We start from the raw sequence: 54,521 nt of genomic DNA on the forward strand, positions 1-54,521 counted from the left end.
TGTTTAGGTAAATAATATATTGAGTGCGGTTAAGATAGGCGCGCAGCCAATTTAACAAAACAGTGCAGAGCTGAGATTATATGGATATTCGGATTAAGAAATTTAAAAAGATTGATGATGTGGCTGTCACTTTGGCGTCGCTAAATATTTTCATTGGTGCAAATAACTCTGGGAAAAGCAGCTTTATACAAGGGATTCAATTCGCTATTTCGGGTTGTCAGACTTTAAGTCTTAAAGGTGGGGTGTGGGGGAAAGGCATCAAAACTCTCTCGTTAGACTCAAGCGAGTATCTTTATACTCCAACCAATAATATTGAGTATCTTTATCATGGGAAGCGACTGACGGGGTCTCGAACAAAGCAAGCTAGGAGCTGGATTGAGTTCATACTTTCCGATGGTAAGACTTCAACGCTAAAAATATCAAAAGGAAAAAATGGTGGTTTTACAACGAGTCTGAGTGGGCGAGATTTGGGAGAAAAGCTAAGCGACATCGAGAAGCCTTATTGTGTATATGTACCAGGAATTGCTGGCGTTCCTACGCAAGAAAAGTACGAAGTAGCTATTACGGTTAAGAAATCTGCCACTCGCGGTGATAGTAATAATTACCTGAGAAATATTTTATATTCCATAAGTAAGGAGGCAGAAAGATGGAGTTCGTTCAAGGGTTCGGTGAATTGTATTTATCCCAATATTGATGTTCTTGCGAAGTTTGATGAGCATAAATCAGAATTTATTCATGTTTTTGTATTTGATGGCAATCTTGAATTACCTTTGGATTCTGTCGGTACTGGACTGCTTCAGGTAATTCAAATCTTTGCATATATAGAATATTTCAATCCCAGGGTAATTTTGCTGGATGAACCGGATTCTCATATACATCCCACCAAACAAAAGCTACTAGCCAAAGAGCTTTCTAGACGTGCTAATGATAACCCCGATTTAAGGGTTGTTTTTTCAACGCACTCAAGATATATATTGGACGCTTTAGAAGATAAAGCAAATGTCGTTCATTTTCAGGATGGTACTGTTTTCCAAGATGTCAAAGGTAGCAAGATCTTATTAGATATCGGCGCGGCAGATGCAGACTATCTGTTTTCGAAGAAGGCCTTAAAATACATTGTCGTGACAGAGGATAAAGTCGATGACATCGATGAGAAAAAAGATTTTCTGAGAAAATTTTTACTTGCTAACGGTTTGAGTGAGGATGAATTTGTACTGCATTCATATGAAGGCTGTACGAAAGTAGATTTTGCAAAAATACTTCAAGGTTTTGTTCGGAAGCAGATTCCGATAGTGAAAGTAATTGTACACATTGATCGAGATCAAAGGGTAGATGGCGATAGAGATCTGTTAAAATTAATTGATGACTGTCAAAAAAATGATCTGATTTTTTTCATGACCAAGTTTCAGGAGATTGAGTCGTATTTTTGCACGCCATTACATATGCATGAAGTATATGGCGTTTCATTGGAGAGGGCAGAAGAAAAATATAAACAATTTATAGCTGAGCTTGAAGGTGAAACTAAGCGAAAGCTTTCGAATTTTATCTTAAGATATCGTAAAGATCTAAGTTTGAATAGAGCAGGTCAGCAAGACATAGCGGTTGTAAATAAGCTCGTTGATGAATGGTACGGTCAATACGGTGAGCAACTCACTCCTGGTAAAGAGTTGTTGGGTAAAGTTAAAAACTTCGCGCAGATGGAATTAAAAGAAGATCCCAATAAGATATTGACTATTTCAAAAGCATTGAGTTGCGATGAGTTCAAAAAATTGTTAGATGTATAAGTGCGGGTGCGCGGGCTAAGGTATGGGGAAGTCCCCTACGCTCAGCCCGCTAGCTCGGGTGAATGATTGTTTCGGACATTGAACTTGGATTATAGATGTAGGGTCTACAGGACTAAATTTTCAATGCGAGTTGCAACATCCCCACCACGTCGGGTCCATCCTCGTTGATCCATGTCCCGTAATGCTGACGGATCATGTTTCCGTTGGTATGTCCCATCTGCTCGGCGATCCAATCGATTGAGGCAATACCTGTTGTCAGAAGCTGACTAGCGTACGTGTGTCGGCATTGACCAGGCCCACGATAGCGAACCTCGGCCGCGTTCAAGTGAGCTTTGAAAAAACGATCTCGCACAACGAAGTCACTCACGTGCGGCAGACCGCTTTTGGTGTTCAGAAACACAAAGTGCAACTTATGCTGTCGTACTGTCTTATTGTCCCGCTCAACGATATCGACCGTCTGCGCTTTCTTAGCCGGATTCATCGCATCGATCTTGCGTAGCGCATCCCACGCTGGCTCCAGAAGCCGCACCTTCCGAGTCGAGCGCCGGGTTTTCGTTACTCGATAGGCGCCACGCACCTTGGAGCGGCGAAACGTCACCGTCCCATGCTGCAAATCGACGTCCTCCCAAGCCAACGCAATCGTTTCCGATACCCGCGGCCCCGCCCAAATCATGAACTGAATCATCAACAGTTCTTGCACGCGATGCGTCGGCGTCTCAAGGATCTGCTTGATCTCCGCCCTGGTGAATGGGTCCGGTGCTTCAGGATCCGGCAGGCGCACAAATAGCCCCTCAGTCGGATCATGTGCAACCTTCTTGCGAGTCCGGTAAAGCCTAAAGACCTGTCGCACATTGCTGATGATGTCCCGAATAGTCTTATTCTTCAGCCGCGTCGACAGCGTGTCCTGCACCCATTCCTGCAAATCCAAATGATCAATTTGATCGATCTGCACCTTGCCCCAGCGCGGCCGGACATGGACCTCGGCCTTATTGGCATAACCGCGATAAGACGTAGCGGCTACGCTGTTGCTTTTGATCTTCAGCCACAGATCTAGGTAGTGACCGAAGGTGTTCTCAACCAGGTTGGCTGAGTTAGGGAAATGCCGGCTGTAGTTGAAGGTGCCGGCCTGGATCTCGTATTCGATGATATTCACCAGGCGCTGCGCTTGCTCCCGGTTGGCTGCCGTATTTCCACCCGGTATAGGCTCCCGGTACCGCTTCCCATTAAAATGAAAATAGACTCGTATGGAATTGCCTCGAGCCTCCACTCCGTGTGTCATGTGCTTCCCCTTTTGCAACGTATCAAGGAAGGGCCCATTGACGGGCCTTTCCGTATTGCGTTTGTTTTCGGGTTCTCTGTTAAGGATCACTCTTGGCGAAGTAGCCACCAAACACTGGCACTCTTCTTAGGTCTGGGGTTGACACCGGATCGTGCTTCTTCGGCCCGACGCCGCTCGTTAATGGCCTGCCGGGCCTTACTGCACTTGTAATGGTTGCCGTGGGCGCGATATTTCCCGCATTGGTCGCAGAACCCCGTCAGGTCGAGATTCCAAGGAAAGGATTTGCCATTGTTCATCGCGCCAACTCCATGAAGTCGACGCATGTCTTGGTTAGGGCAACGTAGGAAACGTCATCATCGAGTTCCAGCGTGTTCGTGCTAGTCTCCCTGGCGCTGCTGCTTGGGTTCCGTGCTTGCATGGTGCTGCTCCTTAGTAGTGGTCGGTGTCGGGGAGTTGCCGCTCCTCGACACCATCTTTCAGGCCTTGTCCTGGTCTTGCATGATGATTGCTACGACTTCGTTCCTTTTTTCATATCCATCGATTCCGCAGCTCCTCCCAAATCGCATCACCGTTCTCTAAGTACCGATGCACCTCTCGTTCGGTCGTGTTATCGAGCCGCAAAACGGAGATGCAGTCATCGAAAAGGGCCGCATCGAGTCGACGCAGTTCGGTCATGTCGAAGGGGTACTCCTGGCCGTTGTAAAGCCCGAGCAAGAAGCGCCCTATGACACCACTCTGTCCCGAGTAACCTTGAGCGACGGGCATCAATCGGTGTAGCGCCTCAATACCTGCCAGGCGAATAGCAGGAAGGGCTTTCTCGTATCGAAAAATTTCGTCGAACGCTTCTATGATTCGATCTGGTGACATGGTGTGGCTCCTTTCATGTTGTCCAGGCGTTGCGCGCCTGGTGGTTACAAACGGTGCTGCTTAGGCGTTCTGGAAGGTCCAGCAACGCACGGTGGTGGATTTCTTAGCCATCGCGTTATTGGCTGCCTGGGCCGCTCGAACGGCGCTATAGGTGGCCTTGTTGACCTCCAGCAGCTTGCGGCTGCGGCTATTGACCAACAGCGTGCGCAAGGTCTTGAGATCCGCGAGGCTCTGTCGGTGATCGCTGGCTTTTTCGGCGAAGTCGTTGAGGTTGATGGCGATGAGTTTCGGGTCGATGCTGTGATTGACCTGCGGCCCTTCGCCGAGGCTTTCCAGGTACTCGTAGACGTCCCAAAACTCGGCAACCAAAGGATGGTCAGCATTGATCGCCGACTGACGTTCCAGAGCCATGCCGGTCAAGGCCTGATGGGTAGTGACACGCTGGTTTTCATCCAGCGGACAGATCAAACAAAGGCAGTCCACCAGCGCCATGATCTGGCTGTGGTTCTTGATGATCCGCTCGACACGGATCTCCTTGAGCTGGCGCAGACGCTGCTCATGCACCGCCACACGTTCGGCAAACTTCGCCATGACCTGGGCTTCAGCTCGCACGGCCATCAGCAGAAAGTGACTGAGCTGTTCCACCGGGATCAGGTTCAGGTTATCCGCGGCAGCACGACTCTCAGTGGTCACTGCTGGGCGAGCAAAGTGAGTTTTGATAATCCGGGTCAGGATCGCTTCCGAGGCGCTGACGTCGGCGTTCTGGCTAATGGCGATGACACCCCGAAACGGCGGTTCGTAGGTTTCGTTACCACTGGTTTTCATGCCCCGGGTGCCGAGGGTGCCGCCGCCAAAGAAGTCTTTCAGCTCGTCCCAGTCAAAGCCCTTGGCATGCGCTTTATCCGGCTCGTTGCGGTCGCCCTCGATCAACACCACCGGCATATTGGAAACTTGACCCATGGCCCGCTGGCGGCCAGCACGTGTTGATTTCGACGGATCGAAACCTTCGTGCTCTCGGCCCAGGAGCTTCCAGAGAAAAGTCAGCAGCGTTGTTTTGCCGGCACCGGCCTCGCCCGTGACTTCCAGGAAGGGAAACGACTTGTACTGTGCGCGAATCTGTTCGGCGAACAGCGAGCCAAACCAGAACGCCAGCGCGACGATTCCCTTGGCACCAAAACATGTCCAAAGCATGGGCAACCAGTCGTTGCGGTAGTGCTTGGCATCACGCTGGATGTGCATCGCAATCGACTTCTGCAGCGTCTTGAGCCGTAGCTTGTCGAACTCAAAAAAGTCTTCTTTGTTGACCTGGCTGACGATGCCATTGCGCACGGCAATATCACCGAACACATAGGCACCGTGCTCCTTGCTGTAGCCCACGTAATCGATGGTCTCTACAGTTTTCAGCCCATAGAGCTGATCTTTCATGATCTTGTCGAGCTGCTTCCCACTGCCGGTGAACACCGCGCCGGCAGCCATGCTGAGCAAGCGCTTCTTGAACTCGCTGGCGGCAGCGACCTGGCCGCCTGTGAAGGTGTTCTTTACGCTACCGCCGTCGTGAGGGAAGTCCACGCGGAAGTAGTACCAAGACTCGTCAGTGACCTCGTTGCGTTGGAAGTACAGCGCCTGGGGATAGCAGTTGGCGATTTCGACAACCCCACCGCATTGGCGCAATGCCTTGTCACGTCGTTGTTTATCGTTAAGCAACTGGTCTTCATGGCGCTCCGAAGACTCTAACGCCTGCATGGCCTTGTTGAATTTCTCCAGGTCCATCTTGAACCAGTACAACCGGCTCTCAAACGCGAAGTGAAACTCGTAGCGCTCGCGCCATTCGTACATCAGCACGCCTTTCTCGGTCGCGCTTTCGGCGATCAGAAGCGAGCCATGATAGCGGGCGGTAGCCAGGTCTTTTTCGATTTGCTCGGTACGCTGGGGCCCGTCATCAATGAAGGCCCAGCGCTGATGCAGGTCATTCCAATCAACCTTGCGGCTGTCAGGCTGAGGGATCTGCACTGCTTCGCATTCATAGCCCAAGGCACGGGCTTGCCGCACCCATTGCTTGGTGTACTTGTGCGCGCCGGGCTCGTTGTCCAGCGCCCAAACCAACTTGGGCACTTTGCCGCCGCGCAGTCGTGCCAGCTCTCTCAATGACTCTTCGGGAAAGGCGTTGGATGACATAGACGACACCGCGGCAATGCCGTTATGCACCAGAGCGATAGCGTCGAAGATCCCCTCGACAATCCACAGTTCGGCGACCTCCAGCAATTCGACGCAAGGCGGACACCACCAAACGCCGCGAGGACTATCGCCAGGTTTGAACCGAGCTTTCATCTTGCCGAAGCGGTGCGGACGATCGATCAGCCGTTCCCAATACCCCCCTTTTTCCAGGGCGAAGCGGACCGTGGTGCTGCCTTCGTTCAGCTCGCGGGAATAGTAGGACTCCTGGGTGAACCAACCCTGAATCAGCTCAAGCCGAAACCCCCGGGCGAATTCCAGATAAGCTCGAGCTGTGGCGTTGGGATATTGATCGCAAGAGGGCGCTCGACGGCTCCAGTCATCGAACAGATCCTCATACAGCTCCTTAACGTGCCAACGCTGCGCACATTTGCTCTTGCGGCCGCAAATGATCAGCCACGGTTTCGAAACACGGGTATACAGCTCTTTTTGTCCACAGGCTGGGCACTTACCACCGCGCCAATAGACATCGCTCAGCCGCGCCTTGAATCCGTAATCGTTCTTGAGCCGCTGAAGCACTTCAGCCCGTAGCGTTTCTGACTGTTCCATGTCGCACCAACTGATGGGCAATACAAGCCCAGCCCTACGGTCGAGTAGGGTTGAGCCATTGATTAAGGGTTAAAGCGTGGTGGAGTGGTTGAGGCCTGACGCTGCGTGATGCTCAGTCCAGGCTAACTGCGCCAATTTCGTCGCAATGCCGGACGGCACCTCAAGGGCAACGATCAGATGGTGGACGCAGTTTTTGAACAATTGATCGCCATCAGCTAGATGTTCTGCCTGATGTCGAGCCAAATAGGCGAGGGCGGCCTGTTGCATGCTGCTGCGGTAATCAAGCGAAATAGGCTGGGTATCGTTCATTCAGTCCGCTCCATCCTTGAGTGGGGGTAACAGTTCGAGTTGAGCGACATTCGTTGTCATCGCCTCACGACGTAGCGCGATATCTGCCAAAGGCAACTTGACCGATGGGTTGGCCATCCCGCTGGGGCTCATCTCGTGCGTCATTTCAAACTCGGCGCGAACAGACCAACCGCAAGCCTCGTTAGTGCACTGCAAGTAAGCAATGCGAAGAAAAATATGTGTGCCTTCACTGGTGCGTATGCGCATCCGTGATTGGCAATGAGGGCAGACCAATTTGTATGTGCTCACGGCGGCGTCCTTGCGCGAGGGCTGATGGAGTGACGGTTGCCGACACAGTGCCGAGCTTGATGCCCAGTAACACCGCCGCCCGATGGGCTTCGCCGCGGCGTCCTTTCTTCCGGCCATTCAGCAGGTCGCTGACCAGGTTGCTGTTCAGCGCGTTCTGACGAGAGAACTCTGCAATGCTGAGACCTTTTCGATCAAGCACCGCTCGGGCTTGCTCGGGTGTGAGAGGGGCGGGCATAGTGTCCATTCGTGGGCATCCGTGTTGATTTGGTGCAATTATGCCCAAGGATTTGTGCCTGTAAAGGGTGAAAGTTTGAAAAGTTGTGCATCTGAAAATGACATGGACATTGGCGTGGGTGAACGCTTGCGTGAAGAACGGACGCGGCTTAGGCTCAACCAGGAGGCCTTTGCGCAACTGGGTGGCATCACCCGCAATACTCAAGGCAGCTATGAGAAAGGAGAGCGAAACCCCGATTCCGTCTACCTCACAGCGGTGCTCAAGGCCGGTGTCGATGTGCAGTACGTCTTGACTGGAAGGCGGACGCAAGGTGTGCTCGAAGGCTTGAACGAGGCCGAAGAAATGCTGCTGCACCAGTTCAGGACCTTGTCTGACTATGACCAAAAAGCTGTGCATCGAATCATCAGCGCAATGGCTGACGCCCCCGGTGTTTCCGGCGTTGAGAAATAACTAGTTGTATTTAAACGATTCGTTACGATGGATTTCGGTTTTGATTTCCCACACGCCTAAGTAACGTTGCGTACGCAATGCACTTAATGGAGTAGTGGGCATGTTGGATCAGGATGAGAAAAAGAACATTGGCGTGGAGAAGAGCGACCGCGAAAATTCTGAGCTAACACGAGATGAGTGGAATCTTCTTACCTGGTATCGGGAGTTGTCTGATACAGATCAAGGTTATATAAGGCATGTTGCAAAGGCCTTGGCATGCGCTTCCTAAACTATATCGCAGTGAAACAGAGGCTCCTTTGCCGTGGGGGTTGAATAAACCCCTTTGCCACTTCCAATAACATAACACTTGTTATGACAGAGTCCGTTTCCGTCGTTGCCTGCGACTTCTCCAACTCGAAGCTACCGAGGCGGTCCCGTGCGGTCTCTAGGGGGCGCTCCAAGCCTGGAGACGAAGAGGGCCCGACCGAGTACGTCGGTCGTCATTTTTCCAATTCACCTCATCGATGCACTCCCCAAAAATCCCCCAATCGACCTGATCCTAGTCGTTTATCTCGTGTCTGCGCTTAGTTTTGAGCCAAGGGGGTGCGGTTACGCGGACCTATAACGGCTAATGCGAAAAACCTCCAATTACTGGCAACGACGATTGCTTCGCCGTCGCGATTGGTGTACGTTTGCTGTCGAGATTGTACGGATCTTGCCGTACGTAGCCGGATTTCGTTGTGTGCTTTGAAGCTGGGCCGGTTTACTAGGCCGCTTGGACGCCTCGGCAGCGTCGCGCCGATCACTAATGAGGTTTCCATGGAAAAAGATAGCAGGCTCGAAATTCGAATCGCTCAACAGCAGCTGGAGGAACTCGACGCTATTCGTGTCACGGTCAACCCTCCTTATACCCTGAGCCGCTCCGATGTAGCTCGAATGCTCATTGCCAAGGGCATTGAGGACATGAAAAACGATGGTGAGCGTTCGCCTGTTGAGCTGTCTCTAGCGGACCGACTGATGCTGTATTTTCAACTTCATCCGCAAGCGGTCCAAGATGGCCGGTCGTCTGCCACAGCTAGCCAAAATGGACAGCGTCCGAGTGTCTCTTTCGGAGAGCTGCTCCGTCATGTTTATCTTCAAAAATATTTCTGGTTTTTTGAGCTGGATAGTAAAAATGTGGAATCTCTCAATTGGGGGTTCAAATACGCGACCACTTCTGCGGTGTTAAATAGCAAACCTAATACTGAGACGAATCGCAAATTCTCGGATGTTGTCGATATAGTCTCAATGTTTCTTGATGTCGAAGCCTGCTTGGATATCGCTGAAGATCAAAATTATTCTGAGTTTGAGTTTGTAATGAGGCTTGGTGATAGGTTGGGGATCCCGTTGAAATTTGATGGCTTCGACATCAATTTCCAACAAGTGAATCAAATGGCTGATTTGTTCGTGTGGGCGAAGGACCCTCGACGCCTTCGGCGGACGGCCGGTATCAGTACCGTTGGTCTTTCATGGGAGTATTTCGAGCGCATGCTGGCTGTCTACCGTGACGCTTTACAGGGGCGCTCAGAGCTATCAATGACCTCGCTTCAAACAATGATCAATGATCGTCGTTTAGGTTGATAGAGGCCCTAGGAATACTGGATAGCATTCCAAACAAAACTCCCAATCCTAGTGGCTTGGGAGTTTTTTGTTTTTTCAATCCGGCAGGAACCAGCCATTGGCGGGTGCGAGGGCTCGCCCGGTCGGCCAAAGTTGTTTGAAGAAATTCCCCGTGGTAACCGTTTCTACACGGGCGTTGATCGGGTCGGGCCTCTTGCCCTTCGCCCAGAACGGTGACCATCCCCACCGCACCTTATCGATGTTCAACCCACCGGCCGCCGGCCGGATGATCTCGACGCGAGTCGTGGGCGCCACGTTGTACCGATCGATGGCCCAAAGGTCATAGCCGTTGATCACCAGTTGCTGTGAGCCCAGCTCTCTCAGGTAGTGATCGATCGGCTCGTAAATCGAATAGCGTCCACACATGGTGTCACCCGTCGAATTTCCTATACACCAATTGACCGCGTGTACAACGCCGCGTTTACTGTATGTACATACAGTTACTTACGTTGAGTTCGCGTCATGAGTGTCACCATCCTTGGCCCGCTGTTGGAAGGGGGCGAAAAGCTCCCGCTGTATTCGTTCCAGATTCCTGCGGGTTTTCCTTCGCCGGCAGCCGACCACATCGAAAAGCATATCTCCCTGGACGAGCTGTTCGAGATCCGAGCCCCACACGTCTACCTGGCAAAGATCGAGGGCGAAAGCATGCAGGGCGCCGGCATATTTTGCGGGGACCTGGTGGTCGTCAATCGCAGCCTGACGGCCGAGCATGGCGATATCGTCATAGCCGGGCTCAACTCCGAGCCTATCTGCAAGCGCCTGCACATGCGTGACAACACAATCATCCTGTTATCCGCGAACAGCAAGTACCCGCCGCGCTACGTGATGGAGGGCGACGAGCTGATTATCTGGGGTGTGGTGACCTACAGCGTGCGTGACCATGGCAAACCGTGAGCAAGTCTTTGCGCTGATCGACTGCAACAGCTTCTATGCCAGTTGCGAGCGCGTCTTCCGGCCGGACCTGGCGAAGACCCCCATCGTTGTGTTGAGCAACAACGACGGCTGCGTCATTGCACGCAGCTACGACGCGAAGCCCTTTGTGAAGATGGGAGCGCCATACTTCCAGATAAAGGACATGCTGCGCCGCAACGGCGTCCAGGTGTTTAGCAGTAATTACGCTCTATACGGCGACATGAGCGAACGCGTAATGACCATCATCGAATCCATGGTGCCGGCCGTAGAGGTGTACAGCATCGACGAGGCCTTTGCCGACCTGACAGGTATTCGCGGCGATCTAACGGCGTTCGGTCGCACCATTCGCGCCGCGGTTCACAAGCGCACCGGCATTCCGGTGGGCGTCGGCATCGCTCCCACAAAGACCCTGGCCAAGCTCGCGAACCACACCGCCAAACGCCTTCAGGCCCACACCGGTGGCGTCGTGGATATCTGCGACCAGGTCAAGCGAGACTGGGTGCTGCGCAACACCGACGTGAGCGAGGTGTGGGGTGTGGGCCGGCGGATGAAGGTCCACCTCGAAGGCCTGGGCATCAAGACGGCAATGGATCTGGCGAAAGCCGACCCCTGGATGCTTCGACAGAAATTCAGCGTGGTGATCGAGAAGACCGCCCGCGAGCTGGCCGGCACCTCATGCCTGGAGCTTTCCGAGGCCGATCCGCCCAAGCAGGAGATCTGCAGTAGCCGCATGTTCGGAAAGCGCCTGACGACTATAGAGCCGATCAAGGAAGCGGTGGCTACCTACGTCCACCAGGCGGCGGAAAAACTGCGAGCGCAAAACTCGTTGTGCAAGAAGATCCGCGTCAGCATCCGCACCGGCATGTTCAACCCAGAAGAAGCGAAGTATGCCAACGGCGCACTGGTCGAACTGCCTTACCCAACCAACGATGTTCGGTTGCTGACGAAGGCGGCGACCGAGGCGGTGAATCGTCTGTTCAGGCCGGGATTCAAATACAGCAAAGCCGAGATCCTGCTGATGGATCTGCGCCAGCCTGGCGAATTCACGGAGGACTTGTTCGCCCAATCTCAACCGCTGACAGCCGAGAAAGTTATGGGCGTCCTGGATGAGATCAATCAGCGCTGGGGACGTGGGACGTTGCGCACCGGTAGCGTGCCATCCAGTCCAGCCTGGGGGATGCGGCGAGAGATGATGAGCCAGAGCTATACGACAAGGCTTGATCAACTTTGGACTGTTAGATGCAATTAAACAGCGTTGCCAAATGAAACAGGGGCCGAAGCCCCTGTTTTTTTAACGCATTACGGTTGCAGAAGGATTTTGAACAGACGAATTGACCAGTAAGCAGCCTGTAAGGCCCTGATCAAATCTTCGGGTAAAAACCGGATTGTATTAATCACGGCCTATTCTCCTTTGACGTTACGGACAAAGTTTCGAACGTCGAAACCCCCATCCCAGCCGACAATCCAAACCATTAATAACAGGGTAGCTGAACCGAAAAATCATAACTAACACTGTAACTAACGATTTTAAGCAACCTAATTTGGTTGACTAAGGATCTTGCAGACCATAACCTTTGAAGTGCGAGTACAAAGAGGAATAGCTGCATCGGGTGGTTAGGGCAGATGATCAGGTTTTTTTCGGATCAGAGCAACCACCAAATTCAGCTCGAAGAGCCCGGCCCAGGCCGGGCTTCTTTGTTTCTGGCGCCCGGGCGCGACAGTTAAGCGGGCCCCGCCGCCGGAAAAATAAGGGTTCGCCGGGTCCGTTACTCAAAAAAGTTTACCGTTAACGGTTAACTATATAAGAGAACTTATCGCTTGCGCTCCACCAAATTTCCGACAAACGGTAGTTTGATATAATTATACGTACCTCGAATTTGATCAGCCCGGGCGCGCCATCCCGTTTAAATGTTGCGGAAACCCTTCCGGTTACTGTTGCGCATTACATTGCGCACGGTATTGCGCAACTATTCCGGCGGTATAAATAGACATCTTCGTTTAATTTCACAATATATTATTGCGTTATGGCTTCGACGAAACGCCAAGCGATTATCCGATGAGCCAGCAGCTGTGAATGCTGAAGCATTTGTCGTCGGCGGCGTTGGGTTATGGGTTGCGCTCGCTGATTCTGTCCGAGGCGGCCCCGTACCGCCCCATCAACCCCGCCCCGCGATCTGCCTAACGATGAGGTTCCAGGTACTGGAAGCCTCCGCAAGGTGGGCCGTATCCAGTCCGCAAACCACCATCCTCAGCCGCCCGCTGCTGCTCAGTCATCGAAAGCCATCCATTCGGGTGAGCGATGAGATCAGCTCTGAACCTGAGATGCAATTAAGGGAAGTAAAAAAGCCTAGCGATGCGCGATGGATAAAATTGGGGATATGCTGTTACAAGTCTAGGCTCGTTGAGCCTAAAAAAGATTGTTCAAATAGGCTCAATGAGCCTATTATTCATTCCGTTGGTGGCATGCAGAAAGCCACTCGACTCTGAGGGGGCTAGTCATGCCGCCGGCGGAGAACGAGATGAAACTTTCTGAGGTAGCGACCATCCGCACGCGCTTTCCCGAGGCACATTTCTGGATCGTACGGCGGGGCTCAATACAACGATGCGGCGAACCTACCCGAAGCTACAACCCCGAGCACATCGGGCTACGGGTAGAACGAACTGATCTGTTGTTACCTGATTACCTGTTCTACAGTCTCGCGGCGATTCACCAGCGAGGCGACTGGCAAAGGGTAGCCACCGGGACGTTGAGTCTGGTCAATATCCGTGTTTCAGACGTTCGACGTATCGAGCTGTCGCCACGGTAAGCAAAGGGGGCCGCAAGGCCCCTGACGCTTCACAGGCGCTAAAGGAAGTGGTTTATGAACATCGATCTACCGAGTATCACCGAACAGCAGGCGTTCGTGTTCGAGGCAGCAACGAAGGCGGGCGTGGCGCAGCTCCAAGCCAACCTGAAGGCACCGAGACTGCCAGGGCAAACCGAGGTGGATGAAAGCCAGTACCCGCGTACCCACCTGTTGACGGAGCAAGAAGGATGGGAGGCACCGCACCGGGATCTGATCGGTGCCTACTTCCGGCACTTTCAGGCGCATTTTCCTGCGTACAACACCGACGCGAAGCTGGCGACGCTGTTAGGTTTGTCCTCGGATCGCCGGGTCCGGGCGTTCAAGGACGGCAGCAAGGCGCCGCCCTATGGAGTTTGGCGGCGCTTCCTCGTGCTGACGGGCCGTGCCCCTCAGGAAATTATTCCCGTGCTGGCATTTATGGCTTAAAGACGAGTGTAAATGTCCCGTCGGAATGACGACCCGGTATCAAAACACCAGCAGCACTCGTCCGGGCTGCCATGAGGTGGCCGCCGGGTAGGCTATGCAGAGGTTAAGAAATTTCACGTAGAGCTGGAACAAAGGGGCTGTGGTCGCAATGACCACACCCTAGTCTTAGGTATCCATGAAGTTCATCAGTGCGGGACCTACGTATTACCTGAGCGGCAGCATTAACGTTATAGGCGAAAGCCCAGGGCACGGTATAAATCCAGCATATTTGGCATAGAAGTCTGATAGCCGCTCATTGAGCGGATGCACGATCATGGCGGTAGAACCAATGGTGGCGGACGCCGTGATCGCCCGCTCGATTGCATCCTGCAGCAGATCAATTGCAAAACCCTGTCCTTGAGCCGCCAAAGTGATCCCCATCCGGCCCAACAGTGTCACGGGATGCACGCTTGGCGAGTTGCGTTGATGGCTCTTTGGGACAACGTTTTCCCGGGCGATCGATCCGCTGGATAGGGTGTAGTAGCCCATTACAACAGGCGTATCCTTGCGGCAGACCACATAGACCACAGCCTGTTTCGCCGCCTGAGCTTTGCGGGCTTGCCTTTGAAGGTAATCGTTGATCGACGCCACGCCAGAATCGAATTCATCCAGGATGTGTTCGTCGTTCAGCTTTTCGGGAGCTCTCAGCTCCACCGTTTGGGCCTTTCGAGAAGTTGATGTAGGCACTCGTTACCTCGAATCGGGTTGGCTTCCATTGCCTGTTCAAATGCGTCAAATGCAACGTCGTCGAGAAGGAACAGGCGCTTATCCAAGATGACTTCCTCTGCTTTCTGACAAGCAGCTTCCAGGATAAAGCTGGTTCGATCACGACCGGACATAGCAGCTGCCAGATCGATCAGGTTCCGTTTTTTTTCGTCCGCTCTCATGTTGATAGGAACGGGTTTGGATCTTTCAATGCTTTCAATTGTTACAGTCATGTTTCACCTATGAGCTGGTTTGAGGAAGTGCCTCGCTCTCCTTATGACTAGGGTACGGTTGGTGAATTTGTAATTTTCATTGTGGAATCCTTCCGGTCGTGAGGTGGGTCGTTGAGGTTCAGGCCATGAGGGTAGCCTTGAGATGATTCTATCCCAGCTGTATAGCTACTGTATATACGCGTGTAGCTTGTAGCTACATATGAGACCTCGCCTATGGATGGTTCAAGATCCGACCAACCCACTCCGCGACCTGCGTAACAACGGCGTTTCCGGCACTGAAAGCCTCCGCAAGGTTGGCCGCATCCAGTCCGAGGCAAACCCCATCATCTTCAGCCGCTCGCTGCCGCTCAGCCATCTGATCCCATCCGTTCGGGTGAGCGACGAAAGTGGTACAGCCCAAAGCGATCTGGGATCCGGCTTTGTTTGCCAATAGAGTATTGGCAGCCCAGGTATCCGCGGGGCGTGGCCATTGGATCGAGCGAGACGCTGGAGGTATTGCATCCACTGGCGCGGCGTCAGCCAGGAACTCGAAGGGGGGCATTCGTCGATAACCGGCGACCAGGAATATTCGACGACGTTGCTGGGGGACTCCGAAATATTGAGCATTAAGCACTCGCCAAAATCCCACATACCCGCACTCCGCAAGGGCCCGGATGACTGTCTCAAAGTCTTGGCTATCGTTGACAGCGAGCAGGTTAACGACGTTCTCAAGGACCACCCAGCCAGGTTGTATCTCTTTGAGGATTCGTATGACTTCCCAAAACAGGCCGCTGCGCTCGCCGCGTAGGCCTCGGGTGTCTTGGTTGCTCTCTCGGCATCCGGCAATGCTGATGTCCTGGCAGGGGAAGCCTGCGGTGAGGACATCGACGGGGGAGAGGTTGTGGGCGCCACAGGTGCGCACGTCTTCAAATTGCTGTGCATGGGGAAATCGATCGGCAAGCACAGCCCGGTTGATGGGGTTGAGTTCAACTTGCCAAGCGCTGCGGTATCCGGCGTTTTCAAAACCGACATCAAAGCCTCCTATGCCTGCGAACAGGCTTCCAATCGTGGGTCGCTGCATTCATGAACTCGTTGTTCTGGATGCTCGCGGCACACTGAGGGGAGGCTCTGGGCCTTCAAATGGTTAAGCGTCCGGCAACGCGGACATTTGATCTGTAGTTCCTGGAAGCCGCTGGCGGCGGCCAGCTTGCGACAGCAATGGCCGCAACGTATGTCCTGCATGTAATCGTCCTTGAGGTGTTCGTAATCGTTTTTCCGTGCCCGGGTCATGGCGTCTCTGTCTGCATTCGCCGCCACTCCCGATCAATCGCCCGTTTTGCTGATTTCTCCGTGGTGTACAACCATCGCAACCGCTTCGGCCTGCTTTGATCACCTGCTGTCACCGCCTTTTCCTTGCCGGTCTTCTTGTCACGGTAATGAGCAATGATGCCGGTGAAGTCGCCTCTGTTCTCTTCTGCCAGATCCTCAACCCTGTCCTCGGGCAGCTTGCTTTCCAACATCAGGTCGACCGTGTAACCGTTGTCTGCATTGAGGCTGTGCAGCACGTTGCCGCCGTACCAGATGATCGCGTCGATCTCCGGCTTCACGCCCTGAAGCGTGTAGGTCAATTCGGGGATCAGATCAGGCCGACCCCGTGCGAGGGTGTAGCTGAGCGTCGCGCTACCGCGCTGCAATCGATTGAATTCCGCACGAGCGGCGCGCAAGGCTGACTGGCGGTCGCTGTAGGTGTGGCGCAGGTCTTTGAGATAATCGCCACCGCCGGCAATGGCCTCCTGTTTCTTCGCACTGTTCACGTCGTAGAAATACGCTCGCACCCCGTCGTAGCTGTCGCGATCAGCTTCCAGGTAGCGGTGTTGGTCGCCGTCGGCGCGGGTGAGGGTGATGTGCGGCAGGTCGGCGCCGTTGGCAGTCTTGCCGCCGCCAGCCGGTAGGCACAGCAGGCAACCAGTCTTGACGGTGACCACTGCGTCGAACTCTTCCCCGATACGACTGATCAGGTTGGCGTCGGACTCGTTGGCCTGGTCCAACTGCAGGATGGGCAATCCGACCAAAGCGTCGGCGATGCTGACGGTCAGGGCGTTGCTCAAGGCGATATCGCCCAGCACGACGCCGAGCGTGGTGTTGCTCCAACTGCGCTCGCGCTTGGTTTTGAAACCCTTGCGCAGGTCCGCCGAACGGGCGCGAATATTCAGCATGTCCGGCGCGCCGCTGTGTTCGATTTCATCGACCGTGTAGCTGCCTTTGTCCACCAGGCCGGTGTCGCTCCAGCCCAACCACAGGCGGATCACTGCACCTTTCGGCGGAATAGTCAGCAGCCCGTCATGATCGCTGAGGATGATGCTGAGTTGGTCGGCCTCGATGCCGCGGTTGTCGGTCAGGTCCAGGTTCATCAGGCGCGGGCTGATCAACTGGGCGATGTCCTTGCCATCGACAGTGATGCGAAACGCCGGCACGGGATAAGCGGCATCGCGGCGGTAGCCATCGACCAAGTCTTCGATGTAGCCGATGACCTTGGACAGGGTCGCGTCGATCACAGCAGCGCCCTCATGATACTGACGCCCACACGGGTGGCTGCGCCGAGCAGGTCGATGCGGTCGTCATCGATGCGCTTGAGGCTCAGCGTGAACTCGATACGTCGTGGCGTACCGTCACGGAAGAACAGGGTTTTGGTTTCGTGCAGGCTTTCGATAATCCACAAGCCATAGATCCGGCCGCTGCCTTCAACCATCGGCCAGGCCTTACCGGTGTTTGCCATCAGGCGCAGGGCGTCGAGGCTCAGGGCACTGCCGGCCAGCTCCGGCAAGATGATACCGGGCAGGGTAATGGTGTCGTCGCCGCGACCGACGAATTGTCGAGCGGGGGCAGCGCCGACGCGGTTGTTGCTCGCGTGGCGCCATTCGGTTTGACGTTGCAGCGCCTGGTAGGCCGCAGTGGAAAGGCTGAAGACGAACATGCCCAAGGCAAGCATCATTGTCGGTTACTCCAGGTCCGCAAGGCGGCTGCGGCGTCGAGCGGCTTGCTCGTGTTGATGCCGTGTCAGCTCGGCACGCACAGCCCGGGCCACCGCGTTGGCGTCCATACCCGGCGTGGTGTGGATGTGAATGGCATAGGTGTCGTGACTGTCGATGTGCTGGGCAGGCCGAGGGCTGATCGGGGCGCGATGATCAATCGTCAATGAATCAACGGACGCCAACCGCCCACCGGCCTCGATGAGTCGTTGGCTTAAGACCGTCATGGTGCGCACGGGGTCGTCGGCGCGCCGTATTAGGCCCTGGATGAGACCGTCCATGGTGAAGCCACCCAGCTCGGCGAACACTCGCGAGGGGCTGTGGATGCCGAGGGTTTCCTTAAAGGCATCAATCGTTCGGGTGCCAAGCCGATCGACCACATCCTTGAGCTTGCCCATACCGGCAGTCAGTCCTTTAACCAGGCCATCGATCATCAGCCCACCAAAGGCGGTAAAGCGATTGGGCAAATCGACGCCCAGATATTTCATCACCACGACGAAAGCTTGGTAGATCAGCCCGACCGGACTGAAGTCTGCGAGCACTTTCAAGATGCCGCCCAGCCCTTCATCAAAGCCGCTTTGAATCTCGTCCCATGCGCCAAGCAGATAAGCCCTCACGGCGTCCCAGTGCTGATACAACATGTAGGCCGCGCCTGCGATGGCGGTGATGGTCAAGCCAATGGGGTTGAGCATCAAAGCGCGCCCGATCATCCACAACCCTTTGGCAAGAAATGGCAGCACGGTACGGCCCAGCGTTGTCAGCAGACCAATCAGTCCTGGCAAGCGAAAGCCCAGCAGCACCAGGAAAAAACGTAATGCCGCGAACGGTAGCAGCACACTCGCCAGGGCCAACATCAAACCGCCAACAGCGACAGCCAGCGCGGCCATGACGGCGACGGCTTTTACCAGCCCGGCCGCCAGTTTCGGATTCTCCCGGGTCCAGCTTTTGATGCTTCGAACAAGTGTCGTCACGGACTGAACCAGTTCCCTCAGCGGGCCGTTCTGCTGGTCTTGCAGTTCGATGCCCAGGTCTTGCCAGGCACTGCTGAGGGTAATCAAGTCACCCTTGAGATTGTCCGCCATGACCTTGGCCGTACGAGCGGCTTCGCCCCGGCTTTGGCGCAGACTAGCGATGAGTGTTTGCAATTGCCCGGTGCCGGCTTGTTCGACCAGTTGGGCCATGCCTTTTACCGCCTCTTCACCCGCTATGGCTTTGAAAAGGCCGCCTTTCTCGGCAGTGCCCAGGGCACGGGTTTTGTCGTGGATCTCCTTCAGCAAATCCGGCAGCGGGCGCAGATTGCCAACGGCGTCGGCCGTGGCGATGTTCAGTTGCCTCAGAGCCTTTTCCGCGCCTTTGGGCGGTGCGGCCAAGCGGTTCATGATCGAGCTGAGCGCCGTGCCGCCCATGCTGCCCTGTAGTCCTGCATCACCGAGTTTACCGGCCATCGCCGCGGCCACTTCCAGTCCCACACCGTAGGTTCTTGCCATGGGCGCGGCGTATTTCATGGTGTCGCCCAGCATTTGCAAGGTGGTATTGGAACGGGTAAACGTGCCCACCAATACGTCGCCCAAACGATCCATTTCATCGGCTGTTAGCCCCAGCCCGGAAAGAATATTCGAAGCAATGTCGGCCGTTTGGGCCAACTCAGTGCCGCCGGCTGCCGCGAGATTGAGCATGCCTGGCATCGCGGTCTGGATGGCATGGGGCTCAAAACCTGCCATGCCAAGATAGCCCTGCGCATCGGCGGCCTGGCCCGCCGTGAACTGGGTTGCGCCGCCCAGCTGACGCGCCTGGGCGCGTAAGGCTTTGAGCGCGTCGGCCTGTGCGTCGAGTCGGGTGATGGCCTGTACCTGACTCATGCTGGCGTCGAAGTCGATGCCTGGCGACAGCAACCGTGCCCCTGCATACAGAACCGAACCACCACCCGCCGTCGTGACAGCTCCCCTGGCGACCAGCTCGCCAGCGGTGCGTCGAGAGGCGTCCATCGAACTCCGCGCAGCGTTGAGGCGTCGGCGTTGTTCCGTCAACGCGGCCAGTTGTTTGTGTTGGGCGTTGAGGCTGGCAGTGGCGGCGCTGGTCTGTTGCCGTAGATGGCGTTCATCGCGGGCTAGGTGTTGAGTGCTGATGCCGGCGGCAGATAGTCGGGTGCGCAGTGCTTGGAGTTGTTCGTTTTGTTTTTGATGCTGTTGTTTGAGTGCCTGAGCGGTCCTGACAGCATGCTGAAAATGCCGGGTCATGGCTCGGGTTGGCGCCCCGGTGGCAGCGAATTGTTGGCTGAGTGTTTTGACCTTTTCCCGCGCTGCGTTAAGCGCCTGTTCGGTGCGCAGTGCGGCCGAGCGCTGAGCACGCCAGGCACTGACATCGTGCTGTTGCGCGTTGAGGGCCTTGAGGCGGTCGCGGGTTTCTTTCAAGGCGCGAGCGGTGGCGATGCTGCTTTTGTCGATGGCCTTCAGCGGGCCGCTGGCTTTGTCGATGGCGTCGAGCAGCACGCGCAGTTTCAAGTCATTCGCCATCGGTAGAACTCCGCACACGGGCGCGCTCGCGCCACTCCATTAGCTCTTGCAGCCCTAGCGTGTCCATGTCAGCCGGCGCCCAGTGAAAAACCACGGCAAGGTCGGCCATGGCGTCTTCTACGCAACGAGGCAGGCATCGGGCTTCGCCGCTTTCTGCAATAAAAAACTGGCGATCTTGGCACCGCAGGTGAACAAGTCGGCCGGGTCCAGGTTGGCGGCTTCCGGTGCCGTGATACTGGGCTGGCTGATGCGCGGCAGGATCTTGAACAAGGTAGCGACGTCCATATTCAGCAGGTCCACCAGGTGGACACCGCGCAGCTCGCCGGACTGAGGCTTTCGCAGAGTGATGCTATCAATGACGGTCTTGCCACGGATGATCGGGGTGTCCAGGTGGACGGTGTTGTCGTCCTGGGGCGGCAGGGCTTCGAGGTGGTCTTGAGTGTTCATAGCGGGCTCCAGATGGCGGTATGGGTCAGATGCCGATGGCTTTGCGCTGCTTGTCCAGCAGGTCCACGCCATCCACGATTTCGATGAAATTGAGCAGGTCGATTTCGATGATGTCTTCGTTGTCGACGATCAATTTGTAATAGGTGCAGGTGGTGGTGATGCTGTGCTCGGTGTCTTCCCCGGGCTGCGCTTCCCCCATCTCAATGGACTCGTGACGACCGCGCATCACCACCTCGACCGCGCTGATGGCTTCGGTGTCGTCCTGCTGAAAGGCGCCGGAAAAGCGCAACGCGATGCCCGAGGCGTTGACTGCGCCGAACTGCCTGAGAACGATCAGGTCCAGCCCTCCGGTCTTCCAGACGAATTGGATACCGTCGTCTGAGAAGCCGAGGTCGGCCTTGACCGGGCCGTTCATGCCGCCGCCGCGATAGCCTTCCATCTTGCGGCCGAGCGGCGGCAGGGTGACGGACTTGACCACGCCCAGGTAGCTGTTGGCGTCGTTGAACAGATTGAGGTTTTTGAGTTTGCGGGGCATGGCCATGTCGGGTTCTCCAGTGCGCAGGGGTGGGGTCAGCTATTGATCTTGCTGGCGAAGTCGATCAGGTAGCGGTCGGTGATGCGCTGGCGCAGCGTGAGGTCTTCCAGCGGTGGCACGGGTGTGTAGTCGTAGTCTAGGAACAGCTTGCCGGCCTTGAGGGTGTCTTTGTCGTTGGCATCGTCCGGGTACCAGCACTTGCCGCCGATCAAATAGCCCGCCCCGATCATTTCGCGAAACTTGGCGTTGACCCCTTCGATGAGGTCCCGCACCAGGGACGCGTGCAGCGGTTTGTCCACCGCCCACATATGAGCTTCGGCCATGGTGTCAGCGAGGATGTGAGCGGTACGGGTGTAATGCTCAAAAGCGAACAGTGGGTCGTTGCTGGTGGTGCGACTGCCCCAGAAGCGAAAGCCGCCCTCGTTGATGAGCGTGGTGACCTCGTGGCTGTTGAGGTAGTTGGCGTCGGTGGCGGGGTTTTGCAGATCCCAGAACACGTCAGCGCTGATGCCGGTGACGCCGTTGACCGGCACGTTGGACAGGGTCTTGTGCCAACCTACTTCCTGATCGATTTTGGCGCGCAAACCCAAGGCGCGGGCCACCGCTGAGGCGGTCACCGTAGCGTTGGTGACGGTGTTCCAGTTCTGGAACTCCGGCCAGATGACCATCGCTTCACGAGCGCCAAAGTTGGCCCGGTAAGCGACCACCTCTTCCTTGGTTTGGCAGCCCCAGGCGCTGACGTAGGCAAAGCCGCGTACCTGCTGAGCAATGGACACCAGGGCGGTAGCCACCGGCAAGCTGTCGAGGCCTGGCACACCCAGGATGCGTGGCACCATGCCGACGCGGGCTTTGGCGGCGAGCAGAGCTTTCATGCCGGTGTATCTACCTTCGGCGGTGGTGGTACCGATCAGGGCGCTGGCGGTGTCTTCCTCGGTGGCGCCTTCCTTCACGCGCACGATGATGGTGTACGGCTTGGTCTGGTCAGCAATGGCCTTGAGGCTGGACGCCAGGGTGCCCTTGGTACCGGCTTTGCCGATAACGGTTTGAACGTTGGTTAGCAGGATCGGCGTGTCGAAGGGGAAAACGGTAGCGTCGGCGTCATCGGCTGTGCAGACCATGCCGATTACAGCGGTAGGAATGGAGCGAATGGGGCGGGTGCCGTCGTTGAGTTCGATGACCCGCACGCCATGGAGATAATCGGTCATGGGTGCCTGTGCAGTGTTTGAAATGACACTGCACAGGCTGCCGCGTTTGCACCGATTGGACGAGCAGACGGCCTTGTAGGCAGGGGGGCTACAAGCGCCGGCAAGCCCTTTCAGTCACGGCCCCATTGCTAACGCGGATCGACGATATCCAGCGCACGATTCGCCAGCAGTTCACTCACTTCAATGACTTGCTGAATACCCATCGCAACATGCCGGCGAGAACCTTTAAGATCGAATGCCAGGTCGCTGATCATGGCATTGGCTGACGCCAGGTTTTCGCTGAGATTGGCGAGCAGGCTTTCAGTATCGATGCTTTCGACGACAGTGAAGAGCTGATCCGCCGCAGGTTCCTTCTTGGGTTTGACCGGTGGCGGCTTCAAATAATGATTGAGTGCCCGCTCAGTGGCTTCGTGGAATTTTTCCGGGTCGAGGCTTGAGTAGGAAGAGGTGGGATCTGATTCCGGGGGATTGGGTGTAACCTTGAACATGGTGAATCTCCTGACCTGATTGGGCCACCATGACTTGTCGCTAATCAAGTTAGGGTGGCGGCTGGACGCAGGTTAGCGAACCGGGGGTACAGGAGCCCGGCAGACCCGAAGGTCTCCCGCGTACAGCCGCCATTGCAACGATTGCAGACATGAACGTCCGCAATGAAATCAGGAGCGCTGTTGCATCCATACCGATTCGGGTCGCTAAACCCGATCACTGATGAGCAGTGACGGAAACCAAGCTACCGATATGGACCAAGGCGCACAAGCGGGCGGATTCTGGCTTAGTTGTAGGCAAAGGCGCAAGGCGATGTAGCCTTTGGGTCAGCACCCGATGTAACCGGGTATGTGGCTGTAGGTTCAGTACCTGCCGTTAAAACGAGCGGGGCATTGCACCCGTGTTTATCGAGTCAGCCCAGCTACCCACGACGGTTCTGCAGGTCGACATTCTGAGCGTGGAAAATCAGGGGCTACCGGCCAGTCGCGCAAGGCCTGGACGTAGTCCAGCAGCTCTACTGATTGTTCGGCAGTGAGTGTAGTGGGGCGTGCTGAATCCACTTCGTCCTGGTGACGTTCGCGCAGCCAGCGCAGGCTGTTGATTTGGGCGTCTCGCCAAAGACGCTCAATGACTGCCAATTGCTCCCGCGTGAATGGTGGTGGATCGATCAGAATTGGCAACCCCGTAGCATCATGGCTTCGCACCTTACCCGGGGGAGGATTACCGATCACCCGCTCATAGCATTCGTTTGAGATCTCCACCGCATCAAACGGGATGTCCTGATGAAGACCAACAATGTAGCTAGTCCCAGTGCTCTTACTGTATTTGCGCATGTTCATCTCCCTAGGCAAATGTATTGGCAGAAGACCTTAACTTCTGGCACGTCAAGGCCTGAACTACTGATCGATCTTGCCTGCAAGATGACGCTGCTTAGAGAGTGGTTATAGCGATTCATGGCGACCATTTTGGCAGAGGAAGTTGATATCGAGGAGCCAAAGTAGGTATTGGGAAAGGCGATTGGCAGGTTTAAATGAACTTCACCTGCGCCCTCAGGGATCATAGTCTGCGCCCACTGGATGATGAGACCACCGAGCCAAGAAGGAAAAATGATGTAGCCGTTTTGATGAAAGGCGGCGGCAAAGCCCCAGCGCATCGTTTTCGGGGATACCGCCACTGTATCAAGCTTCCCGGCATCGACTTCTGGCTGGGTAGCCATTCGACTGGGCGCATCATTGTGCGGCACTTTGCGAAATGTCAGCGCCGTGGTGTTCAGCTCAATGACTTCGTCAGTCGCCAACTGCCAGAGCGTGTCGGCTTGAAGGGTGCCTTGCTCGACAAATACGAAGAGTGCCGAGGTGACTTTGGCACTGCTGTCGGCATCCGGCGCACGTTGCCAAGCCCCCGCGGAGACCATGTAAATACCGTTCTCCATGGCCGCCTTCTGGTCTTTCACTAGCACCCGGTCGCCTGCAACCACTGTTACGTCGTCGACTTTCTGATGGCCTGTCAGTTTGATATTGGCCGTGGTGGCTATGCGAACCGACTGCTTGTGATCGAGCTTGTGCAGCTCTTCCTGAATTCGGCTATCGACATATTCGCGAGTCGCAAGCACGACTGAAGGGTCAATCTTCAACTGAATATTCGCGGTACCGGTGGTGATGATGTGCATCCGCACCACCTGATTACGTCCTGTGCCCTGGGTCAACAAAGGCTTATAGCTGGGGGCCGCATTTCCAACGGCACAAAACACACCGTCCTTATCTTCAAGCGCCAGTTCACGTACCCACCAGCCGCCCACATCAGGTGGCAATACCAGTTCAGCGATCAGTATGTTTGGGTCAGTCGGTGAGACACGTAGCTGATTGAGCTGGGCGCGATACACCTGGTTGATCAACTTCGTTTGTGTGGGGCTCGGTACCGGGTCGGTGCCGTTGGCGTCGCCGATCAGCATGTACTTGGGTTCCCAAGGTATGCCGAGCGCATCGCAGTTGGTTTTTTTTGCGGCACCGAGCGTGGTCAACATGCCGCCGAAAATTGTTTTTTCATCCACCATGGGGGTACACATCCAGTTCGTCGAGGGTGTAGAGGCTCATGCCGGTATATCCATTGATGCTCACGTTGATGTCGGGGTTGCTCCAGGGGTAGACGTCGATTTCATCGCCGTCGTAAATCGCTAAACCCGCGAAGGCGTCGAGTGCGGTCTCCAAAATGATGTCGAGGCCGATCAGGTGTCGGGTCAGCGGTTTTGCGTCGTCGATGAGCCAGACCAGCTCTCGGTACATCGCTTCGGTGATACCGGTATCCAGTACGCCGATCTTTAAAGCGAAAGTAGCTCTGGGGCCTTCAGGCTCGGTCTGCCACCACTCCACGATGTCGACCAGATACCCTAACGGTTCTACAACGCGGCGCAGTGACCCGAGGGTGCCCTTGCGCGAGTGGATGTAGTACGCGCTGCGGATGGCAGCGCGCTTGGCGGCTTCGGTCCATTGGCTGTCCCAACGGTCCACGGAAAAAGCCCAGGCCAGATAGGGCAGTACGGGCAGGGGGCATAGGTCGGGGTTGTACAAGGTGCGCAGCGGGATCGGCACCCGCTGAATCTGCGCAAGGGCCTGCGCTGCTTGGCGTTCCAGTGGCGTCGAATTGCTCGGGAGCAGGGGTATGTCGGTCATCATTCAATTGCCATCGCCAGTTCGACGCGGGTGCAATAAGGGGCCTGGTATTTCGTGGCGACAATATCGACCCAATCTTCCAGCACGACCTTGCGAATGCCCTCGACATGCAGTGAGGCGTGAATGATTGACTCCGACACTTCCAGCCCCAGTCGGCGGCGCTGGTGCACGAACCGCAACAGCCGGGCGTTGGCCGCCGCCAGGCTCAGTTCGCTTTCAGGGCCGGACGTCCAAGAGAACAGCTTCGCCTTGACCTGATAGTTGATGATCTGGGCACTTTGCACCGTCAGCCGATCCCCGACAGGGCGGCGGTCGTCGTCGCCCAGGTAGGCCTTCACAGTTGCCAGCAGCGCGGGTGAAGCGGTGCCGTCGCCCTGGTTCGATTGCACTGTGATGACTGCCTCGGCTGGCAAGGGACTCTCGGCGGTGGCGTCGGCAACCAGGCCGTCAGCGGAGCGAGCATGGAAGATGTAGCTGTTGCGTGGGCCGGCGGTGCTCAATCCTTCCCACGCCATCTGCGCTCGTTCCCGCAGGCTGTCGTCACTTTCCATCTGCAGCGGTATCGGCGGCACGGCCGAGGGGTTGGCTGCTTGAATCACCAGACGCTTGACGTTGTGATTGGCGGCCAGGTTCTCCAGGTCTTTGCCCTTTGCCAAGGCCAGCATGTTGGCGACGGAGGCCTCATTGACGCGCTGTCGCCAGATCATTTCGCGGTAGGCATTTTCTTGTAGCAGCTTGGTCAGCGGCTCAGATTCCAGCTCAAGACGCGCAGCGATTTCGGCTTGTTTTTCGAGGGGCCAGAGGCTGATGGCGTAAGCCTTGCGCTCAGTGAGGATCTGCTCGTAATCGATCTGTTCAACGACCTCGGGCGCAGGGAGCTGGCTCAGGTCAATCGCGACGAAGGAGTTCATACGCTTCCCCCCAGGTGGAGAGGCACGATTAGGCTCAACGGTTCGTGGGTGTCGACGATGCTGCCTTCGATATCCAACGTCGATTGGCCTTGCAGCGTGGCGCCCTGGAACTGCACACGGCTGAGGCTGATGCGCGGCTCCCAGCGCATCAGCGCCATGACGGAGGCTGCGTACACCTGCAGGCGGGTGATGTCGTTGAACGGATGGTCCACCAGCTCCGGCAACAGGCTGCCGTATTCGCGGCGCATGACCCGGGTACCAATGCGCGTGCTGAGGATGTCGCTCATGGATTGAGCGATGCTCTCCGCGGTGCTGATGGCGGCGCCGGTGTGTCGATTCATTCCGGTTTCCCCGTCTTGCCGCTACCAGGCATGACGCCGCCGTGCGGGTGCTTCACCAGGCTGATGCCGGCGGCTATCACGTCTGCCGAGACGGTGACCTTTCCGGTGACCTCCTGGTTACCTGTCTGGGTGTAATTGCCCTTGTGGGTAATGTCGCCGACAAGGTTGATGCCGCCGGGGCTGACCAGTTGCGTGGTGCCACCCTTGGCGAGGGTGGCTTTGAGGTGGTGAGCGATGCTGTCGTACTCAATCACCGTGCCGTCGCGGTAGGTGACGCGGTGCAGGCCTTCGCGGTCGCCGTTGGCGGGGATCTGGTCGCTGAACAGGCCGGTCAGGACGACGCCGTTGCCGAGCTGGCCCGAGGGGCTGAAGAGTAGAACCTGTTCGTCGACCGTCGGCGGGTTCCACTCCCGGTCGGCGCCAGCTCGTAGGGCGATCCAGGGTAGCCAGGCGGTGATGAGGGTTCCGGTTTTGACCCGCACGCGTGGGGGCTTCATCTGGACGGCGGCGATGGTGCCGTAGCGGATGAGGTTTTCGAGTAGGCGGGTGAGGGTGGCGAGGTCGTTCATGATGACGATGGTCGTGTTACTCGGAGGGAGGCGCACTTGAACTGGCTTGTAGAACCTCTCACTACAAGCAGGGATAGACAGAAAGATGGCAAATTAGTAGCTTCGGTAAAAGTTGACGAACGGAATCAGGGCAAAAGGCCTCTTTGATCTTCGAAATGCTAAGGAGGAGTGTCTTTGAAACTGAATGCTACTTTTTGTGGTGGGGAACCTACTTGGGCTAATGCATGTGTTGGGGAAAATGGTCAACCCGATTATTTTGATTATGCTCAGGGGTACTCCTTGGCAGCCAATCTTTTAATTAAGACTGTGCTCAGTGGGAGAGGGTTGGAATACTCTGTTGATAAATTCGTCTACCCTATTTGTTTTAATATGCGGCACTCAATTGAGTTGCGTTTGAAGGGTATCTGTAATTATTTTATAGAACTATCTGCTTATCGGGTACGGTTGCGGGATTTTGATCTAAAAGGATCTCATGATATTGGAGGTCTCTGGGAGTACGTTACAGAGGCAGCCTCGAAAATTGACTCGAGGTTTAAATTTTTTATTGATCTTCTGCATCAGAGAATAATGGATGTGGCAGAAATTGATTCGACAGGGCAGACTTTTCGATATCCTGATGACAGTGAGAATTTTAAACACCTTGTAGATGTTTCCTTGATTAATCTGAAAAATCTGTCTCGTAAGTTTTCAGAGATGGAGGCTATATTGGATTATTTTGAGTATATGTGTGTCGATCTTATCGAGGAGTATTCGTTGGGGACGCATACTAGCAAGCTATCTCGTTCCCAGTTGATTTATATTGGTAGGCTTCTGCCTCCAAAAAAGGAATGGGGTGGGGTGGAGTTTAAGAAGTTGGTGGAAGAGTTAAAGTTGAAATATGCCCTTAGTAGTAATGACTTTTCGAGAGCGATCGACAAGATAAAGTCCCACTATGGAGCTGCGCCAGCACTTGAAGCACCAAAGCTGATTTGTTTGGATTATGATGGGATGTGCATTTTTTTCGATGCTTGGTTTGAAGTAAATGATATGGAATATCTTAAGGATAGGGCCGGTGATGATGAGCCGCTTAAGCTAGGGCGCGAAGAGTCTATTGATGAATTCTTCAAAGAGCTAGAAGATCGGGCTAAAGTACAAGATGGATTATGGGGGGCGATTAAGGAAAAAGTAAGTGTCGAATGGTTGGCAGATCTGAAGGCTTTGTATGAGTGTCATAACTCACGATACTCTGAAGAGTATCCAAAGTGTTATGGTGCTCATAAACAGGCGCTCGTTAACAGATGTTCTGATGAGGAAGAATTAAGAGAGCGTTTTTTTGATTTTCTCGGTATGCCGCGTGCGATTGTCTATATTTTGAAGGGGCTCTATCTTGTGGGCCATAAAGTTATGGCGGAAAAGCTGGTCGCGCAATATGAGCTGGAGGGCTATTTCGGTTGGTTGGAAGATGCTCGTTCCGGGAAGCTTTTTTTAGAACCGTTTAGATCGACGCTGATTGGTTTTATGGGAGTGCTCGAAGGGTTTTGTACTAGGCAAGACTGACATTGGAGGTTGAGGTAATGAATCATGAGTCTGTTCAAGTGTTCATTTCATGGGCTGGTTTTGTAATATCGCTATGTTTGCTGTTCCTGCAAATGAAAAACAGAGTTACGCAGGTTTCATCTTACTATTTGTCACGAGCTACTTCTCGAAGCAGTTCTATAGTGCTTCAACTTGTGAAGGTGGAGCAAATGGATGGTTACGTGCTTATGAAGCTGGCGCTCTTTAATCCAGGTTCGGTTGCGGCTGTGATTCATAGTTGTTCAATTTTTGAACGATATAAAGGCTCGCGTTGGATCGATCGTCTCTTAAGCCGTAGATGGCAAAGGGTTGACGGCTTTAGGTGGTGGCCCGTTGAAGACGCAACAGATAAGGAGCCAAAATTTTTGGCTGAGGCATATCAGTATTTGTATGTAAAAGATGTGAGGGATATTTTTGTGACTATGCCGGGGATGGTCGATAGGCGGGTGTATATGTTTGAGGTGCGTACAAATAATGGTTATGTCACTGCTAAGACATCAATAGATGCGAATGCATCGTTTTTTTCGCATCACTTTGAAGCGTGGTATAAAGATTAGAGATCGATACAGTGGATGGTAAAGCTACGGTGAGAAGTGCTTTAGTATCGCTGTGCGAATTAAAATAAGGTTCTCTTCGGTGAAGCCAAGAATAATTCGTTGTTCGTACTCTATATTTGAGGCTTTCTGCCCTACACGATCCCTCAATCCGTATTGGTGTACCTTAGCGATCTTGGCGATACGTCCAGTAAATCCGATGCTAATGATGTCGCTGTCGCTCTGGGCCTTCAGAAATCTTGCCGTTCGCAACTTTTTGAACATCTGTATCTTACGCTTCCCTCTACCTTTTTTTTCCCGCAGGTTGCGCTGCTTTCGCGGCGCGTATTTGCTGCCGTCCGGGTTGCGCTGGGCGATGATTCGCTGCTGCTGGCTGCGCCGCAGGGCCTGGCCGATGCTACGGGTTAGTTTGTTGCGCGATGCCGGTTCCAGTTGTCCCAGCAGGCCGGCGGCCCAATCCTCCAGCGTTTCCAATCGGTTGGTCACTTCGGCACGACCCATTCACTGCCGGTGCCTTGGGCACCAGGTATCCACGCCGGGTCAAGGAATGCGGCCACCTGTTTAGGTTCGCCAGGATGGTGAATGGTGGTATTGCCGTCGGCGTCTTTCCCCACAACCACACGCTCGGTTAGCGACAGTGTCAGGCTCAGGTCCACCTTGCTGTTGTCCAGAATGTCGGCCTCGAACTGGATGCCCTCGGCGGACTTGTTCAAGTTCTCCAGCAGATCGGATTGGTTCACGCTCAGCCAGCCCAGCAACGGCAACATGACGCTGTCGGGGTGACCGGCGTAGTCGGTGAGGATGACCTGTAAATCAAAGCTGTACTCGAACGACAACGAGGCAGCCGCGGTGCAGCGGATTTTGCCGTTGTCGATGAAGATCAGAAGTCGGTCGGGGTTGTGTTTTAGTTCGCTAATGGTGGCGAGCAGGTGAGTGCGCAGGCTTTCAGGTTTGTTCATCAGATTCAGGTCTTGTAGAGGGCATCAGTCCCATAGATTCACCATCTGCCGCTGTGGTGCGGCCGTCTGGGCTTCGGGCATTTGCACGGCCAGGCCTTGGGGCAGAATCGGCCCGTAGTCGGCCAGGCCCGGGTTGGCTTCAAGTACCGCCTCGGTCACACCTGCTGTACGGCCATAGTGACGCCAGCAAAGGGCATCGACGGTGTCGTTTTGGTGGGTGTGGACGGTGACGGTCATCAGATCAGCTCTACGGTGGTGCGATTGACGCCGAGGAAATCACGCACCGCCCAACGCAAGTCGCGGCGGTAGTCGTCGATGTTCGGGGTGAGTTCTTCTGCGTTCTGGTGGCCGCTGTTGGTGGAGTCATAGGAGCGGTAGCGCTCGCAAACTTCGGCCCCGGTCGCAGCCTCGATGGCGCGGCGGTAGAGGTGTACCAGGACCAGTACGCCGTTGATGCGCTCGCCGGGCATGTCGGCAAGTTTCGTATGGCCGGCCGTTTGTTGGGTGGCGCGCCATTCGCCGAGCTCGCGGTTGACGCTGATGGCGGCAGCCACCGCGGCGGTTTCCAGGCGTGGCGCGGTGACGCTCGCGTCGATCCGCAGCGTGGCGCGCAACTGGTCCAGATCGATTGGGGGCCAGAAGGCATCGGTATTGATGAGGCCGCTGGCGACGGTGCCGCCGGCTATAAATCCGCTCATGGAACAGCACTCAAAAATAGGTCGCCGGTGGTCGGAGCTTCACGTTCAGGTGGAGCGGCCTGGCCGATCCGCCCCGAGCCGGCGGGGTGCGTGGGGACGCTCGGTTAGCCGGCAGGGCCGGCGCGTTTGTTGAGCAGGCGTTCGGCCCGCTCCAGATCTTTCTTGCCACCACAGGCATCGTGCAGGGCGATGGCTTTTTTCAGCAGATCCACACCGGCTTGAAGTTGGCCGGGTTGGCCTGGGGCCTCTTCGGTGATGCCTTCCAGCGTGGCGCGGCCCATGGCGAGAAACAGCTTGGCGCGGGCCTGGTCGGGCATGTCTTCGGCGTCGGTGAGTTCAGCGGTGCGATGCAGGATTGCTAGGTCGAACGGTTCGCCGATTTTCTGAGCCTTGAAGGCCGCTGTGGCGACTTCTTCAGCGACCAGGCAACCCAAGGTGCGGGCGAAGCGGTCCGGCATGACCATCTTGTACTTCAGCACGTAGGTCGCGATGTCGAGCCCACCGGAGAAGTCGCCGGCATCGAAGCGCCAGACCATGACGGTGGTCATCACTTCGTCCTGAGCGCCCTTGCCACCCTCCAGCACACCTTGCACGTAGGATTCGTAACTCGGCAGTAGCTGGCGTTTGAGTTCGGCCTTGCCCTGATTGGACTGGACCTGTTTCAGGCGCAGGCGGTCTTGCAGCAGTTGGTTGAGCTGGTGCTCGTAGGCCGTGGCGCCGGCCATGGTCTGGGTTGGGTCTGTGGCCGCCGCTTCGACAGCGGCGGTGACGCGTTCAAAGTGGCGGCGGCAGGGGTTGGTCATGGTGGCCGCCTCAGTTCAGGATGATGTTTTCGGCGAGGGCGGCACAGCCCAGGTCTTCGATGACATAGCTTTCGTTGACCGACTCGAAGTTTTCGATGCGGTCGCGTTTGGCGTTGTCTATGACGGTGCGGCGGCGAGTGCCTTCCTGCCAGTACAGCGACAGGTTGTCGAGGCGGGTGACCATCAGGCCGCTGGCCGGGAAGTGCGGCACGCGCACGGCCGGCAGATTGCCGAGGCGCTTTTGACTGGTAACGATGTCGGCGGCCAACATTTCAGTTGGTGCCTGCACGGTGTTGATGATGGGGAAGTATTTGTCGGCCAGCAGTTGGCGGCCACAAATCACCACCAGCTCGGTGTCTTCCTGATACCAGGGTTCGATGAACTCGTTGACCATGCTGACGACCAGGGCGTCGATGTTTGCGAAGTCTTTGTTGGCGCCGATTTCGATTTTGCCACTGCCGTCTTTCACTTCGGTCATGACCCGGGCGGGGTTTTCCTCGCGCATCTTTTGCAGCCAGCCGATGTTCACGTCTTGCAGCAGCTTGTTGATGCTTGGATTGGATGTCGCAGCACGGCTGATGCCGTTCCAACCGATCATGATCCGGTTGAGGGCCTGGGCCTTGATGATGGCGTCGCGAATGCGCGCTTGGAAGTCTTTGAACTTGGCCCACTGGTCCAGCTTCTGGTAGCGAATGCCGGTGTCGAAGTTGGTTTGGGTGCAGCTGTACCCGCGGTCATCCAGGCCGCTTGGATCGCGCGGTTCGCGGTCTTTGACGGTGGTGTCGGTGGTGCTGGCGATGGTGCCGTCGATGCTGATCCCGATCTTCTCCCCCGACTGTTCCGATACGCCGTAAATGTTGATGGCGCTGAGAAAGGCGCTGGACTCCTGGATACGGGTTTCCAGCGTCTGAGCAACGCTCGGGTCTGCGGTGAATTTGGTGGTGACGTCAGCCACCCCATGCAACTGCGCCAATTGCTGCAGGTAGGCGTTGAACAGTACTCGGGTGTCGTTACGCATGTTGATCGTCCTTGATGAGTCAGCAGTCGGTCATGACCTGGTTACCGCCGCCGGATACCTGCGGGCGCGTTTTCTGGGTGGGATCCTGGGTGGTGGAGAGCTGGTTTTTCAGCTCGGTCAGTTCGGTGCTGACTTGATCGAGTCGGGTTTGCAGCCCCTTCGAGAATTGCCTCTCGGCGGCCAGTTGATCGGGTAAGTCCTTGACGTGTTCAGCGATGGCTTGGACTGCTTCACCGATCTGGGCGAACTCGCTGTCATCCTTGGTCTGTTTGCCGGTCAAGAGGATTTGAACCTTGTTGAAGAGCTGAGCGCTGATGCTTGGCTTCTCTTCGAATTCCTCAAGTTCCAGCTCGGTCTCGACTGCCTCGGTGAACATGGAGGTCGCGGAATAGTGACGGTCCTGGAACGGGCTGGATTCGGGCTTCTGTGCTGAGAACGCCAGGACGTCGGTGCCCAGGCTGGCGGGGGAGTCGGTCACGGCTAGGCCGACGATGTAGGCCTCGCCCGTGTCGGCAAAGCTCTCGTCGATCTCGATGGAGGTGTAGATCTTCTGCTTGGCCTTGTTCATGGCGATCAGGTCGCTGGTGGGTTCGACCTTTGCGAACAACGCCAATTTCTTTTGGCCGTTGACGTCCACCTCTTCGGCTTTCACCGCCAGTACGTCGCCGTAGGCCTTGAAAGGGCTGTCGGGTAGTAGGCTGCGGAAATGCTCCAGCCAAATGCGGGCGCCGTAGGTGGACGGGTTGAAGTTTTTGGCGGCCTGTTCCAGCCAGCTGCGTTTGATGGTGCGCTTGTCCGACGTGGCGCCTTCGATGGCGACGCGGAACCAGTTGCTGCGGTATTTCTTCATGCCGGGGATTCTCAGTGCGTTGCAATGAGGGGCATGGTCGGCATGGGCGCGAGCGGCGGCAACGAGGCGGGGCTGTAGGCGGGGAGGGTACAAGGGGCGGCGCTATTGAGTCGCCGCGGTGGGCGGCAGCATCTGGGCATGACGACCGCCTTGCTGCCCATCGATCCCCGACGCCAATCCAAGTTTTTGTACTGGATGGGCTGGCGCGTCTGTGAGATCGCCGAGGCGACGGGTGAGAAGGAGAAAACGCTACACAGCTGGAAGGCCCGCGACAAGTGGGACCGGGCCGACAACGTTGAACGCATCGGCGGCGCCCTTGAGGCGCGCTTGGTGCAGTTGATCCTCAAGGACAACAAGAGCGGTGGCGATTTCAAAGAGATTGATCTGCTACACCGGCAGCTTGAGCGCCAGGCCCGCATTCAGCGTTACCAGGGCGGTGGTACCGAAACCGACCTCAACCCGAACCTCGCCAAGCGCAACGAGGGGCCGAAGAAAAAGTCACCGAAGAACGACATCAGCGAAGACCAGATCGAGCTGCTGCGCGAGGCGTTCATCGACGGCTGTTTCGACTACCAAAAAGACTGGTACCGGGCGGGTAACCAGCGCACTCGCGTCATCCTCAAAAGCCGCCAGATTGGCGCCACGTACTACTTCGCTCGCGAGGCGTTCATCGACGCCCTGGACACCGGTCGCAACCAGATTTTCCTGTCGGCTTCGAAGAACCAGGCCTACCTGTTTCGTGGCTACATCCAGGCCTTCGCCCGGGAAATCATCGGCGTCGAGCTGACCGGTGACCCGATTGTGCTGTCCAACGGCGCCGAGCTATTTTTCCTTGGGACCAACGCCCGCACTGCCCAGGGCTATCACGGCAATTTCTACTTCGACGAATTCTTCTGGACGTTCAAGTTCGAGGAGTTGAACAAGGTCGCCTCGGGCATGGCGATGCACAAGAAGTGGCGAAAAACCTATTTCTCCACGCCGTCGAGCATGGCCCACGAGGCATACACCTTTTGGACCGGTGAGCGTTTCAACAAGGGCAAACCCGCCGCGCAGCACACTAAAGTCGACGTGACCCACGGAGCGCTACAGCAGGGCCGATTCTGTGAGGACCGGCTGTGGCGACAGATCGTCACCATTCTCGACGCCGAGCGGGGCGGGTGCGATCTGTTCGACATCGAAGAGTTGCGCCGGGAGTACAGCCCCGAGGCCTTCGCCAACCTGCTGATGTGCGAGTTCGTTGATGACGGCGCGAGCATCTTCCCGCTGTCGGTGTTGCAGTCCTGCATGGTCGATAGCTGGGTGGAGTGGGCCGAGGACTACAAACCTTTCGCCATGCGCCCGTTCGGCGACCGTCAGGTATGGGTCGGCTATGACCCGGCCGAGACGGGCGATTGTTCCGGCCTGGTGGTGGTCGCGCCGCCCCTGGTGCCGGGTGGCAAGTTCCGCGTGCTCGAGCGCCATCAATTTCGCGGCATGGACTTCGCCGCCCAGGCCGCCGCCATCAAGGGCGTGTGCGACCGCTACTGGGTGACCTATATCGGCATCGACGTCACCGGCCTGGGCAGTGGCGTGGCCCAGCTGGTGCGCCAGTTCTTCCCGGCGGTGACCACCTTCAGCTACTCGCCCGAGGTGAAAACCCGCTTGGTACTGAAGGCCTACGACGTGATCCACAAGGGCCGGCTGGAGTTCGATGCCGGCTGGACCGACATGGCCCAGTCGCTCATGGCGATTCGCAAAACCATCACCGCGGGCGGACGGCAGTTCACCTACACCGCCGGCCGCAACGACAACACCGGCCATGCCGACCTGGCCTGGGCGCTCTTCCACGCATTGCACAACGAACCGCTCGAAGGGCAGACCGCTGCCAATACCGGGCGTATGGAGATTTTTACATGACCGAAGAACTTGCCAGCCAAGAGCTACTGCCGGCCAACCTCGACGCCGCGAGTGCGGGTATTCAGGTGTTCAGCTTCGGTGACCCGACGCCGGTGCTAGGTGGTCGGGAGGTGTTCGACTACCTGGAGTGCTGGTTTAACGGGCGGTGGTATGAGCCGCCGTTGTCGCTTAACGGGTTGGCCCGGTCGGTGGGGGCGAGCGTGCATTTGCATTCGGGGTTGATGTTCAAGCGGAACCTGTTGAGCAAGACCTTTATCCCGCATCCGATGCTGTCCCGGGCGGCTTTTGAACAGTTCGCCCTGGACTTTCTGTGCCTGGGCAATGGGTATCTGGAAAAGCGCCGTTCGGTGCTGGGCAGCACCAGGCAACTGGTGCCGTCGTTGGCGAAGTACATGCGGGTTGGGCCGGAGGGGCAGTTCTACCAGGTGCAGGGCTGGAAGAATGAGCACGCGTTTGAGCCGGGGAGCATTTTTCATCTGCGCGAGGCGGATTTGCACCAGGAGATTTATGGGCTGCCGGAGTGGATCAGTGCGTTGCAGTCGGCGCTTCTCAACGAGTCGGCGACGCTGTTCCGGCGCAAGTATTACGAGAACGGGAGTCATGCCGGTTTCATTCTGTATATGACCGACGCAGCGCAGACGGAGGCGGATATCGACGCTTTGCGTAAAGCACTGAAGGAGTCCAAGGGGCCGGGGAATTTTCGGAATTTGTTTGTGTATTCGCCGACGGGGAAGAAGGACGGGATTCAGTTGATTCCGGTCAGTGAGGTGGCGGCGAAGGATGAATTCAATTCGATCAAGAATCAGACCCGTGATGATGTGCTGGCGAGTCTGCGAATTCCGCCGCAGTTGATAGGGATTGTGCCGCAGAATGCGGGTGGGTTTGGGTCGATCAGCGAGGCTGCGCAGATTTATGCGACGAATGAGTTGGAACCGATTCAGGCCCGAATGACACAGTTAAATGACTGGTTAGGTGAAGACATTGTTAAATTCAAAGCTTATGGTAGCGATATTTGATATTTGCTTGCTCAATAAGAAGTCTTTGGTTGCAGCTTCAATAGATGTTGGTGCTGTTGAAAAGCCGCCGCTAAGGCGGCTTTTCAGAGTTAGACAATGGTTGCACATTCATGAGCTATGCCTTTATTACAAAATCTCCGACCTGCGCGTTATGAAGCTCTTTAAGAACATTTGTTCCGGGTTTGATGGACTCAGTTACCGTGTCTTGCGGGCCAAAAATTCCGATCATCGGAGAAGAGGTAGTAACCTTTTTGATCTCTCGCGTATCATTGGTTTTGATATGTTCGCAAGAAACTAAAGTCGATACTCTCGGTTGCACATGCGTGGCTTTTGCTCTCCCTCGTACTATTTCAAGCTGCTCAAGTTGTTCGCCGGAATCCGGATCCACAATTACATCGCCCAACCCAACAACTAAAAAAACATCCCCTATCTCAACCCCATTTTCGGAACCTTTTGCGATCACTACGGTGTAAGCGTCAGGGATTGAGGCTACTCTTGAGAAGTAACGACTAGACATTTTCATTCTCCAGCGAATTTAGTTGGTTAATTGCCGTGAAAGGCACAACCGGACGAATAACTATTTTTTTTAGGTCTTCTTGAGTGGTTGGTATTTGTTCAAAAATATTTAAATCTACAATTATCTTAACTTGAATTATTTTTTCTTGTATGAGGTGTACCACTGCCAAATACGCCAATCTATCGATTTCGTCAATTTGTGCGTAGCATCCGAGAACGATGTTGTTGATGAAGTTTTCATTTCTTCGGATTATAAAGGTTTTTTCTTCCGGTATGAATTTTATTGGGGATTCATAAGGTGCGGGTGGTGTCTTTTCGTTGGATAAGTCGTATGTTATTTTTATGAGTGTGAGGATAATTGTGCCGGAAGTTGCTAAAGTGAAAAGGAGCCATTTGACGCTGACTAGGTCGTTGACATTTACGAACATTGTAACTATGCCGGAAAGAAATCCAATGGTTCCTATTCCCACTGAAAGGCCTGACAAGCTAAAAAAACCACTTAATATCGAATCTTTCATTTTGTATGCTCAAATCCTTGGCAAGAATCCTTCGAAGTTGGCGCCACGAACAACGGCGCGATCTGAGGTAGTCATCAAAGGGCTAAGTACGTGCTTGTATTAACCGGCCAAGATGACAGGCTTGCTAAGCCCTTGAAGGACGAGGTTGAGGATGTATAGGCTTTGACGACTACTGAAATCACTGGTTGGGATTAGCGGCTCTCGCGCCAATGTCATCACGAATTTTGAATTAATAAGAAAACGCTCTATTTCAACTCTCTTCGGACCAATGATTTCACCAAACTCGACATGCCCAATGAGCTCTTTACCGATAATGAGTGGGGAGAGTGTCGCGACAAATTTTCTCTGAAAAGCGTTGATTTCGCAGGTTCCTGCCAACGCGTCTAATTTCACTGACATACCCGCGATTTGCAGTCTATCTGGGTTGAGATTGGCAAAAAATTCTTCGAAGCCTTCACGGATCTTTGCAAACCTCCTTTGATAGCCAGCAAAGTCGCTCACTGCCTCGTGTATATCGTCATACAATTCCATTGCTTAATCCTTGTGGTCGTTACCGTGTGGGCGAAAGGCTATCACTTTGAGGCGGCAGTTTCAGCTCTGTTCTGACGTCATTGATTTCATCACAAATCCTATCCCCGTGCAGGTTAGGCGCTCATCCCTTTGGCCAAAGTGATCAAGGCAGGATGACCTGATGAAAAATTTGGCCCATTCCAAACTGCTCCGGTGAGACTTGTTCTCACTAGGCGCGCGTCGTCATCCCCCCACCACGCCTCCGGTCTAAATGGGTCTTTTTTACCGCAGTTCTGCACATGGCTGAGCGCGGCTAAGGCCGTGGGTTGCCGTGATGATCGTGGAACGCAAAAAGCCTGCGAATCCCTGCGAAGGGTAGAGGGCGCACGGTGTGTTCCCCAGACGTGGCTTGTCGCCCCAGGTACGAGTAACCATCCAACGCCGATTTTCAGAAGCGCAGTGGAAAAAAGGTAAGGTGGTAATTCCGAAACTGTCACACCGCCAAAATCCCCGGATTCATTGGCTTTGCTGGATTACCTTGGAACGTAATTTTGAGTAAGGAAAAAGGTAGTATGGTCGTAAGTAATTGATTTATAAGATATGAAAAAAAGAAAAAATACTTCCTTAAAAGGTAATTATCTACTTCTACATTACTTAAAAAATGACCTTGAACTAATCCCTTACAAGCCAGTGAAATCAAGACACTCAGGCAGACCAGAGGATCGAGTTACTAAAATTACTCATTTTCGACGCCGTTCCCGAAAAACGCATAAAGCCCTATACGCCAGCTCGCTTCCTGTTGCCCCACAGATTCCATGGGACTGCCATGGGAACGCTTGCGCACTAACTATCGGCCTGAAACCCCTATAAACCGGGGCCTGATTCGCTGAAAATCGCAATCGGGTGCTTTCGAATCTCTCCTTCACCGCCACATTCTGCAAACACAAACCCCTGATTTTCCTAGAGAAAGTCGGGGGTTTGTGGTTTTTGGTGTCTGAAAAAGGGCGATATGGGAACAATATGGGACCACGAGGTGTTTTTCTTGATGAAGCGCCATCCCAAGTCAATGGTCGTTATGCCTGCAATGGTTGGAGCACCGCCAAACAGTATCAGGCAACCCCGCAGCAGTATTGAGCACGGACTTCTGGGCGCAAGCCGTTAAGGTTCTCTTGAAGAGACTCCTATCAACGGGCGTGAGAGAAGATCATGACTATATGGATGAGTTCGGCGATGCGCCTTCAGGCTGCCGCACTGTGTTTGTTATTTTCAATCAGCGCAGTTAACGCGTCGGAAACAATGACACAAGACGCCAATGCACATCAGGTGCGCCAAGCCTTCACGAACTGGCAACAAGGCAAAGGCACTGTGTTCGATCTGCTGGCGCCTGACGCTGTATGGACTGTTGCCGGATCAAGCCCCGTGTCTGTTGTATATAACAGCAAGACCGATTTAATGGAGCGGGCCGTTAAGCCGATCAGCGCTCGGCTGGCCAGCCCTATCTCTCCCACCGTCCAAAGCATCATTGCCGAGGACGATGTCGTGGTCGTTCTATGGAACGGCAAGGCCACGGCCCTTGATCAAAAGCCCTACAACAACACTTACCTCTGGCACATGACTTTCAAGGATGGCCGGGTCACTGAAGTAACCGCCTTTCTGGATACCTACGTACTGGACGATCTTTTGCGTCGTGTAAAACCTGTTCGGCAATAAATAACACTATGTTCCCGACATTCCAGGCACATCCATGTTTATCTTGCGCCAGGCCGCTTCGGAAAAGCTGTAGACCGAAAACGCGATCAGCCCCAACGCCATGACCATTAAAACCACGCCACCGGCCGGCAGGTTTTGCAGTGCATCGAGGGCGTCTTTCATGCCGGGTGGGTCCATGGCTTTATAAGTCGAGCCACTGATGATGAGCAGCACGGCGATTTCAATGAAGACGACGCCACGGGCGATTAGACCGAAGCGCGACACCGGGCGCACATACCGCATGACGTCCTCGTCAGCTTCGAAGTACTTCTCGAACGACGCCTTCCAGCCCTTGATGATGTGAGCAATGCCGACGCCAAGCGGTATCAGTGCAATGAGGTAAATCAGCACATTCGAGTGATCCCAGGACAACAGGCGCGCCAGTAGGTCCTGGGTTTGATCGCCGCCTGAGCCGCCTGAGCTTTTGAGGCCGCTGATCAGCAAACCCAACGCAAAAAATGCCAATGCGCCGTTGATCAAACCTCCCGCCAACAAGCCTGCCCGAATCACCAAGCCTTTGGGTTCTTTACCGTGATGATCGACATCACGGGTTGCCTGCAACACCCGCCATCCGGCGAAGGCAAGTAGACCCATCACCACCAGGCCGACTAAAGCATGGCCGAATGGCTGGCTTAACAATACTTCCAGACTGCTGTGGCTATCTTTCGATTTGCTCGAGTCTTGCGCCGCCAGCAAGGCGAAGATGCCGATGATCAGGTAAATAACGCCTCGAGCGGCATAACCGCCGCGCGCAAGTAAAACCAGGCTTTGGTGGGGGGACATAGGCTTGAATTCCGGATAGGTCATACAGGAGCAGACCTATGGCGTTGTGCGGGGTTCTATTGGCATTTCCATGGAGCCGTTCGCTTTTCCACACAGCGCAACCCAAAAGCGACGCTTGATCCAGGAATAAAAACCGGAAATGGCTAGTCTTTTCTGAACTCAAACGCCACTCACCCAGAGGTTTCACTAACGCTCTGCCGAACATAATAATTGTCGAACTCACTGCTTTCGACGAATTGGAAACCGTGGCGGATATAAAAGCGATTCGAAGCGCTTTCTTTAAGGGCGCCAACCCTTATCGGGAGCGCGGCCGCATCCGCTTCCTTGAAAATATGGTCGAGGACAGCAGAGCCTGTTCCTGACCCTTGCGCATCTAGTTTCACATACAAGTGGTCAAGCAAAAGCTCATTGTTGTGATGCTTGACCACAACGAATCCAACCCTCTCTCCCGACACCTCTATGTGGCGCGTGTTGCGAGGTTCGAAACCACTAAGGAACCGCTCGCGTGCGCGTATTGGATCAAATCGCCCCACACGCTCCAGACTTTCGCGCATGGCCTCGATTCGAACACTCACCAGAGCGTCCGCGTCGCTTTGTTGAGCAGGGACCAAAATGACGGGAGAGTTTTGATTGGGTTTGTGGGGCATTATTCACGCTCTGTTTTTCGTCCGGGAAGCCCGTATAGATAACCTGACGATGCCGGTTCATGGCGTGGAATGCAGCTAGCCATTGTTCAACGGCAACTGCGGACTGTCCGGATTCAGTTGCTGGCGCCTGAACTGCCCCGGCGGCTGGCCATGTATCTGGCGAAAGCGCCGGGAGAAGTAAGCTTCGTCGGCAAACCCGCACAACCTCGCCACTTCACCCACCGGGCGCGTGCCGTTGAGCAGGTAATTGCGCGCCGCGTGCATTCGACGTTCAAGTACCAGCTCGGTGAAGGTCTTGCCGATTTCCTTGCGCAGCCAGTGAGTCAGGTACGTGGGGGACAAGTACGTCGCCGCTGCCACCTTGATCAGGTTGAGGTCGGGGTCGGCGATGTTCTTGCGCAGGTATTCGGACATCCGGCCCAGGGCGTCGCGTCGGCTGACTTCGGCGGCGTTCTCTTCGGCCAAGCGCTTGAGCGGCTCGGCGTACAAGGCGCAGACGCTGCCGATCAATTGCAGCAGCAAGCCCTTGAGCATCTCGCGGGTGCCGAACTGGCGGTTCTCGTCAAGTACTCGCATCTGTTCGATCAGGGCGCAGACTTTGGCGAAGTCCTCATCGCCCAGAATGAAGTCCAGGTGTTCCTGGAAGCGGAACGGCGAAAGTTCGGGCGCCAGCAGAATCGAGACTTCTTCCAGGTCCATTGGGTCGCACTGCAAATGCGGCAGAAGAAAGGTCTGGGAAAAATTGATCACCATGAAATTGCTCTCGGCCGGGTGCGGGATCACATGCACGCGGTGGGGCAGGATGAAGGCCAGGGTGTTGCGTGGAAACGGGCGCTCGACGTTACCAATGTGCTGCACGGTGTCGCCGCCGAGGTTGATCTGGATCTGGAAGTACTCGTGGCGATGGGGGCTGGTTTCGGCGCGCCGGCCCTTTTTGTCGCGGATGTAAAAGTCCGTCAATTCGCTGCGTTGCTGCATGACGTAGGTAGGGACTCGGCTCGGTGTTGACATCTCCTGGGAATCCTCTACAGGTGCATGGCGACGACTATGAAGCGGATTGTGACGGTGCATCTGGCCGACTTTCAAGAACTTATACGATGATGAGGCGCTGTGAGTGAATTTTCGCAGTCTTGAAGGAGAAGGGCGGCTGTCCAAAAACGATAAGCCACTGGATCTATAGTTTTTTCTTTAAAAACATAGGGTTAGATTTAATTTAAAAAGAGGATGAAAAAAACAGCAGATTTGATTTTTTTGGACAGGTTCCTCCGACGCTGTTTTTACGGGGAAAAATGATCTAACGCCTTGGTTGATTTTGGATGGTTGTACGACCACTGTTGAGGCCACGCAACCCGACCTTATCCAAAAACAAATCCAAAGGTGCGCACATCATGAAGCTATTTCGATTCCTCGCTGATCCTCCCGGCACCTCCCTCGACAGATCCTGTTGCAGAGCGTTTTCGAACATCTGACATCGGCTGTCCACGCCTCTCATTCCAGTAGCGATTGTTTTGCCCCGGCATCGAGGGCAATGGCTTCGGCTGCTCGTAGACATTTCGACTCTTCTAACAATAACGAGGTTTTTCATGTCGAATTCCCACACCTCCCAGGCCACCGCCGCGCCGGTGATTGCCGGCGCCCGGGACGCCATAGTGCCGCAGCGGCTGCCATCGCGTCGGCGTTGGTTCATGCTGTCGTTGCTGCTGATCGCAACGATCATCAACTACATCGACCGGGTAAACATCTCGATTGCCGCACCATTCCTCGCCAAGGACCTGGGCCTGGACAAGATCGAAATGGGCCTGATTTTTTCTGCATTTGCCTGGACCTACGCCATTGCGCTGGTGCCCGCCGGGTTCATCGCCGATCGCTTTGGTTCTCGCTTCACCTACGGGGTGTCGCTGATCAGTTGGTCCACCGTTACCGTGTGCCAAGGCTTGGCCACGGGGTTCGCTTCGCTGTTCGGCCTGCGCCTGGCGGTCGGCGCGATGGAAGCGCCGGCGTTCCCGGCCAACAGCCGTGCGGTCACGGTGTGGTTCCCGGCGCGTGAGCGGGGCCTGGCCAGCAGCATTTACGTCTGCGGCCAGTACCTGGGCACGGCGCTGTTTACCGGCGCGCTGCTTTGGTTGGCGACCACCTACGACTGGCGACATGTGTTCTATAGCACCGGCGCACTCGGCATCGTTTTCGGTGTGGCCTGGCTGTTCCTGTATCGCGACCCGTTGAACTGCAAGAAAGTCAGCCAGGAAGAACTCAAGTACATCGAAGCCGGGGGCGGGCTGGTCAAGAGCAGTCAAGAGCGCACGCGGTTCAACTGGCGGCAGATCGCCGAGCTGTTCAGCTATCGGCAGGTCTGGGCGATTTGCATCGGTAAGTTCGCCAGCACGTCGGCGCTGTACTTCTTTCTCACCTGGTTCCCCACGTACCTGATCGAAGAGCGTCAACTGACCATGATCAAGGCCGGGATCTTCGCCGTGCTGCCGTTCGTGGGCGCGACGGTGGGCATCCTGCTCGCCGGGATCGTCTCCGACCTGCTGATCCGTCGCGGCTATTCGCTGTCTTTTGCCCGCAAGTTGCCGCTGGTGGTCGGCTCGATGCTGGGTATGTCCATCGTGCTGGTGAATTTCACCGATTCCAACGTGATCTGCATCGCCGTGCTGACAATTGCCTTCTTTGCCCAGGGCATCGCTTCGTCCTCGTGGGCGGCGGTGTCGGAAGTGGCGCCCAAGGAACTGATCGGACTGACCGGCGGGATCACCAGCCTGGCGGCCAACATCGGCGGCATCGTCACCCCCATCGTGATTGGCGCAATCGTCCACAAGACCGGTTCATTTGCCTTGGCCTTCTGGTTCATCGGCGGTGTGGCGCTGGTCGGCACCTTGTCCTATTCGTTGCTGCTCGGCCGCTTGTATCGCATTGAGCTCAAGGCGCGCTGAACCCGGAAAAAACCGTTTTTCTCCAACACGAGGCGGCATTCCTCCAACTTCGCCACGGATTGCCGCCGTACGCTGACGCTTCCAACAGGACTTTTATCAGGATGAACATGCTCGAGTATGTCTTTACCCCGGACCTGCCAGTGACCTTGCCGGTTGTCGGCACCCAACAGCGTTTTCCCGTCGGCCGGGTCTTTTGCGTCGGTCGCAACTACCCTTGGCCTGATACCCAGGGTGAGTCCCGGGTGCCACCGGTGTTTTTCATGAAACCTGCCAGCAGCGTGGTGGAGGCGGTCGGCGAAGTGGCGTTTCCATCGGTGACCGAGGAGTTTGTCCACGAAATCGAACTGGTCGTGGCCATCGGCGAGGGCGGCGTCCATATCCCGGAAAGCCAGGCGCTGGCCTATGTCTGGGGTTATGCCGCCGGCCTGGATCTGACTCGGCGTGACGTCCAGCGCATGGCCAAGCGCAACGGTTTGCCGTGGGAAGGTGCCAAGGTGTTCGACGGCGCTGCGCCAATGACCGCCATCGTGCCGGCCTCGCGGGCGGGGTACCCCGAGGGTGAGTTGTGGCTGAACGTGAACGGCGAAGAGCGCCAGCGCGACAGCCTCGATAGTCAGATCTGGTCGGTCAGTGAAGTCATCGCCCGCATCTCCCAGTCGGTGGCGCTGCGGGCCGGCGACCTGATCATGACCGGCAGCCCGGCCGGCGTCGATGTGCTACAGCCGGGCGATGTCATCAGCGCCGGCATCGACGGCATCGGTCAACTGGAAATGCGCGTTGGTCCGCGACCTTGAGTCCGCGTTTGTCTTACTGATTTCGAGAGGGGAGAGCCTACATGTCCAACATATTGAAAGTGGCCTTGGTGACCGGTGCCGGCAGCGGGATTGGCCGTGCGGTGGCCCTGGGCCTGATGGAAGACGGCTACACGCTGGTATTGGCCGGCCGCCGTCCTGAGCCGTTGCAAGCATTGGCCGAATTGGCGGCCAGCCAGGGCCGCGAAGCCTTGGCGGTGCCCACCGATGTGCGGGATCCGGCCAGTGTCGATGGGTTGTTTGCAACCATCGCCGAGGTCTATGGACGCCTCGACGTAGTGTTCAACAACGCCGGGGTCAACGCGCCCGCCGTGCCGCTGGATGAGCTGACGTTCGAGCAGTGGCGAAACGTGATCGACACCAACCTCAACGGTGTCTTCCTCTGCGCCCGTGGCGCCTTCGGCCTGATGCGCCGGCAACAACCCCAGGGCGGACGCATCATCAACAACGGTTCGATCTCGGCCCACACTCCGCGGCCATTCAGCAGTGCCTACACCGCCAGTAAACACGCAGTGCTGGGGCTGACCAAATCCCTGGCCCTGGACGGGCGTGAATACAACATTGCCTGCAGCCAGATCGACATCGGCAACGCCCTCACCGAAATGTCGGTGCGCATGACCAAAGGCGTACGCCAGGCCAACGGCACCATCGCTGTGGAGCCGATGGTGGACGTCAAGCACGTGGCCGACGCGGTGCGCTACATCGCCGGCCTGCCGTTGTCGGCCAACGTTTTGAACATGACAGTCATGGCCACGGCCATGCCGTTTGCCGGTCGCGGTTGAGCCGGTTTTTTATTCGCTGCACGAGGTTTTTATGAAGCCAGAAGTCCTACAGCTCAGCCCGATCCTGATCCCTGAAATCAACGCCCGGCTCAGCGAGCTGTTCACGATACGGCGCTATTTCGAACAGGCCGACAAACAAGCCTATCTACAAGAGCACGGTGCCAATATTCGTGGCGTGATCACTGGCGGGCACACCGGCATCAGCCAGGCGCTCATGGCACAACTGCCCAAGCTGGAAGTGGTGGCGGTCAACGGCGTCGGTACCGATGCCGTTGACCTGGCCTACGCCAGGGATCGCGGAATCCGCGTGACCGCCACCATTGGCGCGCTGACCGAAGACGTTGCCGACCTGGCCATCGGCTTATTGATTGCCGTGTGCCGCGGCCTCTGCACCAGTGATCGCTACGTGCGCTCCGGCCAATGGCCCCAGAGCCCGACGCCATTGGCCCCACTGCCATTGGCCCGCCAAGTATCCGGCATGCGCATCGGCATTGTCGGCATGGGGCGGGTCGGTCGCGCCGTGGCAACCCGCGCCGCCGCGTTTGGTTGCCCGATCAGCTACACCGACCTGCAATCGATGAGCGATGTAAACCACACCTTCGTCGTCGACCTCAAGCAACTGGCCCGCGACAGCGACGCCCTGATCCTCGCGGCCGCCGCCGACAAGGCCGAAGCCATCATCGATGCCGAGGTGCTGCGCGCCTTGGGCAAGGGTGGGTACCTGATCAACGTGGCTCGGGGCAAACTGGTCAACGAGGCTGATCTGGTGGCGGCGCTGACTTCTGGTGACATTGCCGGCGCGGCGCTGGATGTGTTTGTCGATGAGCCGCATGTGCCCGAGGCATTGTTCGGCAATGAGCAGGTGGTGCTGCAACCGCACCGGGCGAGTGCGACGTTGCAGACCCGCACGCGGATGGGGGAAATGGTGGTGGCGAGTCTGGTGGATAGTTTTGCTGGGAAGGTGCCGCAGGGGTGTGTGACGGGGTGAGGAGGGACTTCAGGGCGGCTGTGATTTCTTGACGCATGCGACTTGGTCCTTGCGGCCAAGTCGATGAATTTACTGCATTGAGCTAGAAACCGTAGGTTGATAAAGTCCGCACCCTACCACTTGAATCATGGAAGGATAATGACCACACGGCGCTGGATGTTGCCGCTGATCTTTGCTGGACTTAGTCAGGCAGCTTGGGGATACGGAGAAATTGATCGTTTGGTAGGATCCACGATTGTGGCGTCTGGAGGGTTGGAGCAGGTTCACTGCCCGGTCGGCGGAAAATATGACTGCCTAACTTGGCCACACGACCTTTACAAGTTCAGCATGCAAAACATTTGCTTTACGGCAAATGTGACATGTGGGTATTCCTGCGAAGGCTTCATCGCCCAGAAGAACCAGATCCAGACCCTCTATGTCCTCGGCTCTCGCCTAGACAGCTCAGCAGTCAATTTCTACAAATGCCCGAGTATGTTCTGAGCGTTATCAGGTAGCGCACTAGCATGGGGTGCTAGGGGGCGAACAATACCCGTAGCTGCCTACTGCATAACAAAAGGTCTCAGGTGCTGCGGTGGTATCTTACTCGCGCGGCCAAACAAAAAATGAAACCTATTAGAAAGAGGCCGCCTCCGTGACAATCGCTTTGACGAATGCGGCTGTCAGCATGTCCGAATTCAAAAAGAATCCGTCATCCGTCCTGAGCGGCACTAACGGCGCACCAGTGGCTGTGTTGAACCACGACCGTGTCGTGGGCTACATGGTCCCGGCAAGTCTCTACGACGCGATGGTTGAGCGCTTGGATGAACTGGAGCTCGCACTAGTGGTAAGGGAGCGGCTCGAGGCCAACGAGACGTCTGTTAGAATCTCTCTTGACAAGCTCATTGACGAGGCTGAGGTTGATATAGCATATGGGCATTGATTACGTTATCGGAGGATCCTGAGGAACTGAGGAGACTGGACGGCGCTATTTGTCTGCGGATCTTGAAAGAGTTAAAAGGAACGGCAGGGCAACCTTCGAGTGGGCATTCATAACAACGGCCAACGGATTTTGAATTTTTTCTAAAACTCGGAGATAAAGCTCACCTAGATAGGCAGGTTCAACCCCGCTAAGGGCTACCTTCCATTCGAATGCTACACGCGGCACGTCCTTGTGCCCAATTGTTTTGCCGTCCGTTTTACGAGACAGTGAAACAAATAAATTTCAGCCTCATCATTTAATAAACCAGCACCCAACCGCGCACGCAGTACCGATAAAACCGGACAGCGGCTGGGTCAGAACCATTGTTTTAATACCTTCTTCGGAGTTTCTTGCAGCCTTTGCCATCAGGCCAACGGCGAACGACAGACCAATAAAAATCGCCAGCGTCCACCAGCTAAAAACATACGCAGAGCGCCAAATCAGGGATACGAATGCGGGGACGGCAATCACCCCAAAGAAAACGCCTACTGTTCCCGAGTGTCCAAATTTTTGAGACGTTCCAAGCACAATCAGGAAAAACAAGCCAGCAACAATCATCAATCCAATTAACATAGATGACAGGTCCTTTGCTTCTGGTGGTTTTATATTCTGCTGCTAAGGCAAACCATTAGACTTGCTCTGCACCGGATACCTCTAGGGCATCTCTCCCGTAGTTATCAAGTTCAGGAATTGTTGCGCATCAAAGATGAAAGCACCAGCCGCTTGTGCCTTTGCAACCTTGGTTGGACCGGCGTTATCGCCATAGCAAAGAAACGTCAAAGTCTTGCCTGGAGTACTCATCACTCTTAATCCAAAATCCTGCGCCATTTGCTCGAGCTCGGCCCGGTGCGCAGCAGCAAAACCAGTGAAAAGGATTTGATTTATCCCGCCGGGCGGCGACTTGGGGCACGGGCAGCTGGAGGTGGCCTCCAGCGCTGCTAAAGCAGACGGCTTTGGTTTTGCCGGAGGCCTTGGAGCGGGAGGAGCGGCATTGTTCAGTAAAAGCTCCGAGCCCGACAACATCTCGACAATTCGATCCTTTCGGAAGGTTTTTGGGAATGAATCGCTAGTGGATCGCCCCTGAATGTAGAGTGAATTCTCTGACCACTGGATCAGTTCTCGCACACTCAAATTACCCTTCACATCTTTGTAGCTGAACTTGATAATAGTCACTAACCTCACTCCTTGTGATTGCCACATTACCGGCTAAACCAGAATTCCGCCTAGAATCCTTCCCGCCTTTGCTTCAAACTGCAAGTCCGCACCTTATCGTCGGCGCTCTATGAACTCTTTACAGTAAAATCATCGAGTCCCAGTGCCGCAGCCGTAGCACACCGGTCCTCTTCACGAATAGCCGAAATGTCTATGCCTGATTGCTCCGCCAATTTCAACTGATAGTCCCAAACATGCATTCGATGCCGCTTAGCTTCTTCCTCGAGGGCCTCTTCAAGACGTAAGCGTCGATATTGGAACCGACTCATAGGGAAAAACACATCTTCGTTGAGTTGTTCGATTTCTCGTACGAGTCTCGGACAGGTTTCAAGGATGTAACCGAGAGCGTGTTCCTGAATCTCATCTCTAGTAGTCATAAACCAAGCCGTTATGCGAGTTTAGTTAGCAACGGTTCTCGTCGCGTCAGCAGGATCAGTGTGAATCGCCCACCAAATACATGCTCCAGGATTGAGATCTACAGCTCTTGAATCTCGGCCTAGGCGTAGCCCTAGACCGATATTCGTTATGATTGGGCAACATTTGACTCTCAATGCATGCACTGGAATTTACCACCATTCTTTTGCCGCTACGAGCCAGAGAGGGTTTGAAGGAGCAATGCAATTGTATCAAGCGTATCCGGGTGGAAGCCGCATCGCGACATAACTCCAATACCTGGCGATCTCTTCGGCGATACTGCTGCTACCTTTCTTGCCTTCAAGCCCATCACGCACGGTGATGTGCTCCAGCAGCCACTCATCCGTCCATCCCGCCCATTCACCCGCAACGGACCTGAGGTTGGCTTCGAGCACCGGGAATACTTCATTCCACAGGATGCTGTGGATTTCCTTTGGCGAATAATCGGTTTCAACGACCACGCGAGCGATGTAATCGTAGGTCAACTCGTCGATCTCGGTATCCAGGAAGAGAGATGAAAGGGCTTGCCAGATTTTCAGGCGGGTCGGGTCGACAGGGTTCATGTTTTTGTCTCGGGATGTGTAGGTGATAACCCGTATGGCCCAATGCTGCAGGCCCAATCGTCTGCTTGCCACAGTATGAGTCCAGTTGCCGCCAATAAACCGTAGTTGTGAAAAAACACAACCAGAGTACCATCGGCTCAAAGACAAGGACGCCCATGGATATACTCACGCCATCACGTTTTGACGACGCTGCGATTTTGTACCCAAACGACAAGGCCGGGCTTGATCGTTGCCTGCGCATTTTGAAGATGGCTCGCCCCAAGGTGTTCGCGGACCTGCAAAAGCTTTTCGGTACGCACGGTGTCGACTTGTTCAAGCCCAGAGCCGCAATGAATTGGGTGGTGATCGACGTAGGTGGCAATAACCTCAGGGTGATAGGCGGAGTCAACTACGCCCGGCAGAAGTTCTACGTCAAACACATCTACACGCATGCCGATTACGACGTTGCCAATGTCTGGTATGCAAGAAACAAAGGGGTAAGACGATGAGCGCAGCCCGGAACGACTTTCAAACCGTGATCGCAACGCTTGGCGAACTACACGCCGTACTGGATCGCCTGCGCGGTGAGTTTGTGCATGGCATCAAGACCCCTGCCGACTATGAGCGTGCGACCGATTTGCTCGATGAGCTCACCGACGGGCGCGAACTGAGCAAGACCGAGGAGAGAGTTCTCGTTGAACTCGAGGATGAAATCCTGGCCTACCAGCGCGACTCCGACCAGTTTCGCGAATCGAATGCTGCTTTTGAGGCGACCTGCACGCCTGTGCAATTGATCAAGGATCTGATGGAGACGCACGGGCTCACGGGTTCAGACCTCCCCGAAATCGGCGATAAGACGGCAGTGTCCAAGGTCCTCAATGGCGATCGGCCTATCAGCCACAAGATGGCGTACGCGCTGGCAGAGCGGTTTGCGATGGAGCCGAGTGCTTTCTTGACCGCAGGCCCGGCAGAGGCGGCTCATATCGAAACTGTTCGTCTTCCCGTCAGGAAAACCTCAACGTATGACCGTTTTCGCAGTGACTCCATGGTTGCACATTCAGTGGAAGAGGCCGGCGCCGGTGAATACAAAGTGATGGCTTCGAAGGCCCGCAGAAAGACAGTCAAAGAGCCAGACAAGGAGTAGGGCAATCGTCTGCTGATCAAGGGGCAGGGTCGCTTGTCGATCCACGGGAATCAAGGATGATCCGCACCCCCATGATCACCCCAACAAGCACAGCCACAAGACCTGATGTCTCCAAAAGTGTCGGCAGCCGACCATGAAACCACAAGCCAAGTAGCGTCGCGAACAGCGACTCCAAAGCGATCAATTGTCCAGAAAGCACCATGGGCAAACGCCGGGACGCGGCGTTCCAGGCCCAGGCCCCGACAACGGATGACATCAGCGCAATCACCAAACCCCAAAGATATAAATCCCCCGCAACGGAAACACCAAAACCCAGGCTCGGCAGTTTGAGCAGGCCGAGCGCTTGTACCGCCGGTAACAAGCACAAGGTGCCGACTCCGGCGCCAGCCATCATCAGGCCGGTCCATGCCCCTGACGCTTGGGGTGGGAGTTCTAGCAGGGCGCGCTGGTTCACCCAACTGAAGGCGAGCCACAAGACCACGGCACCGATTGAAAACAACAAGCCCATCAGCCACGAACCATCGCTTGCAACGGGTTGGTGGATGGCGCCGAGATTCGACAGCAGCAAACCAACCGTCAAGAAAACCAGTGGGATCGCCAGCTTTCGCCATTGGAGGGTCTTGGTCGTGGCGTTGCCCAGCAGTGCCAGCAAGACCGGCACCATTCCAATGAAGGCCGGGGTCAGCACCGGCCCGCCGAAGATGATGCCGGCGGCGATGCAGGCGCTATAGCCAAGGTAGCCGATCACGCCCAGGCCGGCGGCCAGAAGCACTTGATCGCGGCGCAGGAGCCGAAGTTGGGCGCGATAGAGCAGCACGACACCCAGGCCCAGCGTGCCGGCGATCAGGAACCGGACGATCATCAAGTCATAGATCGTGTAGGCGCCGGTGACGTAGGGCGCAATGAAGTTCAACGCCCAACTCAGCGTCGCGACGACTGCGAGGGCCAATCCGGCGATGAGGTTTGAGTGCGTCTTCACTGTCAGGCAGGTTCCCCGATACACCAATGAACATCGACTTTATGGAGGACACCTCGGGTTTTTTTGTCGCTGGGGGTAAGTTGTCGCAAGGTGATGTCCTTATGCTGTTCAATGGGACCGAGCGCATCCAGTGTAGGCGGTGATGTGATCAAGTGTTTAACTTGGTTTTTTTCGACATCCGCTCTGGTGCCGGCGAGTCATTTCGAAGAGGGAGGTTTCCCTGGACGCAAACGTTGTGAAGCGATCAATACCTATTGGTTTGAAACGCTGGAGCGGTCCGTCATGCAAGAGCCCAAGGCGGTGAGCAACCATGCTTCGCGTAGAATTTTGGAACACGAAGGGATGCGCATGATTGGAACGCAGGAAGGGGATTTTGTTACTCTTTCGCCAATACGAAAGATCCCGACGGTAATTCTATTTCCATCTCCAGCAGAGCGTTTGCATGCAATTGAGTTTTCAAAAGATGCATGCCAATGGCGATGACTTCGCCATCGTCGACTCGCGAAATTCGGCCAACCCGGTGACAAGTGCCATGGCCCGGCGCATGGGGGATCGCCACCGAGGCGTAGGCTTCAATCAACTGGCGGTGCTGCTCGATTGCGACGATGCCGATGCGCGTGTGATGTTCTGGAACGCGGATGGCTCTGCGCTGGACGTTTGTGGCAGCGCGACACGGGGGGCTGCGGACCTGCTCATGCGCCAGGCAAATGTTTCTTCGGTAGTGCTGCGCACCAACCGTGGCCTGCTCACCTGCGAGCGCGTTTCAAACGGCGACATTTGCGTCGACATGGGCGTGCCGCTTTTTGGCTGGTCGGACATTCCCTTGGCGCAAGAACTGGACACCACTGTGTTGCCACTTGCTGGCAGTCCAGCCGCGTGCAGCATGGGAAATCCCCACTGCACTTACTTTGTGGATGATCTGGCAACCATTGATATCGCGACGGTCGGCCCAGCCATGGAAACCAACGCGTTATTCCCACTCAAGACCAACGTTCATTTTGTCCAGATCATCGATCGCACGCATATTCGGTTGCGTATATGGGAGCGCGGGGCGGGTATTGCACTGGGTTCAGGCTCTTGCTCGTGTGGGGCGGTTGTTAACGGGATTCGTCGTGGTTTGTTGGACAGCACCGTTGAAGTTGAATGTGATGGCGGAAGTGTGACGGTGCAGTGGGATGGCGTGGGGACGGTTTTTCTTGTCGGGCCGGTGGAGGTGAGTTTTTCGGGGACGATGAACCAAGGTTGAGTCCGATCAGCGAACGCCTCTGGTTTCCATGATCCTGAGCCACGGCCAACGAGCCTGATAACTTTTCGCCTTCTCATCGAATAGATCGGGCTGGGGGTTCTTTGGATTGATGCAAAGAACCCCTTGCTCGACATCGTCCAGGCCGTAGGGTGCATAGACCTCCCCCGTTTCAACATCCAATCCAATACACGTACCCGCAATCAAGTAACGATCAATGCCATCCTTGGCCGACTGAAGCTGAGGATAAGGCTTGCCAAACCGCTGACCGTACCAAAGATGAACACGGGCCTGGTTCTTGACCTCGATGTTGACGTCCAGGTCCTGGAAGAGGCGCTGCGCGGCGTTGATCACTTCATTCTCGGCTTCCCAAGACAGGTCCGGGTCGAAGTAAAAAACGTCGTAATCCTTCACGCCCCAAGCGGGTGGCTGCTGCGACTGATGATTCCAGACGGCTTGAAACAGGCAGCCAGCGGTGAGCATGCATTGATCCAAACCCAGCGAAGGTAAGCGCGCGGTGATTTGCCTGTTGATTGGATTGGTCATGGCTAACCTGACCAAACGTTCGACCGTCAATGTCATATTCATCCTTTGGAATCGCCGGTTCAGGCGACTGATAATACAGATTTGAAAACCCAAGCCCACCCCAACCACACTGATCTACAATACCGCTCCTTCGACAGAGGCCGGCATTTCGTGGATGCGTTTTCCCTTGTCTATCAACACCTGAATGCGTGGGTCATCGCGCCCGTCACCCAGCAGTTCCTCGGCATTTTCAAACTGAATGGTCGGTTCGGAGTCCTGTTTCTTTGCGCCTCCTACGGTGTCGCCTATGGCCTGTTTCGTTTCAGGAAACACCACCGCCTGACCGACGCTCCTTCTTTCTGGCAATTCATCGGTGGCAGCCGGGTGTATTTGCATCGTTCGGCGTTGCTGGATTGTCGCTACTACTTCGTACGGGCCATTC

63 protein-coding genes and 3 pseudogenes (1 of these 66 running past the window's edge) are annotated in these 54,521 nt (G+C 55.5%); 22 read left to right on the forward strand and 44 right to left on the reverse strand.

Features of this window, described 5'->3' with window-relative positions:
* The first annotated feature begins 80 nt into the window (after window positions 1-80).
* The gene (locus AC30D9_RS22795; protein WP_490144881.1) at window positions 81-1,784 is read left to right on the forward strand and encodes an ATP-dependent nuclease; all 1,704 of its coding nucleotides are present in this window, start codon (window positions 81-83) and stop codon (window positions 1,782-1,784) included.
* A gap of 112 nt (window positions 1,785-1,896) precedes the next feature.
* Here the strand turns inward: AC30D9_RS22795 and AC30D9_RS22800 are convergent, their stop codons facing one another.
* The 6 genes and pseudogenes from AC30D9_RS22800 to AC30D9_RS22825 form a co-directional block, all read right to left on the reverse strand.
* Window positions 1,897-3,063: an Arm DNA-binding domain-containing protein gene (locus AC30D9_RS22800; RefSeq protein ID WP_490144882.1), complete on the reverse strand. Its 1,167-nt coding sequence runs from the start codon at window positions 3,061-3,063 to the stop codon at window positions 1,897-1,899.
* 528 nt (window positions 3,064-3,591) lie between these two features.
* A complete protein-coding gene (locus tag AC30D9_RS22805; RefSeq protein WP_490144883.1) occupies window positions 3,592-3,930 on the reverse strand; it encodes a DUF7673 family protein in 339 nt (112 codons plus the stop codon).
* A gap of 60 nt (window positions 3,931-3,990) precedes the next feature.
* Window positions 3,991-6,711: a toprim domain-containing protein gene (locus AC30D9_RS22810; RefSeq protein WP_490144884.1), complete on the reverse strand. Its 2,721-nt coding sequence runs from the start codon at window positions 6,709-6,711 to the stop codon at window positions 3,991-3,993.
* A 69-nt stretch (window positions 6,712-6,780) separates the two neighbouring features.
* Entirely contained in the window at window positions 6,781-7,020 is a 240-nt protein-coding gene (locus AC30D9_RS22815; RefSeq protein WP_490144885.1) for a hypothetical protein, read from the reverse strand.
* On the reverse strand, window positions 7,021-7,308 hold the full coding sequence (locus tag AC30D9_RS22820) for an Ogr/Delta-like zinc finger protein (RefSeq protein ID WP_490144886.1): 288 nt from the start codon (window positions 7,306-7,308) through the stop codon (window positions 7,021-7,023).
* Between the two features lie 40 nt (window positions 7,309-7,348).
* Window positions 7,349-7,543: pseudogene (locus tag AC30D9_RS22825) on the reverse strand (DNA-binding protein); the annotation flags it as partial.
* Between the two features lie 102 nt (window positions 7,544-7,645).
* Here AC30D9_RS22825 and AC30D9_RS22830 point away from each other — a divergent pair.
* Window positions 7,646-7,993, forward strand: a complete 348-nt coding sequence (locus AC30D9_RS22830; RefSeq protein WP_490144887.1) for a helix-turn-helix domain-containing protein — start codon at window positions 7,646-7,648, stop codon at window positions 7,991-7,993.
* A gap of 798 nt (window positions 7,994-8,791) precedes the next feature.
* A complete protein-coding gene (locus AC30D9_RS22835; protein ID WP_490144888.1) occupies window positions 8,792-9,592 on the forward strand; it encodes a hypothetical protein in 801 nt (266 codons plus the stop codon).
* Window positions 9,593-9,679: 87 nt separating this feature from the next.
* Here AC30D9_RS22835 and AC30D9_RS22840 read toward each other — a convergent pair.
* Window positions 9,680-9,997, reverse strand: a pseudogene (locus AC30D9_RS22840) (SOS response-associated peptidase family protein); the annotation flags it as partial.
* 96 nt (window positions 9,998-10,093) lie between these two features.
* Here AC30D9_RS22840 and AC30D9_RS22845 point away from each other — a divergent pair.
* The 3 genes from AC30D9_RS22845 (at window position 10,094) to AC30D9_RS22855 (ending at window position 13,815) form a co-directional block, all read left to right on the forward strand.
* Window positions 10,094-10,525 (forward strand): LexA family protein, encoded by a 432-nt coding sequence (locus AC30D9_RS22845; RefSeq protein ID WP_057452066.1) that lies wholly within the window; start codon window positions 10,094-10,096, stop codon window positions 10,523-10,525.
* The gene (locus AC30D9_RS22850; RefSeq protein ID WP_490144889.1) at window positions 10,512-11,792 is read left to right on the forward strand and encodes a Y-family DNA polymerase; all 1,281 of its coding nucleotides are present in this window, start codon (window positions 10,512-10,514) and stop codon (window positions 11,790-11,792) included. Before AC30D9_RS22845 ends, AC30D9_RS22850 begins: the two co-directional genes overlap by 14 nt.
* Before the next feature lie 1,612 nt (window positions 11,793-13,404).
* Window positions 13,405-13,815: a hypothetical protein gene (locus AC30D9_RS22855; protein WP_490144890.1), complete on the forward strand. Its 411-nt coding sequence runs from the start codon at window positions 13,405-13,407 to the stop codon at window positions 13,813-13,815.
* 204 nt (window positions 13,816-14,019) lie between these two features.
* On the opposite strand, the gene AC30D9_RS22860 is transcribed toward AC30D9_RS22855, so the two are convergent.
* From AC30D9_RS22860 to AC30D9_RS22945, 18 genes are all read right to left on the reverse strand, one after another.
* Complete coding sequence (locus AC30D9_RS22860; protein ID WP_092444174.1) at window positions 14,020-14,508, reverse strand: hypothetical protein; 489 nt, start codon at window positions 14,506-14,508, stop codon at window positions 14,020-14,022.
* Complete coding sequence (locus tag AC30D9_RS22865) at window positions 14,499-14,792, reverse strand: type II toxin-antitoxin system TacA family antitoxin (RefSeq protein WP_092458779.1); 294 nt, start codon at window positions 14,790-14,792, stop codon at window positions 14,499-14,501. Before AC30D9_RS22865 ends, AC30D9_RS22860 begins: the two co-directional genes overlap by 10 nt.
* A gap of 211 nt (window positions 14,793-15,003) precedes the next feature.
* Window positions 15,004-15,852, reverse strand: coding sequence for a DNA cytosine methyltransferase (locus tag AC30D9_RS22870; protein ID WP_490144891.1), 849 nt, complete (start codon window positions 15,850-15,852; stop codon window positions 15,004-15,006).
* Window positions 15,813-16,061, reverse strand: coding sequence for a Com family DNA-binding transcriptional regulator (locus AC30D9_RS22875; RefSeq protein WP_490144892.1), 249 nt, complete (start codon window positions 16,059-16,061; stop codon window positions 15,813-15,815). The genes AC30D9_RS22870 and AC30D9_RS22875 overlap by 40 nt, the downstream gene beginning before the upstream one ends.
* Window positions 16,058-17,326, reverse strand: a complete 1,269-nt coding sequence (locus AC30D9_RS22880) for a phage late control D family protein (protein WP_490144893.1) — start codon at window positions 17,324-17,326, stop codon at window positions 16,058-16,060. The genes AC30D9_RS22875 and AC30D9_RS22880 overlap by 4 nt, the downstream gene beginning before the upstream one ends.
* A complete protein-coding gene (locus tag AC30D9_RS22885; RefSeq protein ID WP_109754330.1) occupies window positions 17,323-17,763 on the reverse strand; it encodes a phage tail protein in 441 nt (146 codons plus the stop codon). Before AC30D9_RS22885 ends, AC30D9_RS22880 begins: the two co-directional genes overlap by 4 nt.
* 6 nt (window positions 17,764-17,769) lie before the next feature.
* Window positions 17,770-20,313: a phage tail tape measure protein gene (locus AC30D9_RS22890; protein ID WP_490144894.1), complete on the reverse strand. Its 2,544-nt coding sequence runs from the start codon at window positions 20,311-20,313 to the stop codon at window positions 17,770-17,772.
* On the reverse strand, window positions 20,303-20,422 hold the full coding sequence (locus AC30D9_RS22895; RefSeq protein ID WP_100263901.1) for a GpE family phage tail protein: 120 nt from the start codon (window positions 20,420-20,422) through the stop codon (window positions 20,303-20,305). The genes AC30D9_RS22890 and AC30D9_RS22895 overlap by 11 nt, the downstream gene beginning before the upstream one ends.
* Before the next feature lie 8 nt (window positions 20,423-20,430).
* Window positions 20,431-20,760 carry a phage tail assembly protein gene (locus tag AC30D9_RS22900; RefSeq protein ID WP_490144895.1) on the reverse strand — a complete coding sequence of 110 codons (330 nt, stop codon included), beginning with the start codon at window positions 20,758-20,760 and terminating at the stop codon, window positions 20,431-20,433.
* A gap of 25 nt (window positions 20,761-20,785) precedes the next feature.
* Window positions 20,786-21,301 (reverse strand): phage major tail tube protein, encoded by a 516-nt coding sequence (locus AC30D9_RS22905; RefSeq protein ID WP_490144896.1) that lies wholly within the window; start codon window positions 21,299-21,301, stop codon window positions 20,786-20,788.
* A gap of 29 nt (window positions 21,302-21,330) precedes the next feature.
* Window positions 21,331-22,500 (reverse strand): phage tail sheath protein, encoded by a 1,170-nt coding sequence (locus tag AC30D9_RS22910; RefSeq protein ID WP_490144897.1) that lies wholly within the window; start codon window positions 22,498-22,500, stop codon window positions 21,331-21,333.
* Window positions 22,501-22,628: 128 nt separating this feature from the next.
* Window positions 22,629-22,988: a DUF6124 family protein gene (locus tag AC30D9_RS22915; RefSeq protein WP_490144898.1), complete on the reverse strand. Its 360-nt coding sequence runs from the start codon at window positions 22,986-22,988 to the stop codon at window positions 22,629-22,631.
* 402 nt (window positions 22,989-23,390) lie between these two features.
* Window positions 23,391-23,819 (reverse strand): phage tail protein, encoded by a 429-nt coding sequence (locus tag AC30D9_RS22920; protein ID WP_490144899.1) that lies wholly within the window; start codon window positions 23,817-23,819, stop codon window positions 23,391-23,393.
* Window positions 23,820-23,821: 2 nt separating this feature from the next.
* Entirely contained in the window at window positions 23,822-25,039 is a 1,218-nt protein-coding gene (locus AC30D9_RS22925; RefSeq protein ID WP_490144900.1) for a phage tail protein, read from the reverse strand.
* Entirely contained in the window at window positions 25,029-25,655 is a 627-nt protein-coding gene (locus AC30D9_RS22930) for a phage tail protein I (RefSeq protein WP_490144901.1), read from the reverse strand. Before AC30D9_RS22930 ends, AC30D9_RS22925 begins: the two co-directional genes overlap by 11 nt.
* Window positions 25,655-26,566: a baseplate J/gp47 family protein gene (locus AC30D9_RS22935; protein ID WP_490144902.1), complete on the reverse strand. Its 912-nt coding sequence runs from the start codon at window positions 26,564-26,566 to the stop codon at window positions 25,655-25,657. Before AC30D9_RS22935 ends, AC30D9_RS22930 begins: the two co-directional genes overlap by 1 nt.
* Entirely contained in the window at window positions 26,563-26,907 is a 345-nt protein-coding gene (locus AC30D9_RS22940) for a GPW/gp25 family protein (protein WP_490144903.1), read from the reverse strand. The genes AC30D9_RS22935 and AC30D9_RS22940 overlap by 4 nt, the downstream gene beginning before the upstream one ends.
* Complete coding sequence (locus AC30D9_RS22945) at window positions 26,904-27,476, reverse strand: phage baseplate assembly protein V (protein WP_490144904.1); 573 nt, start codon at window positions 27,474-27,476, stop codon at window positions 26,904-26,906. The genes AC30D9_RS22940 and AC30D9_RS22945 overlap by 4 nt, the downstream gene beginning before the upstream one ends.
* Window positions 27,477-27,650: 174 nt before the next feature.
* On the opposite strand from AC30D9_RS22945, the gene AC30D9_RS22950 reads away from it, so the two are divergent.
* Window positions 27,651-29,012: a hypothetical protein gene (locus tag AC30D9_RS22950; RefSeq protein WP_490144905.1), complete on the forward strand. Its 1,362-nt coding sequence runs from the start codon at window positions 27,651-27,653 to the stop codon at window positions 29,010-29,012.
* Between the two features lie 17 nt (window positions 29,013-29,029).
* The gene (locus tag AC30D9_RS22955; RefSeq protein WP_490144906.1) at window positions 29,030-29,587 is read left to right on the forward strand and encodes a hypothetical protein; all 558 of its coding nucleotides are present in this window, start codon (window positions 29,030-29,032) and stop codon (window positions 29,585-29,587) included.
* A 24-nt stretch (window positions 29,588-29,611) separates the two neighbouring features.
* Here AC30D9_RS22955 and AC30D9_RS22960 read toward each other — a convergent pair whose 3' ends face one another.
* The 7 genes from AC30D9_RS22960 to AC30D9_RS22990 form a co-directional block, all read right to left on the reverse strand.
* Window positions 29,612-30,070, reverse strand: coding sequence for a phage virion morphogenesis protein (locus AC30D9_RS22960; RefSeq protein WP_490144943.1), 459 nt, complete (start codon window positions 30,068-30,070; stop codon window positions 29,612-29,614).
* Window positions 30,067-30,543, reverse strand: a complete 477-nt coding sequence (locus tag AC30D9_RS22965; protein ID WP_490144907.1) for a phage tail protein — start codon at window positions 30,541-30,543, stop codon at window positions 30,067-30,069. Before AC30D9_RS22965 ends, AC30D9_RS22960 begins: the two co-directional genes overlap by 4 nt.
* Before the next feature lie 24 nt (window positions 30,544-30,567).
* Entirely contained in the window at window positions 30,568-30,780 is a 213-nt protein-coding gene (locus tag AC30D9_RS22970) for a tail protein X (RefSeq protein ID WP_490144908.1), read from the reverse strand.
* Window positions 30,780-31,241: a head completion/stabilization protein gene (locus AC30D9_RS22975; RefSeq protein ID WP_490144909.1), complete on the reverse strand. Its 462-nt coding sequence runs from the start codon at window positions 31,239-31,241 to the stop codon at window positions 30,780-30,782. Before AC30D9_RS22975 ends, AC30D9_RS22970 begins: the two co-directional genes overlap by 1 nt.
* A 104-nt stretch (window positions 31,242-31,345) precedes the next feature.
* A complete protein-coding gene (locus AC30D9_RS22980) occupies window positions 31,346-32,044 on the reverse strand; it encodes a phage terminase small subunit (RefSeq protein ID WP_490144910.1) in 699 nt (232 codons plus the stop codon).
* 10 nt (window positions 32,045-32,054) lie between these two features.
* The gene (locus tag AC30D9_RS22985) at window positions 32,055-33,062 is read right to left on the reverse strand and encodes a phage major capsid protein, P2 family (protein WP_490144911.1); all 1,008 of its coding nucleotides are present in this window, start codon (window positions 33,060-33,062) and stop codon (window positions 32,055-32,057) included.
* A gap of 19 nt (window positions 33,063-33,081) precedes the next feature.
* A complete protein-coding gene (locus tag AC30D9_RS22990) occupies window positions 33,082-33,912 on the reverse strand; it encodes a GPO family capsid scaffolding protein (protein ID WP_490144912.1) in 831 nt (276 codons plus the stop codon).
* Window positions 33,913-34,050: 138 nt separating this feature from the next.
* Here AC30D9_RS22990 and AC30D9_RS22995 point away from each other — a divergent pair, with 138 nt between their 5' ends.
* On the forward strand, window positions 34,051-35,808 hold the full coding sequence (locus tag AC30D9_RS22995) for a terminase ATPase subunit family protein (RefSeq protein WP_490144913.1): 1,758 nt from the start codon (window positions 34,051-34,053) through the stop codon (window positions 35,806-35,808).
* Window positions 35,805-36,824 carry a phage portal protein gene (locus tag AC30D9_RS23000; RefSeq protein ID WP_490144914.1) on the forward strand — a complete coding sequence of 340 codons (1,020 nt, stop codon included), beginning with the start codon at window positions 35,805-35,807 and terminating at the stop codon, window positions 36,822-36,824. Before AC30D9_RS22995 ends, AC30D9_RS23000 begins: the two co-directional genes overlap by 4 nt.
* Before the next feature lie 115 nt (window positions 36,825-36,939).
* Here the strand turns inward: AC30D9_RS23000 and AC30D9_RS23005 are convergent, their stop codons facing one another.
* The 3 genes from AC30D9_RS23005 to AC30D9_RS23015 all read right to left on the reverse strand — a co-directional run bounded on the left by AC30D9_RS23005 (window position 36,940) and on the right by AC30D9_RS23015 (window position 38,389).
* Window positions 36,940-37,341 carry a hypothetical protein gene (locus AC30D9_RS23005; protein WP_490144915.1) on the reverse strand — a complete coding sequence of 134 codons (402 nt, stop codon included), beginning with the start codon at window positions 37,339-37,341 and terminating at the stop codon, window positions 36,940-36,942.
* On the reverse strand, window positions 37,334-37,858 hold the full coding sequence (locus AC30D9_RS23010) for a hypothetical protein (protein WP_490144916.1): 525 nt from the start codon (window positions 37,856-37,858) through the stop codon (window positions 37,334-37,336). Before AC30D9_RS23010 ends, AC30D9_RS23005 begins: the two co-directional genes overlap by 8 nt.
* Before the next feature lie 99 nt (window positions 37,859-37,957).
* Complete coding sequence (locus AC30D9_RS23015; protein WP_490144917.1) at window positions 37,958-38,389, reverse strand: hypothetical protein; 432 nt, start codon at window positions 38,387-38,389, stop codon at window positions 37,958-37,960.
* Window positions 38,390-39,574: 1,185 nt separating this feature from the next.
* On the opposite strand from AC30D9_RS23015, the gene AC30D9_RS23020 reads away from it, so the two are divergent.
* Complete coding sequence (locus tag AC30D9_RS23020; RefSeq protein ID WP_490144918.1) at window positions 39,575-40,078, forward strand: nuclear transport factor 2 family protein; 504 nt, start codon at window positions 39,575-39,577, stop codon at window positions 40,076-40,078.
* Window positions 40,079-40,084: 6 nt separating this feature from the next.
* Here AC30D9_RS23020 and AC30D9_RS23025 read toward each other — a convergent pair whose 3' ends face one another.
* The 3 genes from AC30D9_RS23025 to AC30D9_RS23035 all read right to left on the reverse strand — a co-directional run bounded on the left by AC30D9_RS23025 (window position 40,085) and on the right by AC30D9_RS23035 (window position 42,558).
* Complete coding sequence (locus AC30D9_RS23025) at window positions 40,085-40,900, reverse strand: DUF1206 domain-containing protein (protein ID WP_176689641.1); 816 nt, start codon at window positions 40,898-40,900, stop codon at window positions 40,085-40,087.
* A 170-nt stretch (window positions 40,901-41,070) separates the two neighbouring features.
* Window positions 41,071-41,547, reverse strand: coding sequence for a GNAT family N-acetyltransferase (locus tag AC30D9_RS23030; RefSeq protein WP_490144919.1), 477 nt, complete (start codon window positions 41,545-41,547; stop codon window positions 41,071-41,073).
* A 75-nt stretch (window positions 41,548-41,622) separates the two neighbouring features.
* Window positions 41,623-42,558 (reverse strand): helix-turn-helix transcriptional regulator, encoded by a 936-nt coding sequence (locus tag AC30D9_RS23035; RefSeq protein WP_116833128.1) that lies wholly within the window; start codon window positions 42,556-42,558, stop codon window positions 41,623-41,625.
* 572 nt (window positions 42,559-43,130) lie between these two features.
* Between AC30D9_RS23035 and AC30D9_RS23040 the strand changes: the two genes are divergently transcribed.
* The 6 genes from AC30D9_RS23040 (at window position 43,131) to AC30D9_RS23065 (ending at window position 47,981) form a co-directional block, all read left to right on the forward strand.
* Window positions 43,131-44,480 carry an MFS transporter gene (locus tag AC30D9_RS23040; RefSeq protein WP_176689335.1) on the forward strand — a complete coding sequence of 450 codons (1,350 nt, stop codon included), beginning with the start codon at window positions 43,131-43,133 and terminating at the stop codon, window positions 44,478-44,480.
* Window positions 44,481-44,581: 101 nt separating this feature from the next.
* A complete protein-coding gene (locus tag AC30D9_RS23045; RefSeq protein ID WP_307573876.1) occupies window positions 44,582-45,274 on the forward strand; it encodes a fumarylacetoacetate hydrolase family protein in 693 nt (230 codons plus the stop codon).
* A gap of 41 nt (window positions 45,275-45,315) precedes the next feature.
* Window positions 45,316-46,074, forward strand: coding sequence for an SDR family oxidoreductase (locus AC30D9_RS23050; protein ID WP_249015390.1), 759 nt, complete (start codon window positions 45,316-45,318; stop codon window positions 46,072-46,074).
* Window positions 46,075-46,105: 31 nt separating this feature from the next.
* Complete coding sequence (locus AC30D9_RS23055; RefSeq protein ID WP_307573874.1) at window positions 46,106-47,062, forward strand: 2-hydroxyacid dehydrogenase; 957 nt, start codon at window positions 46,106-46,108, stop codon at window positions 47,060-47,062.
* Window positions 47,063-47,200: 138 nt separating this feature from the next.
* A complete protein-coding gene (locus tag AC30D9_RS23060; RefSeq protein WP_307573872.1) occupies window positions 47,201-47,542 on the forward strand; it encodes a hypothetical protein in 342 nt (113 codons plus the stop codon).
* Window positions 47,543-47,726: 184 nt separating this feature from the next.
* Window positions 47,727-47,981: a type II toxin-antitoxin system Phd/YefM family antitoxin gene (locus AC30D9_RS23065; protein ID WP_307573870.1), complete on the forward strand. Its 255-nt coding sequence runs from the start codon at window positions 47,727-47,729 to the stop codon at window positions 47,979-47,981.
* Window positions 47,982-48,272: 291 nt separating this feature from the next.
* Here AC30D9_RS23065 and AC30D9_RS23070 read toward each other — a convergent pair whose 3' ends face one another.
* From AC30D9_RS23070 to AC30D9_RS23085, 4 genes are all read right to left on the reverse strand, one after another.
* Window positions 48,273-48,593, reverse strand: a complete 321-nt coding sequence (locus AC30D9_RS23070) for a hypothetical protein (RefSeq protein ID WP_307573869.1) — start codon at window positions 48,591-48,593, stop codon at window positions 48,273-48,275.
* Window positions 48,594-48,674: 81 nt separating this feature from the next.
* Complete coding sequence (locus AC30D9_RS23075; RefSeq protein ID WP_490144920.1) at window positions 48,675-49,193, reverse strand: BRCT domain-containing protein; 519 nt, start codon at window positions 49,191-49,193, stop codon at window positions 48,675-48,677.
* A 107-nt stretch (window positions 49,194-49,300) separates the two neighbouring features.
* Entirely contained in the window at window positions 49,301-49,609 is a 309-nt protein-coding gene (locus tag AC30D9_RS23080; RefSeq protein ID WP_373459237.1) for a DUF6388 family protein, read from the reverse strand.
* Window positions 49,610-49,858: 249 nt separating this feature from the next.
* Window positions 49,859-50,209, reverse strand: coding sequence for a DUF7079 family protein (locus AC30D9_RS23085; protein WP_307573867.1), 351 nt, complete (start codon window positions 50,207-50,209; stop codon window positions 49,859-49,861).
* A gap of 155 nt (window positions 50,210-50,364) precedes the next feature.
* Here AC30D9_RS23085 and AC30D9_RS23090 point away from each other — a divergent pair, with 155 nt between their 5' ends.
* Together AC30D9_RS23090 and AC30D9_RS23095 are read left to right on the forward strand one after the other, a co-directional pair.
* The gene (locus AC30D9_RS23090) at window positions 50,365-50,697 is read left to right on the forward strand and encodes a type II toxin-antitoxin system HigB family toxin (RefSeq protein WP_307573866.1); all 333 of its coding nucleotides are present in this window, start codon (window positions 50,365-50,367) and stop codon (window positions 50,695-50,697) included.
* A complete protein-coding gene (locus AC30D9_RS23095; RefSeq protein WP_109754292.1) occupies window positions 50,694-51,332 on the forward strand; it encodes a helix-turn-helix domain-containing protein in 639 nt (212 codons plus the stop codon). Before AC30D9_RS23090 ends, AC30D9_RS23095 begins: the two co-directional genes overlap by 4 nt.
* Window positions 51,333-51,348: 16 nt before the next feature.
* Here the strand turns inward: AC30D9_RS23095 and AC30D9_RS23100 are convergent, their stop codons facing one another.
* Complete coding sequence (locus tag AC30D9_RS23100; protein WP_490144944.1) at window positions 51,349-52,317, reverse strand: DMT family transporter; 969 nt, start codon at window positions 52,315-52,317, stop codon at window positions 51,349-51,351.
* Window positions 52,318-52,536: 219 nt separating this feature from the next.
* Here AC30D9_RS23100 and AC30D9_RS23105 point away from each other — a divergent pair.
* A pseudogene (locus AC30D9_RS23105) lies at window positions 52,537-52,794 on the forward strand (hypothetical protein); the annotation flags it as partial.
* Window positions 52,754-53,557, forward strand: a complete 804-nt coding sequence (gene dapF, locus AC30D9_RS23110) for a diaminopimelate epimerase (protein WP_134925216.1) — start codon at window positions 52,754-52,756, stop codon at window positions 53,555-53,557. The pseudogene AC30D9_RS23105 and the gene dapF, both read left to right, overlap by 41 nt.
* Before the next feature lie 6 nt (window positions 53,558-53,563).
* On the opposite strand, the gene AC30D9_RS23115 is transcribed toward dapF, so the two are convergent.
* Window positions 53,564-54,136, reverse strand: a complete 573-nt coding sequence (locus AC30D9_RS23115; protein WP_134925215.1) for a nucleotidyltransferase family protein — start codon at window positions 54,134-54,136, stop codon at window positions 53,564-53,566.
* Window positions 54,137-54,250: 114 nt separating this feature from the next.
* On the opposite strand from AC30D9_RS23115, the gene AC30D9_RS23120 reads away from it, so the two are divergent.
* Window positions 54,251-54,521: the start of a sterol desaturase family protein gene (locus AC30D9_RS23120; protein WP_490144921.1), read on the forward strand. It continues 866 nt past the right edge of the window; the window shows 271 of its 1,137 coding nt (coding positions 1-271); the start codon lies at window positions 54,251-54,253; its stop codon lies off the right edge, out of view.

The sequence above is a fragment of the Pseudomonas sp. DF11 genome, from assembly GCF_058148565.1.

Bases quoted from the DNA above. Each gene is read 5' to 3' on its own strand.
- AC30D9_RS22795 (WP_490144881.1), top strand. From the start codon at position 81: ATGGATATTCGGATTAAGAAATTTAAAAAGATTGATGATGTGGCTGTC.
- AC30D9_RS23045 (WP_307573876.1), top strand. From the start codon at position 44,582: ATGAACATGCTCGAGTATGTCTTTACCCCGGACCTGCCAGTGACCTTG.
- AC30D9_RS23080 (WP_373459237.1), bottom strand. From the start codon at position 49,609: ATGACTACTAGAGATGAGATTCAGGAACACGCTCTCGGTTACATCCTT.
- AC30D9_RS22905 (WP_490144896.1), bottom strand. From the start codon at position 21,301: ATGGCCATGCCCCGCAAACTCAAAAACCTCAATCTGTTCAACGACGCC.
- AC30D9_RS22945 (WP_490144904.1), bottom strand. From the start codon at position 27,476: ATGAACGACCTCGCCACCCTCACCCGCCTACTCGAAAACCTCATCCGC.
- AC30D9_RS22815 (WP_490144885.1), bottom strand. From the start codon at position 7,020: ATGAACGATACCCAGCCTATTTCGCTTGATTACCGCAGCAGCATGCAA.
- AC30D9_RS23050 (WP_249015390.1), top strand. From the start codon at position 45,316: ATGTCCAACATATTGAAAGTGGCCTTGGTGACCGGTGCCGGCAGCGGG.
- AC30D9_RS22895 (WP_100263901.1), bottom strand. From the start codon at position 20,422: ATGGCCGACCTTGCCGTGGTTTTTCACTGGGCGCCGGCTGACATGGAC.
- AC30D9_RS22885 (WP_109754330.1), bottom strand. From the start codon at position 17,763: ATGATGCTTGCCTTGGGCATGTTCGTCTTCAGCCTTTCCACTGCGGCC.
- AC30D9_RS23115 (WP_134925215.1), bottom strand. From the start codon at position 54,136: ATGACATTGACGGTCGAACGTTTGGTCAGGTTAGCCATGACCAATCCA.
- AC30D9_RS22910 (WP_490144897.1), bottom strand. From the start codon at position 22,500: ATGACCGATTATCTCCATGGCGTGCGGGTCATCGAACTCAACGACGGC.
- AC30D9_RS22925 (WP_490144900.1), bottom strand. From the start codon at position 25,039: ATGGTGGATGAAAAAACAATTTTCGGCGGCATGTTGACCACGCTCGGT.
- AC30D9_RS22990 (WP_490144912.1), bottom strand. From the start codon at position 33,912: ATGAAGAAATACCGCAGCAACTGGTTCCGCGTCGCCATCGAAGGCGCC.
- AC30D9_RS22995 (WP_490144913.1), top strand. From the start codon at position 34,051: ATGACGACCGCCTTGCTGCCCATCGATCCCCGACGCCAATCCAAGTTT.
- AC30D9_RS23095 (WP_109754292.1), top strand. From the start codon at position 50,694: ATGAGCGCAGCCCGGAACGACTTTCAAACCGTGATCGCAACGCTTGGC.
- AC30D9_RS22975 (WP_490144909.1), bottom strand. From the start codon at position 31,241: ATGAGCGGATTTATAGCCGGCGGCACCGTCGCCAGCGGCCTCATCAAT.
- AC30D9_RS22830 (WP_490144887.1), top strand. From the start codon at position 7,646: ATGGACATTGGCGTGGGTGAACGCTTGCGTGAAGAACGGACGCGGCTT.
- AC30D9_RS22965 (WP_490144907.1), bottom strand. From the start codon at position 30,543: ATGAACAAACCTGAAAGCCTGCGCACTCACCTGCTCGCCACCATTAGC.
- AC30D9_RS22855 (WP_490144890.1), top strand. From the start codon at position 13,405: ATGAACATCGATCTACCGAGTATCACCGAACAGCAGGCGTTCGTGTTC.
- AC30D9_RS23055 (WP_307573874.1), top strand. From the start codon at position 46,106: ATGAAGCCAGAAGTCCTACAGCTCAGCCCGATCCTGATCCCTGAAATC.
- AC30D9_RS22930 (WP_490144901.1), bottom strand. From the start codon at position 25,655: ATGACCGACATACCCCTGCTCCCGAGCAATTCGACGCCACTGGAACGC.
- AC30D9_RS22985 (WP_490144911.1), bottom strand. From the start codon at position 33,062: ATGCGTAACGACACCCGAGTACTGTTCAACGCCTACCTGCAGCAATTG.
- AC30D9_RS23060 (WP_307573872.1), top strand. From the start codon at position 47,201: ATGACCACACGGCGCTGGATGTTGCCGCTGATCTTTGCTGGACTTAGT.
- AC30D9_RS22955 (WP_490144906.1), top strand. From the start codon at position 29,030: ATGAATCATGAGTCTGTTCAAGTGTTCATTTCATGGGCTGGTTTTGTA.
- AC30D9_RS22870 (WP_490144891.1), bottom strand. From the start codon at position 15,852: ATGCAGCGACCCACGATTGGAAGCCTGTTCGCAGGCATAGGAGGCTTT.
- AC30D9_RS23065 (WP_307573870.1), top strand. From the start codon at position 47,727: ATGTCCGAATTCAAAAAGAATCCGTCATCCGTCCTGAGCGGCACTAAC.
- AC30D9_RS22915 (WP_490144898.1), bottom strand. From the start codon at position 22,988: ATGTTCAAGGTTACACCCAATCCCCCGGAATCAGATCCCACCTCTTCC.
- AC30D9_RS23005 (WP_490144915.1), bottom strand. From the start codon at position 37,341: ATGTCTAGTCGTTACTTCTCAAGAGTAGCCTCAATCCCTGACGCTTAC.
- AC30D9_RS22920 (WP_490144899.1), bottom strand. From the start codon at position 23,819: ATGCGCAAATACAGTAAGAGCACTGGGACTAGCTACATTGTTGGTCTT.
- AC30D9_RS22935 (WP_490144902.1), bottom strand. From the start codon at position 26,566: ATGAACTCCTTCGTCGCGATTGACCTGAGCCAGCTCCCTGCGCCCGAG.
- AC30D9_RS23035 (WP_116833128.1), bottom strand. From the start codon at position 42,558: ATGTCAACACCGAGCCGAGTCCCTACCTACGTCATGCAGCAACGCAGC.
- AC30D9_RS22980 (WP_490144910.1), bottom strand. From the start codon at position 32,044: ATGACCAACCCCTGCCGCCGCCACTTTGAACGCGTCACCGCCGCTGTC.
- AC30D9_RS22800 (WP_490144882.1), bottom strand. From the start codon at position 3,063: ATGACACACGGAGTGGAGGCTCGAGGCAATTCCATACGAGTCTATTTT.
- dapF (WP_134925216.1), top strand. From the start codon at position 52,754: ATGCAATTGAGTTTTCAAAAGATGCATGCCAATGGCGATGACTTCGCC.
- AC30D9_RS23020 (WP_490144918.1), top strand. From the start codon at position 39,575: ATGACTATATGGATGAGTTCGGCGATGCGCCTTCAGGCTGCCGCACTG.
- AC30D9_RS22890 (WP_490144894.1), bottom strand. From the start codon at position 20,313: ATGGCGAATGACTTGAAACTGCGCGTGCTGCTCGACGCCATCGACAAA.
- AC30D9_RS23025 (WP_176689641.1), bottom strand. From the start codon at position 40,900: ATGTCCCCCCACCAAAGCCTGGTTTTACTTGCGCGCGGCGGTTATGCC.
- AC30D9_RS23090 (WP_307573866.1), top strand. From the start codon at position 50,365: ATGGATATACTCACGCCATCACGTTTTGACGACGCTGCGATTTTGTAC.
- AC30D9_RS22970 (WP_490144908.1), bottom strand. From the start codon at position 30,780: ATGACCGTCACCGTCCACACCCACCAAAACGACACCGTCGATGCCCTT.
- AC30D9_RS22810 (WP_490144884.1), bottom strand. From the start codon at position 6,711: ATGGAACAGTCAGAAACGCTACGGGCTGAAGTGCTTCAGCGGCTCAAG.
- AC30D9_RS22845 (WP_057452066.1), top strand. From the start codon at position 10,094: ATGAGTGTCACCATCCTTGGCCCGCTGTTGGAAGGGGGCGAAAAGCTC.
- AC30D9_RS23030 (WP_490144919.1), bottom strand. From the start codon at position 41,547: ATGCCCCACAAACCCAATCAAAACTCTCCCGTCATTTTGGTCCCTGCT.
- AC30D9_RS23010 (WP_490144916.1), bottom strand. From the start codon at position 37,858: ATGAAAGATTCGATATTAAGTGGTTTTTTTAGCTTGTCAGGCCTTTCA.
- AC30D9_RS22805 (WP_490144883.1), bottom strand. From the start codon at position 3,930: ATGTCACCAGATCGAATCATAGAAGCGTTCGACGAAATTTTTCGATAC.
- AC30D9_RS23040 (WP_176689335.1), top strand. From the start codon at position 43,131: ATGTCGAATTCCCACACCTCCCAGGCCACCGCCGCGCCGGTGATTGCC.
- AC30D9_RS22900 (WP_490144895.1), bottom strand. From the start codon at position 20,760: ATGAACACTCAAGACCACCTCGAAGCCCTGCCGCCCCAGGACGACAAC.
- AC30D9_RS22865 (WP_092458779.1), bottom strand. From the start codon at position 14,792: ATGACTGTAACAATTGAAAGCATTGAAAGATCCAAACCCGTTCCTATC.
- AC30D9_RS22875 (WP_490144892.1), bottom strand. From the start codon at position 16,061: ATGACCCGGGCACGGAAAAACGATTACGAACACCTCAAGGACGATTAC.
- AC30D9_RS23070 (WP_307573869.1), bottom strand. From the start codon at position 48,593: ATGTTAATTGGATTGATGATTGTTGCTGGCTTGTTTTTCCTGATTGTG.
- AC30D9_RS23015 (WP_490144917.1), bottom strand. From the start codon at position 38,389: ATGGAATTGTATGACGATATACACGAGGCAGTGAGCGACTTTGCTGGC.
- AC30D9_RS22835 (WP_490144888.1), top strand. From the start codon at position 8,792: ATGGAAAAAGATAGCAGGCTCGAAATTCGAATCGCTCAACAGCAGCTG.
- AC30D9_RS22940 (WP_490144903.1), bottom strand. From the start codon at position 26,907: ATGAATCGACACACCGGCGCCGCCATCAGCACCGCGGAGAGCATCGCT.
- AC30D9_RS22850 (WP_490144889.1), top strand. From the start codon at position 10,512: ATGGCAAACCGTGAGCAAGTCTTTGCGCTGATCGACTGCAACAGCTTC.
- AC30D9_RS23000 (WP_490144914.1), top strand. From the start codon at position 35,805: ATGACCGAAGAACTTGCCAGCCAAGAGCTACTGCCGGCCAACCTCGAC.
- AC30D9_RS23085 (WP_307573867.1), bottom strand. From the start codon at position 50,209: ATGAACCCTGTCGACCCGACCCGCCTGAAAATCTGGCAAGCCCTTTCA.